We start from the raw sequence: 56,144 nt of genomic DNA, 5'->3' as shown, positions 1-56,144 counted from the left end.
ATCAACCGGAACATCAAGTACCATAAATGAAGCCCGCCCCGCGCGGGCCTTTTCTTTTTTATAAAATGTCAAAAACTCTTGACATTTTGGCGTGGGTCTGGTATCTTGAAAATGTCAAAAGAATTTGACATTTAAGCGGATGAAAAGAAAGGAGAGAGTGATATGGAATTTATGGGGATGCCTTTGGGGGCCGCGCTGTTTCTGGGTGGTGTGCTGCTCGGATTTGGGGCGCTGGACATCACGATGCTGGTTTCCCTGCTCAAGACGGGGGACGAGCGCAGCCGCATCATCGTGTGGAAGACCAGCACCTTTGCCTTTAATGCAATGGTAGGCGCGCTGGTGCTGGATGTGATCACAAACTATGTTACCAAGCAGCCCATGACCATCAACCCCTTCATCCAGCTGCAGGTCGCCGCGGTTCTGTATTGTGCGGCGCTGCTGTATTACCGCAAGAAGCTGGGAGGCTGAGGATGGAAAACAAGATTCGCGAACGCCGCAAGGAACTGGGCCTGTCCCAGGAAGAGCTGGCAAAGAAATGCGGCGTTTCCCGTCAGACGGTAAACGCCATCGAGAACAACAAATACGATCCCACCCTGGCGCTGGCGTTCAGCCTGGCCAAGGAACTGCACCTTACGGTGGACGAACTGTTTACCCCCGCGTGATTTGTGCTTTTTTGCCTTTTCGCACAGGATATGGTACAATGGGGGCACAAAATCAACGGGGCATTTGCCCCGATTCAAGGCGCCAGGCCGCAGGGCCCGGCCGCCTGCAAGGAGGTTGTTCCCCTATGAAACTGCGTGCTTTTGCCGCTTTGGCCCTGTGTGCCGCGCTGCTGGTCGGCTGCGGGCGGGCCGCAGCACCCTCGTCCGAGGCAGCCGGCAGCTCGGCTTCTTCACCGGATGTCAGCTCGTCTGCGCCTGCCGCCACCCCGGCACCCACTGCGGAGCCGGAAACCAAAACCGATTGGCTGCTGGAGCCCCGCACCGATCTGGAGATTACCTGCAGCCTGGCGGAGTATCCCACCGCCGACAACGGGGTGCTGAAAGATCAAGCTTACCTGTCCCTGTTTGAGCAGAACGGCAAGACGGGTGCCATCAATTTTGACGGCAAGATTGTGATTCCCGCCGAGGAGGATGTACACTGGTGCTCGGTCTGCGGGCTGACCAATGCCGACGAAAGCAAGATCTTCAACGATCTGGGCGAAAATGTGGGCCCCGGCGGCCATGGCCTGCCGGATATGGAGATTGTCTACGACAGCACGCTGGGCATGGCCTATGTGCTGGAGATGGAGGAACTGGTGCCGCTGACCAACTACGGCGCCAGTGTGCGGCCCTATGTGGCCCGGGTGGGTACGCTGCAGGCGGCTCCCGCCGACGACTACGGCGCCTTTTTGTGGAACAACCCCGCCACCGGCCAGACCGAGGGGCGCACGGTGGAATGGGGCGAGGGCTACGTACTGGTGCAGCCTTCCACCGGCAAGCAGGTAGGGCCGGTGTGTGAAGCCATCGACCGGTATTCCGACGGGCTGTATGCCGTGCAGCAGAACGGCCTGTGGGGCTATCTGGACATCGACGGCACCCAGGTGATTCCCTGCCAGTACCAGCAGGCGCGGCCCTTCTGCAGCAACCTGGCCGCCGTGCAGAACACCGATGGCCTGTGGGGGTATATCAGCCTGGCAGGCACGGTCAAGGTGCCGTTCCAGTATCTGGGGGCGGCTTCGGTGACCGGTGGCCGGGCCTGGGTCAAGACATCCGAGGGCTGGGGCGTCGTAGCTATCCAGACATAACGGAGGAAAACACTATGAAACAGTGGAATGTGGCCATCCTGGGTACCGGCGCGATCGCCGCGGTGATGGCGGATACCCTGAACGGCATGGAGGAAGCCCGGCTGTATGCGGTGGGTTCCCGGACGCTGGACCGCGCCCGCGCCTTTGCCGAAAAATACGGCGCGGAGAAAGCCTGCGGCAGCTATGAGGAGCTGGTGGCCGACCCACAGGTGGAACTGGTTTATATCGCCACCCCTCATTCGGAGCACTGGGCCAACGCGCTGCTGTGTATCCGGGCAGGCAAGCCGGTTCTGTGCGAAAAGGCCTTTACCGCCAATGCCGCGCAGGCCCGGGAGGTATTTGCCGAGGCGGAACGCCGGGGCGTGTTCATCACCGAAGCCATCTGGACCCGGTACATGCCTATGCTGGCCACCATCCGGGAGGAGATGAACAGCGGCAGCATCGGCCAGGTGCGGATGCTAACCGGCAATCTGGGGTATTCCATTGCGGACGTGCCCCGTTTACGGGATCCGAAGCTGGCGGGCGGCGCGCTGCTGGATGTGGGGGTCTATCCGCTGAACTTTGCGCTGGCGCTGTTCGGCCACGGGTACGACCGGGTGGAAAGCAGCTGTTCCAAGCTGCCCACCGGTGTGGATGCCCAGAACAGCGTGACCCTGTATTATCCCGACGGACGGGTGGCCCAGCTGAACAGCTCGCTGGAAGCCTGCCTGGACCGGCAGGGTGTTATCCACGGCACCAAGGGGTATATCCGGATCGAGAACATCAACAATTTTGAGAGCCTGTCGGTCTACGACGGCCAGCACCAGCTGGTGCGCCGGGTGGAGCGCCCGGCCCAGATCACCGGCTATGAGTACGAGGTGCGGGCCTGCCTGCGGGCGCTGGAAGCCGGGGAACTGTCCTGCCCGGAGATGCCTCACGAGGAATCGGTGCGGGTCATGGAGCTGATGGACTCCCTGCGCGCCGCCTGGGGCGTGCGGTATCCCTTTGAATAAAGGCGAATGGGCTGATCTGGGGAGACAATGTCCCCCCAGACCCCCAAAATCGCGGGCCAAATCTTTGGCCCGCAGGGATATAAAAAACGAACGCCTCTGCCAGTCAGACAGGGGCGTTCATTTTATATTTTTTGTGTGGGCCGAGGATTCGGCCCACGATTTCCGGGGGGATGGGGGCCCGGGTTCGCGAAGCGGCTGGGTCTCCGGTGGAGACCCAGACCGGCAGGGCGGTCGGCGCAGCCGGGCGGGCGCATCGTTGTTGCGCCCGTAGCCCCGGTTGTATCCCCCCATATTAGCTCAGTTCTTGCCGCGCAGATACTCGTCGATGGCCCGGGCAGCCTGCTTGCCGGCGCCCATGGCCAGGATCACGGTGGCCGCGCCGGTCACCGCATCGCCGCCGGCGTACACGCCGGTGCGGCTGGTCAGGCCGTCGTCGCCGTCGGTCACGATGCAGCCGTGCCGGTTGGTCTCCAGGCCCGGCGTGGTGGACCGGATCAGCGGGTTCGGGCTGGTGCCGATCGCCATGATCATGGTATCCACTTCCAGCTCAAATTCGCTGCCTTCCTTTACCACCGGGCGGCGGCGTCCGCTGGCGTCCGGCTCACCCAGTTCCATCTCCACACAGCGCATCCCGCGCACCGAGCCCTGCTCGTCGCCCAGCACTTCCACCGGGTTGGTCAGGGTCTTGAAGATGATGCCCTCTTCCTGGGCGTGCTCCACTTCCTCGGCACGGGCAGGCAGCTCGTTCATGCTGCGGCGGTACACAATGTACACCGTCTCCGCGCCCATACGCAACGCGCAGCGGGCCGCGTCCATGGCCACGTTGCCGCCGCCGACCACCGCCACCTTGTGGCTGTGCAGCAGGGGCGTGTGGCTGCCCGGCTGGTAGGCCTTCATCAGGTTCACGCGGGTCAGGTACTCGTTGGCGCTGTATACGCCTTTCAGGCTTTCGCCCGGGATACCCATGAACCGGGGCAGGCCCGCGCCGGTACCGATGTACACCGCTTCAAAGCCGAACTCACCCATCAGCTCATCCACCGTCAGCACCTTGCCGATCACCATGTTGGTCTGGATATCTACGCCCATGGCTTTCAGCCCGTCGATCTCCTGCTGCACAATCGCCTTGGGCAGCCGGAACTCCGGAATGCCATACACCAGCACGCCGCCCGCCAGGTGCAGCGCCTCAAACACCGTTACCTGATATCCCAGCCGGGCCAGGTCGCCGGCGGCGGTCAGGCCGGAGGGGCCCGCGCCGATGATCGCTACCTTGCGCCCGTTGGAAACCGGCTTTTCCGGGGATTCGGTGCTGTGCTCCCGGTGCCAGTCTGCCACAAACCGCTCCAGCCGGCCGATGCCCACGCTCTCGCCCTTGATGCCGCGCACGCATTTGCCCTCGCACTGGTTCTCCTGAGGGCAGACACGGCCGCACACCGCCGGCAGCGCGCTGGAAGCGCTCAGCACCTTGTAGGCGCCCTCCATATCCTCGTTGGCAACCCGTTCAATAAAAGCGGGAATGTCGATCTGCACCGGGCAGCCGGTCACGCAGGGCTTGTTTTTGCAGGCGAGGCACCGGCGCGCCTCGTTCACCGCCATATCATAGGTGTACCCCAGCGCCACCTCGTCAAAGTTGTGGGCCCGCACCGCCGGGTCCTGGCTGGGCATGGGGCACTTGTGGGGATCCATGTTCCGCTGAAACGCCATCTTACTGCACCCCCTTGTTCAGCAGGTTGCAGTATTCTTCCCGGGCATGGGCTTCAAACTCCCGGTAGGTGCCGCCCCGCTTCATCGCCTCGTCAAAATCCACCAGATGCCCGTCAAAATCCGGACCATCCACGCAGGCAAACTTGGTCTCGCCGCCCACCGTCAGCCGGCAGCCGCCGCACATGCCGGTGCCGTCAATCATGATCGGGTTCATGGATACGGTGGTCTTGACCCCGTACTTCTTGGTGGTCAGGCTTACAAACTTCATCATGACCAGCGGCCCGATGGCGATCACCTCGTCGTAACCCTCGCCCGCCTGGATCAGCTGCTCCAGCGGGGCGGTCACCACGCCCTTGTCGCCGTAGCTGCCGTCGTCGGTCATCATGACCAGCTTGTCGCTCACAGCCCGGAACTCGTCCTCCAGGATCACCAGATCCTTGGAGCGGAATCCCACAATGCTGTGTACCTCGGCGCCCAGCTCATGCAGCCGCTTGGCCACCGGATAGGCAATGGCGCAGCCCACGCCGCCGCCCACCACGGCCACCTTTTTCAGCCCCTCCAGCTTGCTGGGGGTGCCCAGCGGGCCCACAAAATCGTGGATGCATCCGCCCTCGGGCAGGTCGTTCAGCTCCATGGTGCCCGCGCCCACCACCTGGAAGATCACGGTCACGGTGCCGGCGGCCCGGTCGTAATCGGCCACGGTCAGCGGGATGCGTTCCGAGTCCGCCCCGGCACGCAGAATCACGAATTGCCCGGGCATCGCCTTGCGGGCAATCAGCGGCGCATCCACCACCATGCGGGTGACGGTGGGATTCAGCGCCTCTTTGCGAATGATCTTGAACATACTCTTCTTCCCCTCAAAGTTTATGTTGCATATTTGTCAATACGCATTTTTCATTATACTCCAAAAGCCCCCACCGCGCAACGGCGGAAAATATGCCGCCGCCATGGTGTTTTGTACCGGAATATGGTACAATATTTACAAATTGCCCATCTGTTCAAGGAGGCCCGCCATGACCCTGCAGCAGCTTCGTCAGGTCCAGCAGATCGCCGCCACCCACAGCCTGTCCGCCGCCGCCCGGGCGCTGGAAATGGCACAGCCCAACCTGAGCCGCAGTTTGAAAGAACTGGAAAAGGAACTGGGGGTGCCCCTGTTCCGCCGCACCGCCCGGGGTATGGAGCTCACCGCCGCGGGCAGCCAGTTCTTGCGGTATGCCGCCGGTATCCTGACCCAGATGGAGGAACTGCAAAGCCTGTACGCCCCCCAGCCGGAGGGGTTCCGGCTGCGGATCACGGTGCCCCGCGCCACCTATATCGCCGACACCTTTGCCGCCATGTTGGCGGATTGCCCGGCCCCCATGAATGTGCAGTACCGGGAAGCGGGCTTGACCGACGCTTTGCAGGATGCCGCCTCCGGGGAGAGCGAGCTGTCCATCATCCGATATCAGGACATTTATCAGCCCTGGGTGGACACGCAGCTGGCCCAGAACAGCCTGCAAAGCCGGGTGCTGCGCCAGTACCGGATGTGCCTGCTGATGAGCGAGCGGCATCCCCTGGCGGGCCTGGCGGATATCCCGTACCATCTACTGGGGCAGTATCCGCAGATTCTGCACGGGGATGTGCAGCTGCCGGTGCTGGAACCGGAGCAGCGGGCCCGGGCCGCGGAACTGCGGGTAGGGGAGAGCCGTATCTATGTGTATGACCGGGGCAGCCAGTTTGCTCTGCTGCGGCAGGTGCCGGGCAGTTATATGTGGGTGAGCCCTCTGCCTGCCGCCGAGCTGGCCCGCCAGCAGCTGGTGCAGAAACCCTGCGCTGAAGCGGGCCTGAACCGGGACGCCGCTATCTGGCCCGCTGCCGCCGAACTGTCGGACAACGCCCGGCGCTTCCTGGCCTGCGTGCGGCAGGCGGATGCCTTGTGGTAAAAGACGAAAGACGCCCCCGCCGGGATCTCCCGGCGGGGGCGTTTGCTGTATAAGGTGTTACGAGATCAGCTCCATCTGCCGTTCGTACACGTTGCCCTGGCTGTCCACTACCCGGGCGGTGATGATTACCGACTGATCCGCTTTCCAGGGATGGGCCTGGGGCGTCCAGAAGTAGGTGACGGTGCTGCCCACAAAAACAGCCTGATCACCGGTGTAAGAGTCTTCGGTAGGGACAAAATCCTTGTACAGTTCCGGAATCGGGAAGGTCTCCACCACCTGCCCGCCGATTTCCAGCTGCATTTCCGCCTCCACCGGCCAGGCATACTCGGTGGCCCCCAGGCTCAGCCCCACATCGCCGTCAAACCGGATCTGGCCGTTTTGCGTTTCAAACCGGATAAGCTGGCCGTCAATGCCGCCGCCCAGTTCCACGATCGGTTCAAACTGCCCGTGAGGGGCGTAATCGCTCCACAGCTGCTGGTTCTGCACCGTGCCGTCGGGGCTTTCCAGCTGGAAAGTGGCGGTCAGCTCATCGGCGGTGGCCACCCGGCCGGACACGGTGAACACCCCGCCGCCCTCGTCGGTCATCTCCAGCGTTACCGCGCTGTGAGTGTCGGTTGGATAGGTGGCGGTTACAATCAGCCGGGCGCTGGCCCCCGGTACGCTCTGCTTGGCGGTCACCCGGGCGGTGAGCAGCAGGGTGCGGCTGCCGGATTCCCATTCGGAATAGCTGTGGCTCTCACCCGCGGCCAGGGAATTCTGCTCGTCCAGCATGGTCTGCACCCGGTTTGTCATGGAATCTACCTGGGCCTGCAGGGTGCCCTGCATCCCGGCTACCTGGCCGTTCACCCCGTCAATGCGGTTTTGCAGGTCATCCATGCGGCTGCCGGCATACAATCCCACGCACAGCAGCGCCGCTGCCAGTACCAGGGCCACGCCGCCGCCCGCCGCCAGGCTTATCCGGCGGCGCTTGGTCTCCCGGGTTTCCCGGGCATCCAGCAGCGCCTGCATCCCCTCGGCGGAGAGGGACGGGGCGGGGGGCTGCTCCGAGGATAGCGGCCGCCCGGTCAGCAGTTCGTCGCAGCTGGTGTGCAGGGCTTCGGCCAGGGCCAGCAGGTTATCCAGCCCGGGCAGGGACTGGTCGGCCTCCCACTTGCCCAGGGCCTGACGGCTCACCCCCACGGCGGCGGCCAGGGCCTCCTGGCTCATGCCCGCCGTCCGGCGCAGCGCCAGAATCCGCTGGCCGATGGTGGCCGGTGTTTCGCGGTTGGTCATGGATCGGATCCTCCTTGGATTTGTTGGTTTCAGTATACCATGCCGGGCAAAATCTGGCCACCATCCCCCCTTTCCAAACCGGCAACCAGCGGTTGCCGGGGCCGGAATGGCGCAAAAAAGCCCCCGTGCACCGGGCACGGGGGCAAAAAACAAAAAGGTTTACTGCTCCTGGAACATCTTGGGCACGGTCAGGCAGAGTACAACCGCCACCACAGTGGTCAGGATGGCCTCGGGGATCATGTAGGTGCCGTTGTAGACGCCGCTGTACAGCCAGCACAGCGCGTTCTCACCCATGCTGGCGATGGCCTGGCCCCAGCCGAAGTTGGTCATCCACTCAAAGGCGTAGTCGTAATCCTTCCACACCACATAGCCGGACAGGAAGCTGCACAGGTAACGGATCAGGCTTACCACCACAGTGGCAACGCCCACGCCCAGCACCCGCTTCTTGAAGGGCTTGGCGATCAGCCAGGCCAGGCCCAGCAGGGTGTAGGCCAGCACATAGTCCAGCAGCACGCAGCCGATCTGGGCGCCCAGGGTCTGGCAGTAGGCCAGGTTTTCAATGCCGCCGAAGAACACCAGCTGCAGCAGGCTGTGGACGAAGCCCACACCCAGGCCCCAGCGCACGCCGTGGCGCAGGCTGAACAGGATGATGGGCAGGGTGCTCACCACTGTGATGGTGCCGCCGTGGGGCAGGCTGTACAGGGGGATCATGCTCAGCACGCTGGCCAGGGCCAGCATGATGGCACCCTCCACCATGGTGCGGGTACGGGAATACTGTTTGGTCATGATTCGGTTCCTCACTTTTTCAAGATTCCGGCCATAAAAACCCGCAAAACAAAACGCCTGCGTATGCGAAACACATACACAGGCGCACGAAATGCGTTTATTCCTCAAACTCCCTACGCCGGCATTACCCGGATCAGGTTCAAGGTGACCCAGGGCTGCAATTTGCCCTGATCTCAGCCGGGGATGGCCCCCAGCGCCCCTGTTTTTATGTCCGCAGACAGTATAGCGCGGTAAAGCGGATTTGTCAACCGTCCACTTTGGCCGGAGCAGCTTTGGCCCCGGTGCGGCAGACCTCTTTCAGGCAGCAGGCCGCGCAGTTGGGCTTGCGGGCGTCGCACACCGCCCGGCCGTGCAGCACAAACCGGTGGCACAGATCGCTGCCCTCTTCCGGGGGGATGATCTTCCACAGGGCCATCTCCACCTTTTTCGGGTCTTTCAGATCGTCCACCAGGCCGATGCGGTTGCACAGCCGGATGCAGTGGGTGTCGGTCACGATGGCCGGCTTGCCGAACACATCCCCCAGCACCAGATTCGCGCTCTTGCGGCCCACACCCGGCAGGCGCAGCAGTTCTTCCATAGTATCCGGCACCTTGCCGCCGAACTCGTCCCGCAGCATCCGCATGCAGGCGCTGATGTCCCGGGCCTTGCTGCGGCCCAGCCCGCAGGGGCGCACGATGGCTTCGATCTCGTCCACGCTGGCCTCGGCCAGCGGCTCAATGCCCGGATACCTGGCAAACAGATCCTGTACCACGATGTTTACCCGGGCGTCGGTGCACTGGGCGGCCAGCCGCACCTCCACCAGCAGCTGCCAGGCATGGTCGTAATCCAGGGTGCATTCCGCCAGCGGATATTCTTCTTTCAGCCGCCGGATGACCTCCAGCGCCCGTTGCTTTTTCGTCATAGTTCTGCCCTCCCGACGGCATTTATGAGATTTTTTCCTATTTTACCACGCCGCACCCGCCAAGGCAATGCCCGGTCTTGTTTTTCTGCTGCCGGGCGCGGTATAATAGAAGCAGTCACGGGCCCGGCCCGACATTACGACCGAGAGAGGATGGGAACTATGTTCAAGGATATGATCGACACCATCGGCTTTGTGGCCCAGAGCGACCCGGAAGTGGCCGCCGCCATGAATCGGGAGCTCACCCGTCAGCGGGAAAACATCGAGCTGATCGCCAGCGAGAACATCGTCAGCCCGGCGGTGATGGCCGCTATGGGCAGCGTGCTCACCAACAAGTACGCCGAGGGCTATCCCGCCCACCGGTACTACGGCGGCTGCGTCTGGGTGGACCAGGTGGAGCAGCTGGCCATCGACCGGGCCTGCAAGCTGTTCGGCGCAAAATACGCCAACGTGCAGCCCCATTCCGGCGCCCAGGCCAACCTGGCGGTCTACTTCGGCCTGCTGGAACTGGGCGACACCATCCTGGGTATGGACCTGTCCCAGGGCGGGCACCTGACCCACGGCAGCCCGGTGAACATGTCCGGCAAAAACTACCATTTTGTCTCCTACGGGGTGGACGAGAACGGCTTCATTGACTATGATGCGGTGCGCGCGCTGGCCCGGGAATGCAAACCCAAGATGATCGTGGCCGGGGCCTCCGCCTACTGCCGCGCCATCCGGTTCGATATCTTTGCCGACATTGCCCACGAGGTGGGCGCGCTGCTGATGGTGGATATGGCCCACATTGCGGGCCTCGTGGCCGGCGGCCAGCACCAGAACCCGGTGGAGTGGGCGGACGTGGTCACCACCACCACCCACAAGACCCTGCGCGGGCCCCGGGGCGGCCTGATCCTGACCAACAACGAGGAGATCGCCAAGAAGATCAACAAGGCCATCTTCCCGGGCACCCAGGGCGGCCCGCTGGAGCATGTAATCGCCGCCAAGGCGGTCTGCTTCGGGGAAGCGCTGAAGCCCGAATTTGCCGACTACGCCCGCCGCGTGGTGGAGAACGCCCAGGCTCTGGCCAAGGGCCTGACCGACCGGGGTGTCAAGCTGGTCAGCGGCGGCACCGACAACCACCTGATGCTGATTGACCTGTCGGACGAGGAGTGCACCGGCAAGGAGCTGGAGCACAACCTGGACGAGGTGCACATCACCGCCAACAAGAACACCGTGCCCGGTGAAAAGCGCAGCCCCTTTATCACCAGCGGCGTGCGGGTGGGCACCCCCGCCGTTACCACCCGGGGCATGGGCCCCGCCGAGATGGATGTGATCGCCGGCTGCATCGCCGACTGCATCCATGACTTTGAGGCCCGCAAAGAGGATGTGGCCGCCCGTGTGGCCGATCTGGTGGCCCGGTTCCCCCTGTACGAATGATCCGTCCGCCGCGCGGCGTTTTGAACCAAGCGATAAAAGGTGAATCAAGATGGCGATGCTTACCTGTAAATTCCGCAGCGAGGCGATGATCACGGTGAACGAGGTCAAGATCTTCCTGCCCACCGATCAGACCGCCAACACCACCCACCAGGTGGCCGGGGTGGTGACCCTGCTGCACGGCTACGGCAACAACTGCGACTGCTGGCTGGAGAATACCGCCGCTGTGCGCTATGCCAAGGACAACAACCTGGCCTTGGTGATGCCGGATGCCTCCAATTCCTTCTATCAGGATATGGCCGCCGGCCCCGCCTGGCAGACCTGGCTGACCCGGGAACTGCCCGAACTGCTGAACCGCAACTTCCGCCTGCCCATGGAGCGGGAGAAGAACTTTATCTTCGGGCTCAGCATGGGGGGCTACGGCGCGCTGCTGCTGGCACTGCGCAACCCGGACCGGTACGCGGCCGCGGCCAGCTTTTCCGGCTGCGTGCATGTGGGCATGATGCTGGAGGCCCGCACCGTCAATCCGCTGGTGCAGCAGGTGTTCGGGCCGGTGTTCGGTACCTTGAACGAGCTGCCCCGGCAGGCGGATCTGTTTGCCCTGGCCCGGGAGGTCAGCGCCCTGCCCGCCGGTCAGCAGCCCCGGCTGCTCTGCACCGTAGGCAAGCAGGATTTTGAGCCCTACTACATCTACAACCAGAACGTGGCCCTGCGGGAGGACTGGGAAAAACTGCCCCTGGACTTCGGCTGGATGGAATGGGACGGTGGCCACGAATGGGACGTGTGGGACCGCAGCCTGGTGTACGCCATCGACCGGTTCATCAATCCCGGCTATGCTGACAAGGTGCACGCCGCCTGGACCGCCCCGGTCACCCGAGGGGAGGGGATGGGCCATGGCTGAGCCTCTGGCCCAGCGCCTGCGTCCCCGCACCCTGGCGGAGGTATGCGGCCAGCAGCACCTGCTGGCCCCGGGCAAGGTATTCCGCCGCACACTGGAAAGCGGGCGGGTGCCCAATATGATTTTCTACGGCCCCTCCGGCTGCGGCAAAACCACCGTGGCCCGGATCATCGCCGAAAACAGCGGTATGCGCCTGCATAAGCTCAACGGCACCAGCGCTTCCACCAGCGATATCAAGGCGGTGCTGGCGGAGATCGGCACTTTGCAAAGCGCCAAAGGCCTGCTGCTCTACCTGGACGAGATCCAGTACCTGAACAAAAAGCAGCAGCAGAGCCTGCTGGAGTGCATCGAGGACGGCTCGGTCACCCTGATCGCCTCCACCACCGAGAACCCCTATTTCTACATCTACAACGCCCTGCTTTCCCGCTGTACGGTGTTTGAATTCAAGGCGCTGAACCCGGCGGATATCCGCACCGGGCTAAACAACGCGGTGGCCCGGCTGGAGCAGGAGGACGGCGTTCCCCTGCAGGCCGATGAGGACGCGCTGGACTACCTGGCCCAGAGCGCCGGCGGCGACATGCGCAAGGCGCTGGGCTGCCTGGAGTTCGCGGTGGCCGCGGCCCCGGAGGAAGAGGGGACACGCCGCATCCATCTGGATATGGTGCAGCAGGTGGCCCGCCGCACCGCCATGCGGTACGACCGGGACGGGGACGACCATTATGACATCCTCTCCGCCTACCAGAAATCCATGCGCGGTTCCGACCCGGACGCGGCGGTGCACTACCTGGCCCGCCTGCTGGAAGCGGGGGATTTGATCAGCGCCTGCCGCCGGCTGATGGTCTGTGCCTGCGAGGACGTGGGCCTGGCCTATCCCCAGATCATCCCCATCGTCAAGGCGGCGGTGGACGCCGCCACCATGCTGGGGCTGCCTGAGGCCCGCATCCCGCTGGCCGACGCGGTGATCCTGGTGGCCACCAGCCCCAAGTCCAACAGCGGCTACCTGGCGCTGGACGCTGCCTGGGACGACATCCGCCGGGGCAAAAGCGGCCCCATTCCCCGGCAGCTGCAGAACAAGCACTTCGACGGGGAGGACGCGGCGGTCAAGGGCCAGAACTATCTGTATCCCCACAGCTATCCCAACCGCTGGGTGGCCCAGCAGTATCTGCCGGACGCGCTGGTGGGCACAAAGTACTACGAGTTTGCTGACAACAAGAACGAGCAGGCCGCCCGTGCCTACTGGGAACGGATCAAAAACGGCGGCGGAAAATAAGCTGCCGCCCCTGGCACCCCCGCGCCGGTTTCGGCGCGGGGTATTTTTGATGCTTTTGTATGGAAAATATTTCCTGCTTTTGAACGCTTGACAAAATAATTGAAAATCGTTACTATTATTCCGTAGAAGAATTTTCCAACTATTATGTAAGGAGAAGGCTATGCGATATTCCAGACAGAGAGAGCTGGTGCTCAATCAGGTGCTGGCCCGCTGTGACCATCCCACCGCCGAGCAGATCTATTCCGCTCTGCGGCCCCAGTGCCCTGGCCTCAGCCTGGGCACCGTGTACCGGAACCTGAATGGTTTGGTGGAGATGGGCCGTCTGCGCCGGGTGACCATCCCGGGTCAGGCGGACCGGTTCGACCGTACCCTGGCGGAGCACGATCACCTGTTCTGCCGCAGCTGCGGCCGTGTGGTGGATGTGCAGCTGGAGCGTGCCGCCCTGGACGAGGCCTGCCGCGCCTGCCCCGATGCCCGCATCGAGTGGTACAGCGTCAACCTGGTGGGCGTCTGCGCCGACTGCCGCGCCGCCAAGCAGAACTGAACGTCGGATCATCACAAAAACGCCCGGTATGGCCCCGCGCCATACCGGGCGTTTTATGCTGCACCGTTGACAGCCTGTGTGGTGGTCCGTACAATAGAACAAGAGTGCAACACGGGGCGTTGGCGCCCCGCAAAGGAGATAGACCGGATGGAACGGATGGAATGGATCGTAGTGACACAGGACCCGGCAAAGACCGGGCAGATCGCCCCCGGGCGCACGGTATGCCTGCCGGGGGCGCGCAATGCCGCGGCGGAAAACGCCGGGGCCGAGTGGCTGCTGTTCTGGCAGGAGAATCTGACACCTGCCGCAGGCTTTGGCGAAGCGGTGGCTGCGGCGCTGGACGAAGCCGGGGCGGACACGGCAGCCCTGGCACCCCGGGTGCTGCCCTCTCCGGGGGATGCTGCCCCCGATCCCCTGACACTGGAACTGCCCTGGGCCTCTTCCCGCTGCCTGCTGGTGCGGCGGTCGGCCTTTCTGGCGGCAGGCGGTTTTGACGCCCGCTTGCCGGAACCGGCTGCCAGCCGGGATCTGTCGGTCCGGCTGCGCGGCCAGGGGCTGATCCGGGCGCTGCCTGCCGCGGCGGCGCTGGCCCCCGGGATGTCCGCCCAGGATCTGAACGCCTACCGGGACGAAGTGCTGGGCAAAGCCCGTCTGGCGGCCAAGTGGGCGCCCTTCGGCGCGGCCATGCGGGCCCAGGCGGAACTGTGGCAGGCGGTGCGTCATCCCGCCCATTACCCCGGCGTGCGCCGGGTGCTGGCCCCGGCGGCGGCCCGGCAGCTGCTGGCCGTCTGGCCGCTGCTGACCTGGCGGCTGGGGCATCGGGCGCTGTTCAAAAATGCGCCCTCCCCGCTGGGCAGCCCGCTGGAAGCCGATCTGGGCCCCAATGAAATGACCGCTCCCTGCCCCAAAGGCCCGCTGGTCAGCGTGATCGTGCGTACCCACAGCCGCCCGGCCAGCCTGCGCCGGGCCATGCAAAGCCTGACCCACCAGACCTACCAAAACTTTGAAGTGGTGGTCACCGAGGATGGCGAGGACACTGCCGGCGAGATGCTGCGCACCGAGTTCCCGGGCCTGCGGATCGATTACCGGGCCACCGGCGAACATGTAGGGCGGGGCAAAGCCGCCAATATGGGGATGAACCGCAGCCATGGGGCACTGCTCTGCCTGTTGGATGACGACGACTATTTCTACCCCGACCACATCGAACAGCTGGTTTCCCGGTTTGTGGCCCAGCCGGACTGCGACCTGGTGCTGGCCTCCACCATGGCGTTGGAGGCGGATGTGGTTTCCACCGATCCCTATGAACTGGCCCCGGCCCGGCTGCGGCCGGTGGTGTTTGACCATATCACCCTGATGGATCTGTGCGTGCGCTGCCGCATCCCGGTATCCGGCGGGATGTTCCGCCGGGCACTGTTTGAGCAGTACGGCGGCATGCGGGAGGACATCGACGGTGACGAAGACTGGGCCATGTGGCTGCGGTATCTGCGCACCGCCCGCCGTGCCGTGGAGGACAAGGCGGATATTGCCCGGGCCACCAGCCTGTGCCTGTATCCGGCCGATCCGGCCGAAGCCGCCCGCCGTGCCAAGGAATACGCGGCCTTTGACGAGGAGATGCTGGGGGATCCCCGGCTGCTCTACACCGTCACCGCCGGGCAGCTGCGCCGCTGGCGTGAACAGGTACACGCCGACCGGGAACACCTGCGCCGGGTAGGCGGACTGGAGGCTGCGCGGGAGGATGCCCAAAGCCATGCCGCCGCCTCTGTGCTGCTGGCTTCGGACGCGCCCGACGACCAGCCGCTGACCCTGACGGCCGCGGCACTGCGGGCGGACTGGTACGCCTGCCTGCTGGATGGTTGACGGCAGGCCGGCAGAGGGCTATAATTAGCGGTGAGCGGCCCATGGCGGCTCTTTTTCTGTACGCGATAGGAGGCAATAGCAATGCTGGAATTGCAGAATATACACTGGAGCCTGCCCGGCGGCGAGGAAATCGTGCGCGGGGTGGATCTGCGGATTGAACCGGGCCGCCTGACGGTGATCACCGGGCCCAACGGGGGCGGCAAGACCTCGCTGGCCAAGCTGATCGCCGGGCTGGAGAACCCCACCGAGGGGCGTATCCTTATGGACGGGGAAGACATCACCGGCCTGGACATTACCGAGCGTGCCCGCCGGGGCATCGCCTATGCCTTTCAGCAGCCGGTGCGGTTCAAGGGCCTGACGGTGCGCAACCTGCTGGATCTGGCCGCCGGCCAGCAGCTGGAAGAGCACCAGGCCTGTGCCCTGCTGGGCAAGGTGGGCCTGTGCGCCAAGGAATATCTGGACCGCCCGGTGGACGCATCCCTCTCCGGCGGCGAGAGCAAGCGAATCGAGATCGCCACCGTGCTGGCCCGCACCAACGCCCGCGTGCTGGTGTTTGACGAACCGGAAGCGGGCATCGACCTGTGGAGCTTTAACAGCCTGATCGAGGCGTTCCAGGAACTCAAGCGGGAGCGTTCCGGCGCGCTGCTGGTGATCTCGCACCAGGAGCGTATTCTGGAGATCGCGGACCGGATCGCCGTGGTGGCCGAGGGGCGTGTGCGCGTTTCCGGCCCGGGCGTGCAGATCCTGCCCACCCTGCTGCATGAAGAAAAGTCGGCCCTGTGCCCGCTGGGCATGGACCGGAAGGAGGTCTGACCCATGGAATCCACCACCGAAAAACTGCTGGGCCTGATCTCGGACTGGACCGGCGGCTATGCCGGGGCGTTCAGCATCCGGGAGAACGGCAGCTGCGCCGCCCGGCGCTCCACCCCCCATATTCAGATTGAGGACAAGCCCGACGCGCCGGGCCTTGTGGTGCGGGTAAGCCCCCAGGCCCAGGACGAGACGGTCTACATTCCCGCCTGCGTGACCCATGGCGGCGTGGACGATCTGGTGTATAACGACTTCTACATCGGCGACGGCGCCAGCGTTACCATCGTGGCCGGCTGCGGCGTTCACAATGACGAGGAGGAGGAAGCCCGTCACAACGGCATCCACCGGTTCTTTGTGGGCAAGGGCGCCCATGTGCTGTACAAGGAAAAGCATCTGGCCGGCGGCAAGGGCAAGGGCCTGCGCCGCATCGACCCGGTAACCGACGCGGTGCTGGCGGAGGGGGCCACCCTGGAGATGGATACCCTGCAGCTGGGCGGCGTGGACCGCACCACCCGCAAGACCACCGCCACCCTGGCCGCCGGGGCCCGTCTGGTTATCCATGAGAGCCTGCTCACCGAGGCCGACCAGACCGCCACCACCGAGTTCAGCGTGGACATGAACGGGGAGGATTCCGTGGTGGATCTGGTGTCCCGTTCGGTGGCCAAGGGCGAGAGCCGTCAGAGCTACCATTCCTGCATCCGGGGCAACTGCCGCTGCACCGGCCATTCCGAGTGTGACGCCATCCTGGTGGACAACGGCACCGTCAGTGCTGCGCCGGAACTCTACGCCGGTCACATTGACGCGTCCCTGATCCACGAAGCCGCCATCGGCAAGATCGCCGGCGAGCAGATCATCAAGCTGCGCACCCTGGGCCTGACCGAAGAAGAGGCCGAAGCCAAGATCATTGAGGGCTTCCTGAAAGGCTAACGCTATATACGAAAAGTAAAACGGACGATATTTGATACAAAATGTATCAAATATCGTCCGTTTTTGTCGTTTAATAAGCCCGGCGGAAGAAGAACCACCGGCGGCGCTCCGGCTCTGGGGCAGGCTCCAATTCTACCACCTGCCGCTCAAACGCATTCACGATGGTGGTGCTGCCATAGTGCCGCACCCGTTCCATCTGGGCGCCGTAGTTCAGGTGCACATGGCCGTGCAGCATATAGCGCGGCGCATACTGATCCATCAGCCCGAGAAAGGCGTCAAAGCCCTGGTGAGGCAGATCTTCTGTGTCTCCCAGACCACGGGGCGGGGCATGGGTCACCAGAATGTCCACCCCGCCGGCACGGCGAATCTGCCCGGTCAGGTGGCGGGCCCGCTTTTCCATCTGCTTCTGCGTATACTGATGCGGGCCGGGCCTGTAACGCACCGAGCCGCCCAGTCCGGCAATGCGCAGTCCCTTGATATTTACCACGGTGTCCTCAATGCACTCGCAGCCTTCCGGCGGTATATACTGATAACTGGCATCGTGGTTGCCATGCACGTACAGCACCGGCACCGCCGCAAAGGTGGCCAGAAAAGAGAGGTATCGGGCATCCAGATCCCCGCAGGAGATCACCAGATCATAGCCCTGCAATTTGCCGGGCTGATAGTACTCCCACAGATAGCGGGATTCCACATCCGAAACAGTCAGAATTTTCACGTCTTACCACACCCGGTCTTACAGTTTTTTCGGTTTCTCCGCAGGGCCTACCCCCTGCAGCGAGACCAGCGGCTTGGCCGCGTCGATCAGCGAGTCGTAGCTGGGAATTTCGCCGATCACGTTGTCCGCCAGCCAGTCCATGGTGATGATCTGCTCCGGACGCAGGGTTGCATGCTCCTCCGGCTGCACGCATACGCCGCCCTGGGCGTACAGCACCCCATGGAACGGATCAAAGTCCCGCTGCACAATGGTCTTGCGCAGCAGATCCACCAGCCGCATTGTACCCAGCGGCAGCGAACGGCTGGTGATCACATCCACCACGCCGGTGGACATGCCCCACCAGTAGTTCAGCGCTTTGGTGCCGGGGGCATTGTCGTGGTATTTCCAGGTGCCGTCCAGAATGGAACGCACGATCCGCACATAGAATTCGCCCCAGTTCCAGAAAGGCATGGCATAGTTGTGGATCTCCCCGTTGATTACCTGGTACAGGCCGAACTTCTCCGGTGCGCCCTTGGGGTCGCGGATATCGTGGCTGGAGATCACCGAGATGCCGTTCTCCTGGAAGTAGCGCTCCACATCCAGGCCTTTTTCGGCGGTCCACTGCAGGTAGATCTGGGCCCGGGGATTTACCATCTTGGCGCCCAGCGCAAAGGCGTTGATGGCGGCGGTCATGCCGTAGGTGGGGTAGGTGGCCACATAGCCGATCTTGTTGTCGTCGGCCATAGCGCCCGCAATCGCACCGATCAGATATTTGGCCTCATGGATGCGGCCGTAGTAGGTGCGCACGCTGGGATGGGTCATCCGCAGCGAACAGTTCAGAATCTTCACGTTGGGATGGGTCACCGCCGCCTTGAGGGCCGGGTCGATCAGCTTGGGCGTGGTGGTAAAAATCACGTCGCAGCCGTCCGCAACAGCCCGCTCGATGGCCGCTTCGCCGTCGGTTTCCGGGTTCACATTGTCGTAGCAGACCGTCTCCACCCGGTCGCCCAGGGCCTTTTCCAGTTCACCCCGGCCAAACTCGTGGCCGTAGGTCCACATGGAGCTCACCGCGTCCTTCTCGTGGACAAAACCTACCTTCAAACGGGGCGTGCCGCCTGCCAGGAACCGTTTTGCCAGGCTGGACAGGCTGGTCACGTCCTCCCGGTAGGGAGCGGGCTCCATGGACAGTTCCAGCGCGTCCGGCTGGGTCAGCACGGTGATCTCGTTCCATACCCGGTGCAGGGAGGTGCGCAGTTCCTCGGTGCCCATGTCCAGCGCCTTGCGGTAGGGATATACCTTCAGAAAAGCCAGAAGCGCGTCGCCGGCGGTGATGGGCAGCCGGTCGCCGCCGTGGGCGTTGAAGGCTTCGCAGAACCGGAAGTACAGCGACGCCAGGGCCTTTTTGTCCTCGGTGGTCCAGCGCTCGCCGGGGGCCTTGCCGGTAATGGCCACAAAATCCGCAAAGCGGCCCTCTTCGGTAAACCACAGGTAGTTGATCTGGGTCAGAGTGTAGAAATCCAGGAACTCAAAATAGATCCGGTTTTCCTTGGTGTTGGTGCGCTTGGGAATCACCCGGGTCACAGTGCCGGGCACCCGGGCCGCGCCGAAGTATTTCAGCACGCTGACCCGCTTGTTGCCCTCTACCACATAGAACCGGTTCATGAATTCGTAGGCGATGATCGGGTCCCGGATGCCCTCGTCCATCTGGGCCTGGCACAGGTTGGCCCACTTGTGGGCAAACTCGGTGTCCTCCCCCAGCAGCGGCATGAAATTGCTGGCAAAGGCCGAGGTGCGGCCCGCGGTCTTGGTGCCCACAATAAAATCCATGGGAATGTCCACCAGGCCCAGCGGTACGGTGGAACCCACTTCCGTGTGCTCCAGAATCGCATCCAGTACCTGCAGATAGGGGTATTGCCCCTTGGATACGCAGGCGCGGAAATTCTTCTGGCCCATTTTCAATGCTTTTTTATATTCTTCCATCGACATAGACGTGGTTCCTCCCTCCGTGCGCACCGTCCAAGGGCGCGCCGGGCCGCAGGGCCCCGTTTTGATAAGTAGTATTGTACCCAAAATACGTACACAAACAGTATACCCGTCCGCCCGGGCAAATGCAAGGCGGGGATGCGGCTTGTTGCTGCCATTCATCGCCGGAATATACAGAAAAACCGCCGTTCGGAAAGAACGGCGGTTTATGAATCAGAAGTAACTGAGTTTGACCTCCTTGCCCATCTTGCGCAGGCAGGCGGCCAGTTCCTCCACCAACTGGATCTTGATGCTGAAGTTGATGGGAAGGTTGGGGTTCTGGTGGGCGGGGTTGATGGCCCGCCCGGCAAAGAAGTTCACGTCGGTGGCCTCGTCAAACAGGATGCGGGCAATCATGGCCGCACCGTCCTTGCGGGTGGCCCAGGCGGCGGAAAAATCGGTGCCGCCCACATACTGCCGGGCGTATTCCACCACCCGGGACAGGGTGATCACGCCCTCGGTCACCAGGTCGATGCCGTCGATAAAGGCGATGGGTGGAATCTCCGGGTCGGCATTGTAATCCAGGCTGGCCCGTACCGGCTTGCCCAGATAGTCCGCCGCCAGCTTGCTGGTGGTGCCGCCGCAGACGATTCGCTTGCCCTCCTTGCTGAAGAACAGCGCCATCATCTTGTTTACATCCTTGGGATCGGCAGGCGGGCCGATCATCAGGTTCACCGGGCAGCGCGGCTTGATCCGCACCGCAGCCACGGTGGTGTCGTCGCCGGGTTCACCCTCGTACAGTCGGTTGCACTCATCCACAATGTAGGTGGCAATCAGTTTGGCCGAAAGGCTCGGGTCATAAAAGGCTTCGGCAAAGTCCTTGATGTTTTCCCGTTGCCAGCCGAAGTTCATGGTTTTGCCCACGCCGGCGTAGATGGCGCCGTCGCTCATGGCGATCAGTACGTCGTTTACCTGTAAAGGAATCCGGCTTTCCAGAATTTCCTTGTCCGCGATGGTGCGGCGGGTAAAAGGATAGTCGTATTCCACGCCTTCCCGCAGCATGATCACCTTGGGATTGTCAAACTGGATGATCTCGGCGGTGTTGTCGGCAAAGACCCGGATGATGGTAAAGGTGGAGTAGGCCACCTTGCGCACGCTGCACACCGGCAGGGTCTTGGCGATGGCGTCCACGCATTCCTCAATGGGCAGGTTGGCGGCGATCATGGTGCAGAGGATCTTGCTGGTCAGAGTGGAAAGAATGTTGGCTTTCACGCCGCTGCCCAGCCCGTCCGCCAGCACCAGGGTGGTGGCTTCCTCGGTCTTGATTATCTCCACCCGGTCGCCGCACAGTTCTTCATTTTTCTTGTTCAGGCTGATGTAGCCGATGTCGGTCCATAAGCTGTTCATCTGGCCACCTCGCTCACTGCTGCAGCGTGTCTTTCAGCTGGGTCAGGGCGATCTTGGTCTCGGCGGTGGTTTCGCCCAGCAGGCTGGCGATCTCCTGAACCACCCGCATCTGCTTTTCAATCACCTTGCCGGTAATCTCCACCGTCTGGGCGCGCAGTTCGGCCTTCTTGGCCTCCCGCTGCTCTTCTTTGGTGATATCCCGCATCACACTGAAGATGATGTGATACTCCTTGTCGTAGACAATGCTTTCGGCTACATATTTATCGTATTCCGCCAGATAGTGCTTTTTTTCCTTGCTGATGGGGCAGGGACTGTTCATGGCGGTGATGTAATCGGAGGGGTTCAGAATCCGCACAATGGGGCTGCCAACAATATCCTCCGGCCCGCGCAGGTTGAACAGCTCGCAGGCTGCCCGGTTGATCTGCTGCACGCACAGATCCTCGTCCAGCACAAAGATGCCGTTGGGGCTGGAGTTGATCACATAGCCCGAGAAGGTCTCGGCCTTCTCTTTCAGATACGGCATGCACATGGTCAGATCGGCCTTGCCCTGATAGACCGCGATGGCCTTTTCCCGGCAGGTGCTGTAGCCGCAGCTGCCGCAGTTCAGTTCCTGCTCCGGGCTGGTCTTGCCCATCTTGGCCAGGATCTCCCGGATCACATGCTCACTGGGACGGGCGTTGTGTACACCCAGATACGGCATATCCTTGTGCAGATCCTCGTTTTCCGGCACGGCAAAATCCGCCGGACCGGCAAAGGCGTCCACCTTCATGTTGCCGGCCAGAATGCCCCGCTGGCGGTGGTGCCGGATGCCCGGGCCGTTCACACAGCTGCCGGTGCAGGCGCTCATCTCGATAAACACCTTGTGCAGGTTGCCGGCCTCGATCTCCTTGATGGCATGCACGCAGTTTTCCACACCGTCCACCGCAATGTAGGTGTAGCCGGTATTTTCGGTGTCCATGCTGCGGATGATGCCGCCGGTCACCGGGAAGAACCGCCCGCGTTTGCCGGTGTCCTGGGGCTTTTCCGCGCTGGCCGCGGATACGCCGGCTTCTTCCATCCAGCCCTCCACCTCTTCAAAGGTCAGGGCCACGTCGGTAATGCCGTAGATGTCGGATTCCTCTTTTTTGGAGATGCAGGGCCCGATGAACACGGTCATCGCGTCGGGATGAACCTCCTTGATGGCCTTGCAGTGGGCCTGCATGGGGGAAAGCACCGGCGCCAGGCAATGCAGCGCGCCGGGGTAATATTTCTGGATCAGTGCGTTCACCGTATGGCAGCAGGTGGAGATGATCACATCCATCTCGCCGGCCGCCACCAGCTTCTGGTATTCGTTTTTGACGATGGTGGCCCCGATGGCCGTTTCTTCCGCATCGGCAAAGCCCAGCTGCATCAGTGCCCGCCGCATGGCCGCAAAATCAAACAGCGGAAACTCCGCAATGAACGAAGGCGCCACGCTGGCGATCACGGTGCGGCCCTCGGCAATTGCCTGGCGCACCCGTTCCACATCGCTGCGCAGCTGTTTGGCGTCCTGGGGGCAGGCCACAAAGCAGCGCCCGCACAGAATGCACTCGTCCGGCAGGATATGCGCCTGCCCGTCCTCGAACTTGATGCTCTTGACCGGGCAGTTGCGGATACATTTATAGCAGTTTTTGCAGTTGGACTTCTTCAGCGAAAGAACACGGTTCATACGCCCAGGCCTCCCAGCACATACTCCTTGAAGATGTCGTCAAAGTTGTCGGTGTTCACGCCGGAAACGATCTTGTCATCCACCCGGATGCTCACGCCGGTGGTGGAGCACTTGCCCAGGCAGAACGCCGCGCACAGATCCACCTTGTCCTCCAGCTTGTTCTCCGCCAGAGCAGCCTTCATCTTGGCAATTACATCGTAGGAACCTTTCAGATGGCAGGAACTGCCCACACAGATCGCGATAGTCATAACCTTTCAATCCTCCTGTTTACTCTTACACCTTACTGGGTGAAAAAAATCACACACTAATCTTATTATAAAGGAAACGTCTGCATCAGTCAATAAAAGTCTGCGGCGCATTAAAGGGGGAATTCTGCCTTTTCAGGATTGTTTCACATTACAAAAAGCCCCGGCTGTTACAACCGGAGCTTTTTGTGCAGAAAAGTAGGGAGGGGGCAAAGAGTATGTTCAGGCAGAAATGCAGAATTTGTTGTTTACAGGGCGTTCTGATCCAGCCAGTCCAGGGTTGCCTGCATGCGGCGGCCATAGGCCACCGTGCGGGGATCGGTGCATTCGCCGCGGATGCAGGCGGCAAAGGTGTTCAAAATACCAGTATGGCCCTGCTCATTGGAAATATCCAATACCTTGCGGTTTTCCGGCAGATAGGCGCCTCCTGCTTCCCTCAGCCAGACCTGAACTCCGTTGCCAGCGCTCAGATCTGCCCGCAGCATGCCTTTTTCGCCCACAATCTCGATGGAATGATCCCAGATCCCTACCCGGCTGGCGGTAAAGGTGTAAAGGGTACCGCTGTCGCTGCGTGCCATGAATACGGCGCAGTCATCATTGGTTACCGGCTGCAGACCGTCTCCGCTAAGGGACTGCCGTTCCGGAATTACGGTGTTGCAGGCGGCAGCCAGGGGATGCACCTCTCCGCAGAGCTCTCCGGTCAGCCAGCCGGCCAGATCCAGCATATGGCAGCCGAAGTCTGCCAGTGCTCCAGGACCCGACTGGGTCTTATCCATTCGCCACTCCCTCTTTACCGAGAATTGCGCAATCCGGTTTCCACCAAGCTGCTGGCGATAGAAGTATATCCGTCCCAGAGCACCGCTGCAGAGATAGTCATGCAGAAAACGGTACACAGAATATTCCCGGTAGTTAAAGCACACCATGCATACCTGATCCGGACGGGCAGCGGCTTCCTGTTCCAGAGCCAGTGCGGCATCGGCCGAATCCGCAAGCGGCTTTTCTACCAGAACGTGCAATCCGTGCCGCAAAGCTTCCACAGCAAGTGCTGTATGCTGATCGTTTGGCACACAGATGCTGACGGAATCAACCATGCTGAACAATTCTTCGGCAGACTGGCATACGGTAACACCGGATACCCCCATCCGGTCCAGCATGTCCCGGGCATTCTGGGGCAGAATATCATAAACAGCGGTCAGGACCAGAGAATCATTCCGGCGAAGACCTTCGATGTGTGAGGCGGCAATGCCAACCGTTTTGCCCAGACCGATAATGCCATGACGTATGGTTTTTTCCATAATTGTTGTCTCCTTTTCATTACTCCGGCAAAGGCAGATCCTGTCGGGTGCCGGCCTTTGCCGAGCGATACAGCGCCAACACCACTTCCAGTGTGGCTGTGGCGTCTTCCGGCGTTACCGGCGGCTGCCGGTTTTCCCGGATACAGCGGTAAAACTCCCGGATCTGGGCAAGGTGGTTGTTGCCCCAGTAGTTTTCTCCTGTGTGCGGATCGCAGGAGGGGGCGATCCGGTAAGGCTCCTGTCCCTGGAGAGAAACCGTAACCGTTTCGCCCTCCAACAGAACAGAACCTTTTTCTCCGTCAATCTCCACGCGGATCGGACTATTGCGGGTATAGTAGTTGCAGGCGAAAAATGCGTAGACCGCACCACTTTCAAACTCGATGGCGGCGTCAGCCTCATCCTCTACCTCGATACGGGTCAGAATGCGGCGGGCAATGTGGCCCTGTACGGCATGAACCGGGCTGTCCATAAGCCAGCGCACCAGATCAATGCTGTGAATGGCCTGGTCAATGACCACACCACCGCCCTCGGTTTCCCAGGAACCTTTCCAATCGCATTCATAATAAGAAGGCGGTCGCCACCAGGTAAGCTGCGACCAGGCACCCCGCAGTGCACCGAGCTTTCCCGCCTGAATCAGTTCCTTGGCATGCTGGATGCCCGGAATATAGCGGTTCTGGGAGACCACCGACAGCCAGCGGCCGCAGCGGCGTGCTTCTTCTGCCATTTCCCGCGCGTCCGAAAGGCTAAGCGCGACCGGCTTTTCGGTAAGTACATGAGAGCCTGCCCGCAAACAGGCGATTGCCTGCGCTTTATGAAGATGATGCGGGGTCAGAATGTGAACAACCTGCGGAGGATCAGCCAGCATATCCTCCAGGGAGTCGGAGGCCCGGCAGCCGGGAAAATCTGCTGCAAACTGCTGTGCACGCGCCAACACCTTATCCACAGCCCATACTACCTGTACTTCATCTGCCAGCTGTTTCAAAGCGGCACGGTATACGCCGCTGATACGGCCGCATCCTACCACACCGATCCTGAGAATATCCATTTACATCACCTCAATGGCGCGCCGCCTTACAGACAACTCTGGATATGGCGCAGACCCCGGACAAGGCCTTCCTTGACCTTTTCCTGGCTGCCGCTCCAGATCGGGTCTTCATGCTCAATGCTGATGGTGCCGTCAAAGCCGGCTTCCCGCAGACGATCAATAAGTTTTTTCCAGTCGATCTGGCCCAGGCCCGGCACACGATACCGCCACCAGCCCTCGCTGCTGTCTTCCACATACTTCGGACAGAAGAGAATACCGGTACGCTGCAGTTCGTCCCACAAAATCTCGGTATCCTTGGCGTGCACGTGTGCAATGCGGCTGCCGTAATCCCGAACAGCCTTGTAGGGATCCATCATCTGCCAAACAAAATGGGACGGATCAAATGCCAGTTTGAAATTCGGGCTGTCGATCCGGGCAAAAAGCTCATCCCACATGAAAGGCGCAAAGCCGATATTCCCCATGAGGGGGCAGTTCTCCACGCAGAGGGTGACACCCAGGTCTTCCGCCTTGGCTACCATCACCTTAAGGAACTCAGTGGAACGGTCAAGGCTCTTGCGGGGATCAAACCGAACACCGTCAAAAGAATCCGGCGCAATACCGGTTGAGCACAAAACTTTGGGAATATGGTACCGGCCTGCAATCTCAATCCGGCGGATGATCTGCTTTTTGAACTCCTCCGCCTGCAGGGTGTCGTTGCTCAAAAAGTTACGGCAGAAAATCAGTGCCGACAGGTCAATACGGCCTTCCTCCCGGATCTGGGCCACATCCTCTTCGCACAGAGGAACGGTGGGGCCTACTTCCAGGTCGGAAAATCCGTTTTCAGCGCCCCAGGCAGCAATGGTTTTCAGGTCGGAAATTCCGCAGCTGACCATTACATTGGTGAGAAATCCCAGTTTCATAGTATGTCCTCCTTTAGGATTTGACAGCGCCGCTGGTAAGTCCGCCCATAATCTTTTTCTGCGCCACCAGGAAAATCAGCATCATAGGCAGAATCGACAGGGTGAAAGCCGCAAACGCCATGGTAAAGTCTACAGAATAGGTGCTCTTGAAATTGTACTGGAACAACGGCAGCGTCCAGTAGTCAGTGCTTACGTTCAGGATCAGAAGCGGCATCTGGAAGTCGTTCCAGATCCAGAGAGCGTCCTTGATCAGGATGGTGGCCAGCATGGGGGAGAGCAGGGGATACACAATCCGGAACATTGTACCCAGTCGGGTGCATCCGTCAATAGCGGCGGCTTCTTCCAGATCGCGGGGCAACGTTTGTATGTAGCCTACCATCAGGAAAATATCCTGGCAGAGGGCACCGCAGCCGTACAGAAGAACAAGACCTACCGGATTCATAAGCTTCAGGCTGGCCATCAACTTAACGATCGGAAGCATCTTGACCTGGAACGGAACAAAGATGCCCAACAGGATAAAGTAATACAGGAAGCGGTAATAACGTTTGGTACGCATGTGCCGGGCAACTGGGAATGCGGTAAGCGGAACCAGAAGCAGGATCAGCGCAACGCCTGCTACCATAACAAAGGCCGAATTGAATACGTAACGGAAATAGTTGGCCTTGGAGATAACGTTGATGAAATTTTCCAGATAGAACGATTCAGGCAGGGCAAAAAAGTTGTTGGTGAATTGCTGGGTATCCTTCATCGCGTTGGCGACAGTCAGATACATGGGGCCGCCGATCAGAAGGCAGCCGATCAGGACGTACACATAACTGAACGTCCGCAAAACAAGACCTTTGCGCTTCATACGGTTACCTCCTTGCCTCGCGTCATGCGAACCTGAATCAGAGAAATCACGGCAATGATCAGGAACAGAACTACCGATTCGGCTGTGGCGTATCCAAAGCGCCGGTCTGTGAACGCGGTATTGTAGATGATGGTACCGATCGACTCGGTGGCGCCGCCCGGGCCGCCGCCGGTAATGGACAGGACATAGTCGAACACACTGAGGCCCAATTTCAGCTGCAGGATAAAGACCATGCTGAAGGTGGGAATCAGGAACGGAAGGGTAATGCGGCGGAATTTCTGGAATGCGGTGGCACCGTCGATATCGGCAGCTTCATACAGATCGGCAGGCACGTTTTTCAGCCCGGCATAGAACAGCAGGGTGGGAATCGCACAGGCTGTCCAGATGTTGGCAAAAAGAATGCCGTAGATGGCCAGATCTTCGTTGGCGAGGATGTTGGTTTGCAGCGCAGGAATGTTGAGCCATTCACCCACAAGCGGCAGCACCCGGTAATACAGTTCTTTGAAGATCAGACCCACCGTCATAAGGCTCAGTACAGCCGGGAAAAAGAATACTGCACGAAAGAAATTTCCGCCTTTAATGCGGGAATTCAGAACCAGCGCGGTGGTCAGCGAGATGACAACAACCCCAATGATCAGCAGAACTGTATAATAGACGGTAAACCGCACGGTGCCGGCAAAGCGGGTGTCTTTCATCAGTGCAGCGTAGTTGGCAAAACCTACAATATTGAATTTCTTACTGATGCCATTCCAGTCGGTAAGGCTGTAGAAGAAGCCCATAACCACCGGAACCATGAACAACAAAGTATAGAGAAACAGCCCCGGAAGCGTGATAATGAAATCGGTCAGGGTATCTTCGCGCAGCAGGAACTTTTTCTTCATAAGCAAAGCCTCCTCATTCAGCCGGATACAGCTGTGGCGCGACCACAGTGGTTTCCCTTCGGTCGCGCCACAGTTTTGCTCCTATATCGGTCTGCAGGCCGGATCAGCTCTGGGCGTAGGCTACCTTTACGCCTTCGTCAATTTCCTGCAGGAACTGATCCACATCCTTGCTGGACACCAGGCGCTGCAGCGCATTCTGCAGTTCGTTGACCATGGAAGGTGCCCAGTAACCGCGGGGGATCACAAAACTCTTGCCGGCGCTGATCAGTTCGGACATCTTGGCAAACTCCGGAGTGGCAACCTCCACGCCTTTGATCAGAGAGGTAGACCCTTCCATGTCGGCGAACATCTGAGCATTTTCGGGATCAGACATCCAGCTCAGGAATGCCAGGGCAGCTTCCTGGTTTTCCGAGGACTCCGATACGGCAAAGCCCAGATCCATGTTGATGCCCACACGGGTCTCGTCGGCGGTGCGGCCGGGCAGGGGGAACACATCCACGTTCATCTCGGGATTGGCGGATTTGACCAGAGACAGCAGCCAGGTGCCCTGCAGCATCATAGCGGCTTCGCCATTGGCAAATGCACTGATAGCCTGCTCGTATCCGACACCAAGGCTGTCAGGCTGGCCATACTCATGCAGCTTCAGGTAGATCTCGGCAACTTCCCGCATGCCTTCGTGCTCGGTGGCAGAGGCTTCGCCGGCGGCAATCTCTTCAAACAAGGTGCCGTCATCGTCAAAGATCAGGCCCATCAGACGATCGCCCAGGTGACCCAGGGTCCACAGTTCCTGATCCGAAAAAGCAATCGGGGTGATGCCGGCGGCCTGCAGCTTTTCACAAGCGGCGTACAGCTCGTCCAGAGTGGTGGGAATCGCGATGTCGTTGGCTTCGAAAATGTCTACGTTGTAGTACACGCCATAGGCGTTGGAGATATAGGGCAGGTAATAATTCTTACCGTCGATCTTGTTGCTCTCCAGGGCGCTGTCGGTCACATTCTGCATAAAAGCCTGATCGGTCAGATCCAGGTAGAAGCCGTCGCGGACATAGGCCAGATCGCTGTTGTTGTAGGTGAAGGTTACGATGTCCGGCATATCGTTGGCAACAGCACGTGCCTGCAGCACGGTGCTGGTGTCGCCGGGCGCATTCAGCACAACCTTAACGTCAGGATACTCTTTGTTGAATTCGGCGATCATGGTGTTCATGATTTCATTGATTTCCACTTTGTGCAGCAGAATTTCAATCTCACCGGATACCGTGCCCTCCTGCGTTCCGGTGCTGGACCCGCCGCCGGAGGCGGATGACCCGCTGCCGCAAGCTGCCAGGCTCAGGCATAAGGCTACACACAGGATCAGAGCAAGAAATCGTTTCATAAACATCCTCCTTTTTGCTATATGGGTAAATTCGGTTCGGTTCCTTGACCTTATTCTAGCATGCGGCCCCGGGCCAAAATATCAGAAAAGTCAGGGGTTCAGATATCACAAAAGTCAGTTTTCTCGAATTGTTTTGGAGTCTCACCATATACTTTCTTAAAAGTTTGAATAAAATAGGAAACACTATTATATCCGCACATATACGCCACTTGGGAAACCGTGTAGTTTTCCTTTGCCAGGTAGTCGCGCGCATGCTCCATGCGGATTTGGGTAAGATACTGAGAAAAGGTACAACCGGTGTAATCCTTGAACAGTTTTCCAAAGTAACGGGGATTCATGAAGTATTTTTCTCTGGCAAGTGCATCCAGTGAGATAAAGTCAAAATAGTTTTCGTTCAGATAGTCCACAACGTCCTGCATGGAACAGCCATCCTTTTGATCAGGCTGGTTAAGTTCTTCGATGCGCTCATTCAGATACAGGTCAATTTCATATACACTTTCAAAACTGCCCAAACTGCGCATTGTGACCAGGCGCCCGGTATGGCTGTATGCGCACATCTGAATTGCGGTAGCCAATTTGCCGTAGAGAAAGTCGATGTTCTAGTATTCGCTTCCGTCCAGCACCAGGCGCTCCAGCAATTTTTCCTTGTAGGTGCGGGCGCGGGCCGTGTTTTTTTCCAGATATTCGCTGAACAGGGCAAGTTCGTTTTCCGTAAACATCAGCTTGCGCGGCTCCTGGTAGACAAACAGGCGGCAGAAAGCATTGGCGATGCAGCCGCCAATCGCACTCTGTGCCTGCCGAAAAGCTTCCGCGGCTCCGGATGCGTCCTGAAACGGCAGACTTGCACCGGCAATAAGATGCAAATTCGCCAAACGTGTGCCCAGAAAGTCCAGAGGCGATTGTTCATCATCCAGCAGAAGAATTATCCGTGTGGCGTTCAGCGGGTCCACCGCGTAGGCCAGGCGCAAACCCTTGCCGCGGCATTCGGTGCAGATGCTTCGGTACAGAGAAGGCGTGATGTCTTTGCTGGCTTGCAGCAAAACAAGCCTGTATGCTGCAGCGGCAAACGGAAGTTCTGCCGTGGTGTCACCGCGGACAAGCCGTTTCAGATTCTGGGTCAGGTTTTCGTCCCGGGCCTGCTCACTTCGATTTACAGCATCGGTTACAATCCGGCGCAGTTTTTCTTGTTCAATGGGCTTGAGAAGATATTCCCGAACGCCCAGTTCCATGGCACGCTTGGCATAATCAAACTCTGCGTAGCCGCTTACCAGAACTGCTTGCGCCGCCATCTGATTACTGACCATATATTCTACCAGATCAAGACCGGTTTGCCCGGGCATGCATATATCGGTAAGAACCAGATCAAACGGAATACGGGACAGCAGCAGCCGGGCAGTTTCCGCGTCCTGGGCTTCGTACAGCTCGCAGGGACGGCTGCCCAGAAGTTCCGTTACCTGCTTAATCAACGCTTTGCGAGCGTAAATTTCATCATCAACCACCAGAATATTCATGGCTGTCCTCCTCCATCATCAAACAGGGCATAGTTACCCGTGCCAGTACCCCTTGGCCGGGTCCGCTGAAAAGTTCCACACCGTATTGGGCGCCAAACGCCATCCGTATCCGTTCATTCACATTTAGCAATCCGATGGAAGTTTCTTTATCACCAACCTTTCCGTCGGCCAATTCGGCCTGCACTGCCGCCAACCGGTCCGGATCCATGCCGGGCCCGCTGTTCCATACTTCCAAAACCAGTTCCTCTGCTTCGTTTTTCTTTACGCTGATGCGGATCTGAAGCGGATCATGCAAGCGGTTGTGCTTGAAGATATTTTCCACTAAAGGCTGCAGGGTGAATTTTTCCATGGCGCAGTCCAGCTGTTCTTCTGCCACGTCCCACTCCAGCCGCAGCTTGCCCGGAAAACGTACCTGCTGAATCTCGCAATAACGACGCAGCAGTTCCACCTCATTCCGCACCCGTACCCGGGAAGCGCCCGCCATATTATAACGGAACATCTGGCCTACATTTTCGGTCATACGCGCTACTTTATCGTTTTCTCCAAGCACTGCCAGAGACTGAATCAGGTTTAGGGTATTGTATAGAAAATGCGGATTAATCTGCAGGCGAAGCATCTTCAATTCTGCTTCTTTGCTGCGCAGGCGGGTCACATAATTATCATATACAAGCTGCTGCAGAGAGGCCGACATATGGTTGAATCCGCTGACCACGGTGTGCAGCTCAGGATTCTTTTGCAGCGGGCTTTCCAATTGAACAAAACGTCCCTGCTCAGCCTGCTGCATAGCCTCTTTCAGGGCACGCACTGTCTGATTCAAAAAGCGGAATGAGCGCAGCTCAATAATCAGAATCACGATGAAAGCGAAGAGAATACCGGCCGAAAGCGGTGCGGTATCCCGCACACAATCCAACAGCAGACGGTCTGCGTCGTAATATCCCAATACCGTCCAGCCGGTGTATGGCTCCTCCGCCAGAACAAAGCCATAATTATGCGTCCCAATCCGGGTCAGGCCGCTTCCGGCGGTGCCGCCCGTTTGCCGGGCAGCTTGTACAAACGCGGCTGTATCCTGCGGGGCGTTACCATTTGATCCGCTGTAAATCAGAGAGTCGCCTTCCAGCAGCATCAGTCCACCCTCCTGCTCCATTTTGCCAATCTGCTGGGAAAGCCGCTGCGTCAGCACATTTACGTCCAGAAAAAATGCCATGAATCCAATGCTTTCCCGTTTGGTGTTCTGAAACATTTCCCGCACGACCAAAAAGCGACGCTGATTGCCAAGAAGAGACTGGTTATCATAGACCGGTGAAAGCATGTAGTCTGTGCCCAGTGGATATTGGTTTACTACCTGACGCAGAACTTCTTTGTCCCGATTGGTGAGAGAGTTGTAGGTGATAATGGAGCCTTCACGGCGCACAAATCCAATGTCGGCAAAAAGCGAATTCCCCGACAGGAAATAGTATACTGCGTTTTTCAGATATTGTGATTCCACAATATATTCCAGGGTATAAGGCTCATCATAGGCGGACAGAATCTGATTCATTTTCTGATCCATGGAGTGCATGATATAGGCATCCTTGGTGTCGGTGACTGTGGCGGCCAATCGGTTTGCTGCCAGGCTGACCTGCTCTTTTACAGACAGTTCTGCTTCACTTTGTACTTTGTTATAGCCGCGGTCAAACACCAGAATTTCCATCATGATGCACAGTAAGAGCGTGAGCACCAGGTACAGTCCGTTCAAGGGCTGTGACACAACCCGTTTTGCATTCCGTTTCCCCATAGGCTTTTCCCTTTCTTAGAACTGATTTATTTCCGAACCGTTCATATAGCGCCCTTAATTATACCACAGACCTGTTTTGCGGTTCCACATCCTACAATAGGAAGCAAATGCTTCTTCGTCAGGATTCGTCTATTGTACCGGCGGTGGATTTGAAGTATACTGATGATAACAGACAGGAACGGAATTCCCGGTGCCGGGGATATGGCCAGCCCGGCAGGCCAGACTACCCGGGCCGGGGTTCGTTCCGGGCAGGCCGGAAAGACCTGCACAGCCTGAAATAAGGAGGGTTTTGCTATGAAAACAAGATTCTATATCTGCCGCCATTGCGGCAACCTGATCGGTATGGTGCACGATTCCGGTGTGCCGGTGGTTTGCTGCGGCGAAAAGATGGAGCCGCTGGTGCCCAACACGGTGGACGCGGCCGGCGAGAAGCACCTGCCGGTGGTCACGGTGGAGGGCAGCACCCTGCGCGTGAACGTAGGCGCGGTGGATCACCCCATGCTGCCGGAGCACTTTATTGAGTGGATCTATGTGCAGACCGAGAACGGCGGCTGCCGCCGTGCCCTGAAGCCCGGTGACAAGCCTGCCGCTGTGTTTGAACTGGGTGAGGAGAAGGCGGTTGCGGTGTATGCGTACTGCAATCTCCATGGCCTGTGGATGACGGAAGTAAAGTAACCGCTAAAAAGAAAAGGGGCGGGCAGCGTGCCGAGCGCTGCCTGCCCTTTTTGCTTGTTTTTGAAAAAACAGCTCAATATTTCAAAAAGGTGTTGACAATCTGTTTTTGGCCTGCTATAATAATCGAGCAGTCAACAAACGGCTGCTGATAACCGAACATGTGGGGGTATAGCTCAGCTGGGAGAGCGCTTGAATGGCATTCAAGAGGTCAGCGGTTCGATCCCGCTTATCTCCACCAGAAAGCATCCATCGAAAGATGGGTGCTTTTTTCTTGTGTTTATGCGGGTTTGCGGGCGGTTCCGTGACACGGAGCCGCCCGCAAACCCGTTTTTTAAGAGGATGCTTTGCTTCCCGTTTTCTGACGCATAATGAAAGGATAATGAATCCGCTCCATAACGAAAGCGGCACAGGCCAGACTTGTTATCAAAAATCCATAAAAGTATGCCCGAACATCTGGTTTCACGTCCGTCAAAACACAAAATTTAGCGCCTTTGTTTTGTGCATGATGTCAAGTTGGATTAGGCTGGGAAAGCTCCCCTGTCTTATGCTTGTGAATCCAGCCCAGAACAACTTCGTAATCCAGCGTGCCGTCGGCCATACCAAGGCCCAGAGAAATCAGGTCAGCATCAGAGTACTCCATTGCCACGCCGTTTACGTCCAGGAAGATGAGCAGTGCATAGGCACCGATGCGCTTATTTCCATCCAGAAAAGCATGATTCTTAGTGAGGGTAACTCCCAGCTTTGCTGCTTTCTCTTCGATACTGGGGTAAAGCTCCTGACCTCCAAACGTGGCAAAGGGACCTTGCACAGCGGAATCAAACAGACCCTCATCCCGGATACCATCCAGCCCGCCGGTCTCCTGCATGAGGAACTGGTGAAGCTGCATTACTTTTTGTGTGGACAATACAATCATTTTGCCAACTCCTCAAACGCTGCCCGGTGATTTTTGAAAATGCGGGTGGCAGAAATCCCGATCAGCTCATCATCCGACAAAAGCAAACGCGGGTCCGCTTCGATGTCCAGCAATAAGTACTTGGGCCGGTTGCCTTTCAAGATCACGGCTTTGCCACGCTGGTCGGCAATCCTGGTTGCCCGAGAGAAATTTTGGTTGGCTTCAGTCACGGAAATCATTTCACGGGTATCAAGCAACATGAGAAAACCACCTCCTTTTTCATTATACCAATAAATAGGTTGAATACAACCTATTTATTGAGCTTCTCGCCTTTTGTTGCCTTTTTCAACGCATCCAAAAATTTGCCTTTTGACTGGATGGTATACATCTCTTCGGTCGCCAGCAGAGCATATCGATTCGGGTCCGGCCGAAACTCATCTTGATACCTGACATCCCATATGATTCCATCTCCCGAAAATGTCAAGTGATTAAAAGGCTCAGAATCCTCAACAACGATTTCCCAGGATGTTTCAGGCGGTATCGTAAATTCCACAGAGCAAGCAGGTACTTCTGTTTCACGGTATTTCTCCCCCAGATTGTATTTCAAAGAGTGTGGGGTGTGAAACAGGGTCGGACTGACATGTTTCAACAGGCAAAGACGATATATTTCGGCCGGCGTTGGCCCGCAAGGCCCTGAGCGCTGCCGTATGTTTTTGTTCAGGTGCCCCATGAGAGAATAAATCTCATTGGTCTCAACCCCACTCACCGTATATAGCCAGGTACAAAAATAGCGACGTAAAGCATGAGAAGTCAACATGCTATTCAGATATTTGTCCTGACTGGCTTTATCAAAGGTGTAAGGACGATTTTTGCGCATTTCTTCCAAAAATTCAGGCTGGCGCAACAACTGGGGAATCTGTTCCTTCAGTTGCCGCATATGGGAGGAAATGGTGACGGCATCGGTGTAATACTCAGATTCTTCCGGCTGACCAATGCGCAGCAGCAAAGACATATCGCCATACCGCAGTTCAAGATTTTCCCGCTCGGCTATCAGCTGTTCTCCGAGTTCCTGTGAAATTGGAATGAGCCGATAGGAAGGGTCTGTCTTAGGGTATTCCGTGCGGGTATTTTGCCGACTAAGCTGGCCGCTGACCCGTATAAAATACATGCGGCCCTGTGAACCATCTGTATACCCGATAGAGCAAAACAGCAGGCCTCCGTATTCGTTGATCCGCAAACCTGTATCTGCTAAAATCCCAATTTGCCCATCCAGCACATCCTTTTTACATAACTTTTGCAAAAGGTCATTGGGCAAATTACGGGCATGATCGGTACGTGCAAGAAGCAGTTTTTTTCGTGAGGTTTTTCCCTGGTAACGCGAAGGAGTCAAAGCAATATCATAGTCTTCTGTATTGCGCAGGAGCTCCAGCAGCCGATAAAAAAGATACAGCCGTGTCTTAGCCGAAGCGGGGGGCGTCAAGCCAGGAACCCATTCATTGTCTTTTCTGGTGTCCAGCAATGCCGCGCGACAAATGTTTTCCTGTATCAAACTTTCCGTATCAGGCGTGAGAGTACGATAATCAATACCCTGTAGAGCTTCTGTCATATAATCATACTGTTGCCGATACTTATAACAGGTACTCTGCGCCCACTTGTATTTGGCACTGTACTTTTCGAAAAAGGTGTCTTTTACCGCTTTTGCGATCACCGCCAAGTCTGTTTCTTGCGACAGCTTGCCACAATCAGATAGAGTATACAACCCCCGTTGCTGCATCAGTCCAAGTAATTGGTTGACAACATCCGGGATGTGGTTCTGTTCAATATCTTCCGGGTCCAAGCCAGATACAAAACAATTTACCGGCTCATCGCTGTCTTTTCCACACAGCTGCCTTTTGGTGATTTTCCTCTCGTTTTCGTCGAGCGGCGTCACCAACGCGCGGCAAGGAGATTTTGTACCCGCTAAATTTTTCGGATAGCAAAAGCTCACCCAAAATTTCACACCGCTGTATTCAATGATTTTTGTCATCGGGTTTTTTCCTCCATCTGGCTGATATTGCGTAATGCGATGAAATACTAAAGTTCTGAGATTCCCGGGTGCTATTCTGAACCATCAGCACGCGGCGTTTCAGCAAAGCGGGTTCATAGGGAGAAAAGCGCTTCAAATGCAGATAACGCGCCACAGCATATTCATCGCTGAGAAGGTCAAGATAAGATTCTTCGTCCATTTCGGTCCAGGCCATCCCGAACATAGCATGCAGCATCGGCAGATTTGCTCCACAGAGGCCGGCGATGTATTGCGCATCCAAGTAAAGCAGTGAGTAGCTTGGCTCCTTAATCGTCATTTCCGTTTTTCCCTCCCGGGTGTGAGGGATCGGTATACTCGGAATTCCCGCTTTTCGAAGAAGCCTCTTGATGGCAGCCTCCATTTGAAAAGGAGCGAGGGCTTCTTTGTGCCATATCGAATAGGAAAGCCGCATTTTCTCAATTTGAGCAAACGAATATCCCTCTTTTTGCAGCCGCTCAACATATTGGCGAAGAATATCCGCTGCCCATGGATACAGCACCACCTTGCGCAAACGCTTTACAGGCATACATCGCCATCAACGCCTACGACTGGCTGGAAGGCGAAAGTTTGTATGTATATGTTTCTCAGGATGAGGAGCTGGCAGCCTTCACGGATTTCTTCATGAACCGCTTTGCCAAGAAATGAGGCAGTGATGCCATGGGATGAGATTTTCTGGATGTTGGGCCTGCTCGTGGCGGTGACGATATTCGGCCAGCTTTGGTTCCGATTTGTGGAATTTCTGCTAGAACGAACAAAGCGTTTTTTGTTCCGACACAGGCAGCCGCCAGTCTGGCACACCTTGCCTGACGAAAAGGAGGATGGCAATGGACATCAATGAGATCATGAACCGCGCGAAGGCAGCACAGGCGCAAGCCCTTGAAAGTCTGCATAAAGCGGAGGAAAAAAGCGAAGCTCTGGCCGCATCCCTTTCTCCTGAACCGGATGCCTCGCCGCAGAACAACGCCGCATTGGAAGCGGAACAACCGGCAGCCAATGCCCGGCGGCAGGTGGAAATTCTGGGGCAGGTGTTTGACGCCCAGACTATGGCTCAGATGGCGGCGGACCAGGAACAGTTGCATCTGATGATAAATCAGCGGGTGGCCGAAGCCGCCTCCGTCAGCACCGAAGCTGTGATGAACCAGCTGTTCGGCGAAGATTAAACATGGGTGTGCTGGCAGCTGCTCTGGAGACCCTTGCCATGGAAAATGAAGAGGAAGGGCCCGGATTGGATGAAGAAGATGAGACTGACGACACACTTTACGTTCTGCTGGACGAGACCATGGCCCGTTTGGAAGCTCTGCCCGAGCCCGCACCAACGGAATATGGCCGGGATCCGGAGCTTTGGGGCCGGTTCGGCATCCTTCTTTCGGGCATCGTGTCCACCCTGAACGATCACAGCCTGGACGGTCTGGACGTGGAGGAACACATTCCCGTGCTGGAACAGCAGGCCCTCTCGGTGGTACGCCGCTCCTGGGGCATTGACGGGCGGGGCGAACTGCTGGAGACCATCCGCTATCTGAGCCAGGCAGGATACACCGAGCGGTACCGTTTCTACTGCGAAGCAGATTCGCCGGAGGAACTGATGACCGGTGACGAAGACGAGGACGATCGGGATGGAGTGATCCGTGCCTGGGCTTTTGCCCAGCACTACAAAGTCCGGTACACTCCTGCTTTTATGGCCGGATGGGACACAGGCCGCGCCGCCATGCTGGCCCGCTGGGGCAGCTATCTGGGCTGGATCACCCCAGAGGAGGCCCAAGGCATTTTGTGGGACCTGGCCCAGCGTGCTGCCCAGGACCTGGGAGGCTGGCGGGAATTCGCCCAGTCCTACCTTTTCGGCGGTTTGATGTGGAAGATGCTCTGCAACAGCCCCGCCGCAGGATATCTGGGCTATCTTGCCGACGCTACCACTTCCCTGCTGATGGGCAAAGCCGACGGTTCCGGCGGCCAGTGGCGCGATTTCCCCTGGCCTGCTCGGCGCAAACTGGGCTTCACTCTGTGACAGGAAAACAAAGAAAAAATCCCCTTTGCTTCAATTCCGCAAAGGGGATTTTGCTTTTCAGTTTTGCAGTGGCGGTTCAACCGTCCCGCTGCTTTTTGATGACCTTCAGGCGGGAGAAATCCTCCCGTTCCTTTTCTTCCAGCACCTCGGTGATGTACTTGATGGTGGCGGTGAACTGGGGGATCATGATGTTGTTCAGGGCGTTGGCGCGCTTCTGGGTCTTCTGAATGGCCACAGCCAGGCGATAGACACTGCTCTCCACCTCAGCCAGTTCCACTGTGAGGCGCTTAACCTCGCAGAATTTCAGATACACGTCATCCAACTGGCTGTTGGTGGAATCCAGCCCATAGTAAAGGCCGGGGGCGCTTTCCTCCATTTTAACAATGGGAAGCTCCACGCCCATGACGCTGCGGTAGTCCAGCTTGAGGCCGGTCTCCACCGGCACTGTCTTTGCGAACTCACCCACCACGCCCAAAGTGATGTTTGCACGCTGCAAAGCCTTATAAGCCGTAGAGTAGGCGGTGGCGATCTCGTCCTGGATGACCGCCGCCCGGTCGATCAGCTGCATCATTTCCCGCACGAGGATGTTCCGCTTGCGGTCCATCAGGTCATAGCCCTGGCTGGCAAGCGCAAGGCTGCGCTTTTGCGCCATCAGGTTCGATTTTGTGGGAAAAACCTGTGCCATACGGCAGCCTCCTCTCTGTTAAGGCTCACTTTTTGAGGATCGTGCCGAGGTCACGATGGGCATTGTTTACCTGCGGCTTGTAGTAGTGGTCCAGCATGACCTGGTCCACACGGTCCAGCTCCTCGCGGGGCAGCATAGACAACAGCTCCCAGCCCAGGTCCAGCGTCTCCTCGATGGAACGGTTGGTGTTGCCCTGACCCACGAACTTCTGTTCAAAGGCACGGCCAAACTCCATGACCCGCTTGTCACTGGCAGAAAGTTCCTCTTCGCCGATAACGCTGGCCAGAGCCTTGGCGTCCTGCACGCGGGCATAGGTGGCGAAAAGCTGGTTTGCCAGCGGGTTGTGATCCTCGCGGGTGTAGCCGGCACCGATGCCGTCCTTCATCAGACGGGACAGGCTGGGCAGCACGCTCACCGGCGGATAAACACCGGTGGCATCCATGCCGCGGTCCAGAACGATCTGGCCCTCGGTGATGTAGCCGGTCAGGTCGGGGATGGGATGGGTAATGTCGTCGCCGGGCATGGTCAGAATGGGGATCTGCGTCACAGAACCCTTGCGGCCCTCGATGATGCCGGCGCGCTCATACAGCGACGCCAGGTCGGAGTAGAGGTAGCCGGGGTAGCCCTTACGGCCGGGGATCTCGCCCTTGGAGGAGGAGAATTCACGCAGAGCTTCGCAGTAGCTGGTCATATCGGTGAGGATGACCAGGATGTTCTTGCCCAGGTCAAAGGCCAGGTACTCAGCGATGGTCAGGGCCGCACGGGGGGTGATGATACGCTCGACGATGGGGTCGTTGGCCAGGTTCAGCAGCATGACCACACGGTCCATAACGTTGGCGGCCTCAAAGCTCTTTTTGAAGTAGTCAGCAACGTCGTTCTTCACACCCATGGCGGCGAACACGATGGCGAAGTCCTCGCCATCGGAAACGTCCGCCTGCTTCACGATCTGCACCGCCAGCTCGTTGTGCTTCATACCGGAGCCGGAGAAGATGGGCAGCTTCTGGCCGCGGATCAGGGTGGCCAGCGCATCGATGGAAGAAATACCGGTGCGGATGTAGTTCCGGGGATAGACGCGGCTCACCGGGTTGATGGGCGAGCCGTTCACATCGCGGCGGAACTCAGGATAAATCTCACCCAGGCCGTCGATGGGGCGGCCCAGGCCGTCCAGGGTGCGGCCCAGGATTTCCGGGCTCAGGTCCACCATCATAGGATGGCCGGAAAGGGTGGTGCGGGTGTTGTCCAGCGAAAAGCCGGTGGTGCCTTCAAACACCTGGATGACGCACTTGTCACCCTCGATCATCACGATACGGCCCACACGCTGGGTGCCGTCGGTGAGCTTCATCACCACCATCTCGTCATAGGAGGCGTTCTGCACGCCGTCCAGGACCACCAGCGAGCCGTTGATCTGGCTTAAGCCAACATGTTCAAGGATCATATGTCTCTCTTTCGCTCCTTTCCCTTGTTAAGCGCGCAGCAGCTCGCCGATCTTCTGATCGATCTCGGCGGTGTACTCGTCGAACATTTCCAGCTTGTCGTTGGGGATATCGTACTTCATCTTGACCAGCTTGTCGAACAGGCCCAGACGCAGCAGTTTGCTGATGGGGATCTGTCGGGCCACCAGCGCCTGGCTCTTCTCGTAGAGATGCAGGATGACCTTCATCATCTTCAGCTGCTTCTCCAGGCTCACATAAGTATCCTGGTCGTGGAAGAAGTTCTGCTGCAGGAAGCCCACGCGGATGACGCGGGCGATCTCGATGACCAGCTTCTGGTCGTCGGGCAGCACGTCGGAGCCGATCAGCTTGACGATCTCCATCAGGCTGGTCTCCTGCAGCAGCAGGCTTGCGATCTGCTCACGGCAGGACAGGAAATCCGGGCCCACATTGTCGTAGTACCAGGGGGCCAGATCGGTGATGTACTCGGTGTAGCTGGTGTTCCAGTTGATGGCCGGGTAGTGACGGGCATAGGCCAGGGCCTTGTCCAGCGCCCAGAAGCAACGGGTAAAACGCTTGGTGTTCTGGGTGACCGGCTCGGAGAAGTCAGCGCCCGGAGGGCTGACAGCGCCGATGACGGTGACGGAGCCCTCTTCCCCATTCAGGGCGCGCACATAGCCGGCGCGCTCGTAGAACTCGGCCAGACGGCTGGGCAGATAGGCAGGATAGCCCTCGTCGGCGGGCATCTCTTCCAGACGGCCGCTGATCTCGCGCAGGGCTTCGGCCCAGCGGCTGGTGGAGTCGGCCATCATGGCGGTGTGGTAGCCCATGTCGCGGTAGTACTCCGCCAGGGTGATGCCGGTATAGATGGACGCCTCACGGGCGGCCACAGGCATGTTGGAAGTGTTGGCGATGAGCACCGTGCGGTCGGTCAGAGGCCGGCCGGTCTTGGGGTCGATCAGTTCGCCAAACTCGGTCAGCGCCTGGGTCATCTCGTTGCCGCGTTCGCCGCAGCCAACATAGATGATGATATCGGCGTCACACCATTTGGCCAGCTGGTGCTGGGTCATGGTCTTGCCGGTACCGAAACCGCCGGGAATGGCAGCAGCGCCGCCCTTGGCGATGGGGAACATGGTATCCACCACGCGCATGCCGGTGATCAGCGGACGCTGGGCAGGCATACGGGTCTGCACGGGACGGGGACGGCGGATGGGCCATTTCTGGCACAGGGTCAGTTCCCGCTCGTTGCCATTCTTATCGGTGATGCGCACAACGGTGTCGTTCACGGTGTAGCTGCCGTTTTCGGCCACCCAGGTCACCGTGCCCTCCACGCCGGGAGCCGCCATGCACTTGTGCAGGATGACGGGGGTCTCAGGGCAGGTGGCGTAGATCTGGCCGGGGACGATCTTATCCCCCACCTTCACGGTCACGGTCACATCCCACTTGGCATCAGGGTCAAGGCTGGGGATGTTGCAGCCGCGGGCAATGAAGGGGCCGCTCTCTTTTTCCAGCGCAGGCAGAGGCCGCTGGATACCGTCGTAGATGTTGCGCAAGATGCCGGGACCCAGAGTAACGCACAGGGGGCCGCCGGTGGTGGTCACAGGCTCACCGGGCGCAAGGCCGCTGGTCTCCTCGTAGACCTGAATGGTGGTGAGCTCCTCGTCCATACGGATGACTTCGCCCACCAGATGGTCGTTGCCGACATGGACCATTTCCATCATGGAAAGGCCAGTCTTGCCTTTGATGGTGACCACCGGGCCGTTGATGCTGTAGATGAGATTTTGAGCCAATTCGGTTCACCTCGGTTTTCGAAATTAAAGGGCGATGGACATGCCGGAATTCTGCAGGAACCAGTCTTTCTGGGCTTCCAGCTTCATATCCAACGTGTCGTCCGCCTCCACCGCGCCGCATTTGGCGCGCAGGCCGCCCAGACGGATGGTGGTGTCGGCGGTCACTTCGCAGCCGGCGGGAACAGCCGACTTGGCAGCCTCCACGTCCTGCGGACGTGCATAGAACACGGCCTTGTCCGCGTGAAGCAGTGCCAGCAGCGCATCAGCGCTCTTTTTCAGATAGTCGGCATATTCCGGTTTTGCGGTAAAGGCGGCAAGCCGCTCTTCGCAGGCGTCAAACACCTCCTGAGCGATCTCGCTGCGGCGGGCAGCCAGCTCAGCGCCGGTCTCCACCACACTGTGAGACAGCTTGCGGTTGGTCTCTTCCTGCAGGCGGACTTTCTCATAGTCCCCCATCTGCCGCGCTTTGGCCTCGGCGGCGGTCTTCACTTTTTCCAGCTCCGCGGCGATCTCCTCGTCGATGGCCTGGATGATGGCGGTACGGCGCTTTTCGCCATCCCGCTGGATGGCCTGCATGAATTTTGCCGCGCGCTCGTTTTCTTCAATCATTTGCTGCACCTCAAATCTTAACGCCGATGGCTTCGCGCACATAGCGGGTGATGCGGTCACGGCCAAGGGCCGAACCGTGCCGGTCCGGGATGGCCAGCACCAGCGGGCCCTCCTGGTCCTTCTTCGCGTCGTTGACGATCTCGGTGAAATCGTCGGCGATCTTTTCCGTCACCAGGATCATGCCGATATCCGGCTGGGCAAGGGCAAGCTCAAAAGCGTTGGTCACTTCCTCGGCGGTGTGGGCCACCACGCCTTCGATGCCCGCCAGCCGCATGCCGGTCTGGGTGTCGGTGTTGTCGCTGATCAGAAAGAAACGCATTGCTGCGCCCCCTTTATACCAGTTTGTTCAGGATCAGGATGGAGATAACAACGCCGTACAGAGCGATGGATTCGCCCAGAGCCACGAAGATCAGGCTCTTACCGAAGCTCTTGGGGTCCTCGGAAGCAGCGGCGATAGCGGCAGGAGCGCCAGCAGCCACAGCCATACCGCCGCCAATGCCGGCAAGACCGGTAACCAGAGCGGCGGCGATCAGGCCCAGACCCATGCTCTCGTTGCTGGCAGCGCGCTCAGCAGCGGTCATAACAGCGGTGGTGGCCTCGCTCTCAGCGCTTGCGGCGAAGGCAAAGCAGGCGGACAGCAGCAGGACCACCACAAAGGCGGTGATGTTCAGGCTGAGGGTGCGCTTGACAGGCATGCCCTTGGCAGACTGACGGGCCAGGTAGGCGGCAAAGCCCATGAGCAGGCTCAGGGGCAGAACGATCAGGCAGATGGTCAGAAAAGTATTCATGGTTAGGTCCTCCAAATCAATTTAATGTCTTGTGTATTGAAAACAGGGTAACACATTGGAAAACTCCGGCGCCCTGTTCTGGCTGAAGAAAAGCGTCAGGCAGCCTTGTCGGTAAGGCTCACGCCCTTGAAGGGATGGCCACCGCCCTCGTAGCAGCGGCTGAACATCTCATAGAACTCCAGACGCAGGCCCTGAATGCCGGAAAGCAGGCCCTCCAGCGCGATGATAAGGGCGTTGCCCAGGATCACGACCACAGGATTCACCGGATCGCCCGCCAGGCTGAAAATGGCCATCATCATGGCCGCGTGCACAAACACGAAGGCGCCCACGCGCAGGAAGGAAACAGTGTTGCTGAAATAGCTCAGCACATACTCCAGCAGTTCAAAGATGTTCTGCATACAGTAATCCGCCCAGCTTTCGGGCTTCCAGTTGGGATGATGATCCACAAGGCCGATCAGGATCTCCTTGAAGAACAGCAGTACCAAACCGCCGCCGATCAGGGCAAAGGCAACGCCCGAGGGAAGGAAGTGGGGGCCGCTCATGAAATCACTGACGAAGGAAACACCACCGCAGTAGACCAGGATGCCCACCAGGCCGTTGTTGGAGAAGATGGCTTCGCCCCACTGGCCCTTGTGCAAGGCAGCAATGATGTGCAGCACCATGGCCGCCAGCACCAGCGCCACACCGATGAAGATGGCGCAGACCAGAATGGGGTTGATGGCGGCGGTGTCCAGCACTGTGGTGGGAGCACCGGGCCAATTGCTGATGGGTTTGCCGGACATGCCCAGAGCCTCATAGACAGGCTCCAGCGCCTCTTCAAAGCCAAACACGGAGCCGAACATGAAGCCGAACACCATGCTGGAAATGCCGCAGGGCACGATGAGCCGGGCAAGGGCCATCTTCTTCCATTTCCACAGGATGAAACCACCCACAGCCAGCACAGCACCCTGGCCCAGGTCACCGAACATGATGCCGAACAGCACCGTGAAGGTGATGGCCACAAAGGCAGTGATGTCCATCTCGCCGTAGCTGGGCAGGCCGTACATATCCACGAAGAACTCGAAGGGCTTGACAAACCAGGGGTTCTTCAGCTTGGTGGGCGGGGTGGCATTCTCCACTTCTTCCGGGTCGGAAATGGTCACACGCATATGGCGGATCTGCTTGACCTTTTCGGCAAAAGCATCGGCCTTGGCGGCGGGCACCCAGCCCACCAGGAAGAAGTAATTGTCGCGGTAGGCAGCATAGTGACGCAGGTCAAATGCCTCTTCGTGCAACTTCAGCTGCTGATAGATCTCGCTGCAGCCTTCTTTCTGCTCGGCCCAGCAGCGGGTGATCTCTTCTTCCTTCTGCTCGATCTTTTTCTGGCAGTCGTTGATCTCTTCGCCCAGCTGCTTTACGATGGACTCCGGCGTACCGGAAGCCTCGGGCAGATGCAGCCGCTCAAAGAACAGGGTGGCGAAGATGCCGTCGATCTCGTCGGCGTTGCGCAGCGGAGTAAAATAGATGCCCCAGTAACCGCCCTTGTCCTCGCTGCATGTGACGAAGAGGACGTGGGGATTCTCGGCATAAGCCACCATCATACGGGCATAGCTGGCTTTGGGCAGAAAACCAAAACGCACTTTGATGTATTCGCCCTTGATAATTTCGTCAAAGGGCATGTCCAGGCCGGTGAAATGGCTGAACTGCGCTTTTTTCTCTTCCAGTTCGCTCTTTTGTTTTTCCAGATCCGCTTTCTCGCTCTGCAGCTGGGCCAAGCGGTCTGCCAGTTCCTGGATCTTATCCTTATCCTCCGGCTGGATGCCTCGGATGGTCTGTGCTTTCAGCGGGGGGGTGCTCTCCCCTACCAGCTGGTACAGCTCCTCCATTTTCTGCACATGGGAAGTGTAAGGGTTATCCTCACTGAGAGTGATATAGCCCAGGGAGCCGGACATGTGCTGAACCGCCGGTTCGGGATGGAAGTTGCCATCCAGGCAGCAGTTATAGATCACGCTGTCCAGATTTTTAAGCAGGCCGTCCACCCGCACCAGTTTCATTTTTTCAATGGCCAATGTATCCTCATCTTCCTTTCGGGTCATACCGACCTTCGATCACGTTGACCGCCGCCGCGCCGGCGGCTTTGGGCGGTCAGTTTCACTGCTCGGGGTTTTCCTGTTTCCAGCGGCGCATCGGCAGCACCATGTCCTGAGCGATGTTCAGCCCGCCCACACTGGCACAGCTTTCGGTGAATGCCGGAATATCCGGCTGCGCCACCCACACGCAGTAGAAGAAATGCGCGCCCCGCACCGCAGCGCAGCGGCGAAGCTCAAACAGCCGGGCAAGGCTGCACACCGAAGCGTAGATGCCGGCGACCTTCCATTTTTCCTCGTTCCAAAGCCGGGCCATCTGCCCGTTCACCTCGGCGATCTCGCTGTTCAGAATATCGATGTTCTTTTGCAGATTTTTCACGATCTGCTCCGGGGTGCCCGCCGCGCCGGGAAGGCGAATGCGCTCAAAGAACGCCTCTGAGAAGATCCCGTCCACCCGGGCAGCATCTTTCTTCGGAGCGAAGTAAACGCCCCAGAGAGCTTTGTCATCTTCGCTGCAAGGAACGAACAAGATGCAGGGGTCGGAAGTGAAATCCTTCTGCAGCATCGCATACCCGCGCTTGGGCAGGCGGCCGAACCGGATCTTCACATATTCGCACTGCTGCGTCAGTTCCACCGGAACATCCAGCGTGGAGAAATGGGCGAAGGACTCGGCGCCTTTTGTGCAGATCTCCAGCTGCTTTTCCAGCAGATCCCGGTCCTTGCGGTGGGTCTCCAGCCGCGCCTGCAGGTCCGCCAGGTAATCCCGCGTGCCCTGGGCTCGTCCGTCGGCCAAAGTGGGTTCCACCACCGGGATCTCAAACCCTTTGTCCAAAGCTTCGATCTGCTCCACCAGCGGGCCCCAGGGATTTTCCTCGTTCAGCGCGGCGTAGCCCGCCGAAGCACTCATGTGATCCAGCGCCCGGGCGGGATGCACCCGCTTGCCGTCCACACAGCAGTTTTCGATGAATGCGTCCAGCTTTTCCAGGGGGCCGTCCACCCAGACAAGCTGCATTTTGGGGTCAAAAAACATTGCGGCACCCCCTTAATCGCCCACGCCTACCAGCAGGGTGGCGATATCGTCCGGGGCAAGGCCGTAACGCACGCCCTCGATGATATGTACGATGTTGGTAAGCTCGTTTTCGGCCAAAAAGATATAACAGAACAACACCACGCTGGGGTTGGTGGAAAAGCGCAGCTTTTTCAGATGCCAGCGATAGTCGATCTTGCGCACGCCTTCTTCGATGTAGTCGAAACTCGCACCGTAAAACTCCGAAGCATAGGGCGTGTTCACCAGCCGGTGAATGACATCCTGTGCGTCCTGGGCATCCATAAGGTTGTCCAACTGACGGGGAGTCATGTTGGAAACGCTCAGGCTGACCCGCTTTTTGATAAAGGCCCGGTCAGCGCGGAGCACGCTCTTGAGGCGGTAGATATCTGCGATGGCCCGCAGGTCGCTCTGCCGGCGCAGCAAATACAGCATTTCCTCTTTGCTCTTGCCCGAAAGCTTGGTGGAAGCGATCTGCTCCACCTGGCCGTTCACAAAACTGTCCAGAGCCGCTTCCAGTTCCAGCAGGCCGCTGTTCTCCAGCGCAAAGTCCGGATCATCGGCAAAGGGCTGAAGGACCTTGGCATAGGGGGTTCCCTCCAACGCCAGCACCAGCATTTTGAAGCTGGTAGCCATGGACATGGCATTCAGATTCAGGCAGGAATGCTTTTTGATGAAATCCGGCATGGTGTAGATGGACACATCGCCGTCCGGCGCGTGAAGCTCCTGAAGGCGCGTGGTGATGGCCTGCACCTCGCTGCGGATGATAAAGTAACGGTAAAAGTCGTGGCCGATGTTCATTTCGTACCGGCACAGAGAGGCATACTGCTCAAAAAGATTGAGCCGCAGAAGCGTCTCCAGCTGAGCACGGTGGGTGGTGGCCGGATTGGCTGCCTGCAGCGCCTCGGAGTAAGAGGTGCGGGTCTTGAGGTAGCTGATCAGATCCGGCAGGTCACGGCAGTTCAGAAGCTCCTGATAGTTCCGCGCCGTGAGCCGGCGGCCATACATCGCCCGCGCCTTTGCCAAAATGGCGTTGGACGCCTGGGTGTTGCCCATGTTACTGCCCCCCGCCCAACACCCGGGTCAGGATGGTGTCGACCCAGGCGTCTTTGTTTTTCTGCAGCTGCTGGTCCAGCTGGTCCAGGATCTGCTGCTTGCGCTTTGCCTGGGCGGCAAGCTCACCTTCGGCACGGGCCTTCTCGGCCTGGGCGAACTCGTCCACATCATGGCGCATGTCTTCCATGGCCTGCTCTTCCATCTGCTTTGCCTTAGCGGCCTTATCGGCCTGCGCTTTTTGGCGATACTCCTCGGTGGCCTGGGTGCGTGCTCGCTCCTCCTCGTCGATCTTTAAAATGGCGCGCAGCAATTCATTTGTGCCATTCATAGTAAAACATCTCCTTCCAAAAAACACAGGAACAACGCCTGCCGTTGCGATTTATGGTTCAGCGCCTCATCTTACTTATTTATAGTATATAAGCAGCGAAGGCCAAATCAGCTTCATTATAAACCTAATTGAAATGTGAAACAAGAGCTTTGAATTTTTTCGTCAAGTTACACATTTCCTTTTTTCTTCGGTTGAGTACTTGACAATGCTTTTGTTCTTTGCTATAATAACGAAACGGCCTTGAGACAGGGCCTTGAATATGGGGGTATAGCTCAGCTGGGAGAGCGCTTGAATGGCATTCAAGAGGTCAGCGGTTCGATCCCGCTTATCTCCACCACGACAGACAAATCCGAACCTTGTGCCGATTGGCGATGGGTTCGGATTTGTTGTTTATACGGAATAAACAAAAAAGACGCTTTTGATAAAAAGGCGTCTTTTTGCTGTAGATTAAGCTGTCCATAGACAAAACTATGGAACGACTGTACAATAAAAGAAAATGGCCAGATATCTTGAAAATAACAGGTATACAGAGCGGAGAGGTAAGCCATGAGTGTTTTGATTGACGACAGTATCACAATCTATGAGGCGCTTGAGAATATCAAAAACGGAAAATATGTTATGCCTGCATTTCAAAGGCAGTATGTTTGGAGCATGGAGCAGATAGAAAAACTCTGGGATTCTATCCTGCTTGATTATCCGATTGCGACCTTTTTGTTTTGGCATGTGGATGACGACAATGTGAGTTGGGATACATATTTCTGCAATTTTTTGTCGGAAGTCACTTTCGACAGCAGAAAACAGGCCGATAGCGTGAACTACGAATTGAGCAGTATCAATGTAAATTTGACCGACACAGCTGTTCTGGATGGCCAGCAGCGGCTGACATCGCTGTTTTTATCGCTTTACGGTCAGGCGTATATCCGGCAGAAACACGCAAGAAAGAAGATAGCCGGAGGCACCGTAGTCAAACTTCTCATCGAGCTGAATAAAAACAGACTGGCTGTGGATGAAGAAGAGTACAACAGCAAGAAATTTGATATCCGGTTTGCCGAAAGAATTGGAAAATTGAGCCCGACTCAATTTGAAGTCAAAAACATTTTAGGCCCGCAATTCCGAGAGGACAGCACAAGGGAACAGGCCATCGAAAAAGCAATCGTCAATGTGCCGCCGGAAAGCAAAGAGTATGCACGCGGCATACTGAACCAGTTATACCGTAAAATTTTTGTAGAAAAACTGATTCGCTATACAAAGATTAAAGATATGAAACAAGACGATGCGTTGGAGATGTTTGTCCGCTTTAACAGCGGCGGTAAAGCATTGAAAAAGCACGAGATCACCATGTCGATTTTGGAAGCCTACTGGCCAAGTGCAAAGACTGAATTCGGAAAGGTTCTGGAAGGTCCTTATGCCGGGTTTGGAACGGATTTTATTGTACGGGCCGCCCTCATGCTGTACGGTGACGTTGTGAAATCCAACATCAACAAACAGATAGCGGAAGATTTAAAGAATCACTGGCAGGAATTTAAAAAGGCGCTCCGAAACCTGGAAACTGTGTTAAAGAGCATGAAAATCGAGGTCAGCCGCTTTGCCAACAGCTGGAACGTGTTGTTGCCTATCATTTATTTCATATACTACAACCCGGAATATGAAAAGAATCTGGAAGGCATCCGGGCCTATTTAGTCCGGGCGGTTTTGTTCACCTATTTCCAATCCGGCACCACCAGCAAATTGCAGCAGATGAAGAGTAGTATCAACAGCTACAACTACGAAATAACTGTTGATATGATGGAGAATCAAATAAGCGACCTCCGTGTGACCGATGGGAAAATAGACGATATCCTCAATGCCGAAAAAGGAAGCCGTGTGGCAGGAGAGGTATTGTATTTCCTGGGATTAGATTGGATCAATAAAAATTACAAATACGAACAGGATCATTTACATCCCGATGAAAGATTCAACAGAACAAATCCGGTTTCTGTCCCGATGGAAGAGTGGAACAAATGGAGAAGCAATCGCAACCGTCTGCCCAATCTGCATCTTCTTGAAGGCAGGCAAAATGCCAGCAAAAATGACATGCGGCTTGTGGATTACTACAACGATATGAATGATGAGCAAAAGGCTGTGTTCCGCAAAGAGGCGCTTATTCCTGACGGCGTTTCGCTTGAACTGGAACATTTTGGAGAATTTTATGAAAAGCGTAAGGCCCTACTAATGGATAAGATTCGGCAGTTACTTGGCTAATTGTTTGTACTCGTGTCAGGCACAATACGAACGGCTTCTTAAAAGGAGTGCCCACTGGCAATCCAGATAAACAAACTTAGCGCGTTGAAAAGGAGGTGGCAATCCACATGGATTGCCACCTCCTCTTCATTCTCCGCAAATTCCCTCAATCACCGCCTCCTGCCCGATCATCCAGCTAATGAACTGGGTGGCGGGCAGCTTTTTCTCCTTGACCTGCTGTTTACGAATCAGCGCCTCTTTGCGAAACTCCTTTAATGCGGCCTGCGCCCGCCCGATCTGTTCGGGTGGTGCGCCGGCCTTTTTTAGTTTGGTGATGCGGTTGTACCAGAACATGTACTCCCGGTCGTAGGCCTGCTCGTAGTCCTTGCCCTTGGCCCGGCCGTCGAACTGGCGCTTGGCGGCTTTTCGGCTGGCTTTACGGCAGCGGTCGCTGCACAGGGTGCTGCGGGCGTCCGGGCCGAAGAAGATGCGTCCGCACTGACTGCACCGGCGCATGAGCAGCCCGGCGTCCAGAATGCGCTGGCGGTAATAGATGAGGGCAGGCCGCAGGGAGTCCTTCACCACGGCGCACTCAAAGGGCGTTTGCCCCTGGGGATACCACACCTCCAGCTTTCCGTCCCGCCGGTCGTTCCAGACGGGGATCACCGGCTTGTCCCGGAGCCAGTGGACCATCTCCGGGGTGTACTGGCCGAAGGGCAGTGTTAGCAGCTGGGCATAGTTCCGCAGAGCCTGGGCCGCCTGCTGGCTGTCCCGGCCCCGGCGGCAGCGCAGATACATCTCCCAGATCTGAATGGCCGCATACCAGGCGGCAGCATTGGTGCCGTTGCCCTCTGCCTGCTGGGAAAGAAGCTGGGCGGCGGCCTGCTCCCGTTCTTCCCGCTGGGAACGTTTCTTCGCCGTCAGGGCGTCGGAAAGGGCCCAAATGGCCTCCGTCCAGCCCTCGGCGGCTGTCTGCCCGAACTCACACCAAAAGGCCCCCAGCGGGCGGGTTTGGGCCAGAAACAGCGGACGCTCTTTACCCCGCAGGGCAGCCTCCACATCCTGTTCTTCTCCCAGCCAAAGCTGTTCTTTCCGGCCCGGTACATCCACCCGAAGGGCCAGAACAACAGGCCCCAGAAGCGGTTCTTTGGTTACAAAGGCGTATCCTTCCATGTATCCTCCTGCGTATCTTCTCCTGTATGCTGCAATTTTATGGGAATTATGATTTAGCAAAAATATGATTACTTACAGTATACCCAAAAAGCCTTGAAATTGCAATTCCCGGATGCTATGCTGGGAACATGAATTTTCTGGTCAAACAGTCTTGTGGAGGGGGACTATAGGGGGTGGCAAGCTATCGCTTACCACCCACCTGTACCGACTGGGAAAGAAGAATATGCTTACAGGAAAGGAGGGGTGCCTGCCACCGAGGTCATCAAGACAAACCAGTCAGAGCGATTGCCCAAAACGGCGGTGGAAAGTCTGGCCCGCGCATTGCTGCCGCAGATGCGAGCCTACTTTGCCAGCGACGAAGGACAAGCCGCTCTGAAACAGTGGCGTGCAGAACGGGAGCAGCAGGGTTGAGAACTCCCGCCGTGCTGGGAAGGGTCTTCCTTCCCAGCCGGTACTCTTTTGCATAGATTCGGCAGAAAAGGTTGTGCAGATTGGTGATAGCTTTCAGTGGTTTCCTGTGGTACTGTGTTGAGCTGAAAAGCCGCCCTATCTGCCGCGACTGATTTTGCAAGCATAGCGTTTGGATATCCACCAAACGCAAACCTTGGGGCGGCGCCCCAAACCCCGCAAGTGACCAGAAGGAGGAATGCCAATGAAAGCAGTCATTTATGCCCGATACAGCAGCGACAACCAGCGAGAGGAAAGCATCGAGGGACAGCTGCGGGAATGCAAGGAATACGCCGAGCGGAACGGCATCCTGGTATTGCAAAGCTACATCGACCGGGCCCTGTCCGCCAAGACGGACAACCGCCCGGAGTTCCAACGGATGATACGGGACAGCGCCAAAGGGCTGTTCGACACGGTACTGGTGTGGAAGCTGGACCGCTTCGCCCGCAACCGATACGACAGCGCCCACTACAAATCCCAGCTGAAGAAAAACGGGGTGCGGGTCATCTCTGCGACGGAGCAGATTTCCGACGGCCCGGAGGGCATTATTCTGGAGTCTATGCTGGAGGGCATGGCGGAATACTACTCGGCGGAACTGGCCCAGAAGATCAATCGAGGGCTGCGTGAAAATGCACTCAAGGGTAAGAACAATGGTGGCAGCATTCCTCTTGGATATCGCTTAGGGGAAGACCACCGCTTGCGAATCGACCCGCTGACTGCACCGGTGGTGCGGGAGATTTTCCAGCGATACGCAGACGGCGAAACAGTGCGGGAAATCATCGAGACCCTCAACGAGCGCCATCTGCTGACCAGAAAGGGCCATGAATTTCGCATGAACAGCTTTAATCGTCTGCTGAAAAACAGAAAGTACATTGGCGAATACCGGTACAAGGACGTAGTGATTCCTGATGCAATCCCCGCCATCGTCCCTAAAGAGTTGTTTGAAAGGGTGCAGGAACGAATGAAAAAGAACCAAAGGGCTCCCGCCAGGGCAAAGGCCGAAGAAGAATACCTGTTGACGACCAAGCTGTTCTGTGGGCACTGCGGCCGGATGATGATCGGAGAAAGCGGGAAAGGCCGCAACGGCACCATCCACCGCTATTACAAATGCGGAGCAGCCAAGCGGCGGCAGGGCTGCCACAAAAAGGCCGTGAAAAAAGACTGGATCGAGCATATCGCTGTGATGTACACTATCCAGCGAGTGTTCCAGGATGACCTCATTTCCCAGATCGCAGACGAACTGGTGGCCCTGCAAAATACCGAGGACAACTCCCTGCCCTTGCTCCGCCGTCAGCTGGCCGACACCGAACGGGGCATCGAGAATATGCTCAATGCCATCCAGCAGGGTATCTTCACCAGCAGTACCCGCCAGCGACTGGAGGAATTGGAGCAGCTGCGTGACAATGTGAAAGCCAGCATCCTGCAGGCAGAACTGGAACACCCACAGTACAGCCGGGAGGATATTATAGAGTGGATCTCCCGGTTCCGCTATGGCGACCCGAACGACAAAGCCTACCAGCGGAAGATCATCGACATCTTCCTCAACTCCATCTACGTGTTCGATGACAAGCTGGTCTTCACCTACAACTACAAGAACGGCAGCCAGACTGTGAGTCTGTCCGATATTTTCGCAGCCTTCGGTTCGGATTCCCGGTCCCGTACTCCACCAAAACAAAGCCCTGTGCAATCTGCACGGGGCTTTGTTCTTTGCTTTGCAAACAGAGGCGCCCCCGCCCGGTATTTTCCGGACGGGGGCGCTTTTGTCAGATTATACGTGGTATTCCATCGGGTAGGTCAGATAGCAGTGCGGCTCCAGCTGGTCGCAGGTCACGTATCCGGCGGGAGCGTTCAGCAGGGAAGGAATGCGGTTCACGATGGTGGCGCAGGTGTGCTCCACGGTGGCGGGTTTGACCACATGGAACTCGGTGTCCGGTTCGCCGGAGAGTTTCCAGTCGCACATATCGCCGTCGTCCGGGCCGTAAACCTTGCCGATGGTCTCTTCCTCGATGGTGATACCCTGCATCGTTTCAATGGTTACCACAGCGGACATGCCGATGCAGTTGCCGGCCGGAATGGTTTCGCCCAGGGTGGCGCTGTACATATCGTGGTCGGCTACGCAGGGAACGTGCTTCTGGGTGATGGACTTGATGGTCAGACCCAGTTTGTTGCAGATGGCTTCGCTGGCGTTCCAGGCGTAGGAGGGCTCAAAAGCGGCGGGATGGGCGATCTGCGCCTCAAACTCCTCTTTGGTCAGGCCGCAGCCGTGGGCCTTGGCCAGTGCCAGGCCGTAGTCCTCCACGTTGTAGCTGTAGGCGCCCTGGATGCGGGTGAGCTTGTGGCAGCCGCTGGCCACCATAGCCACCATGTTGATCCAGAAAATGTCCTGCATGCCGGAGCCGGTGATGGTGCAGCCGGTCTCTTTGGCCAGCGCGTCCAGACGGTTGATCTGTGCGGCGGCGGTGGTCCAGGGATAGATGGCCTCCTCGCAGGTGGTAATTACGTTGATACCGCGGGACACGCATTTCTCCACATGGTCATAGATGTCCCCGATAAAGCTGAACAGGGTCACAATGGCCACGTCCGCGTCACATTCGTCCAGCACCCGGTCGGCGTCGTTGGAGATCAGGATGCCGGTCTTGACACCCAGCCCGGCAAAATCGCCCACATCCATTCCCACAACCTCGGGATTTACGTCGATGGCGCCCACAATCTGCGCACCATGTTCATACAGATACCGCAGGGTATATTTGGCCATCTTGCCGCACCCGTACTGAACGACCTTGATCTTTTCCATGGAAAACTGCCTCCTTTTCCGGCTGTCTGATTTGGCTGGCCCGCGGTTTTGCGCGGGCTGGGCGCTGAGCGCCCCCTCGTTGCTTTCAGTCTAAACCCTGCAGCCGCAGGAGAGTCAACAGATTCCGTGAAAAAATTCACAATATTTTCTCAAACGTCTTTATTTGACAAATGCCACCGGTACCTGCAGCCGCAGGAACATGCTGCGGGGATCGTTGTCAAACACGTGAAAACCGGTCATAACCTCACAGATATAGTCGCCGGATACCCTGTAATTGTTGCGGCGGCAATAGTCCAGCAGCATCCGGGCACAGGGAATTTCATCATCGTAGTTGTCCAGGTATATGCAGGCGTACATGCCGCTGTCCACAATCCGGGGCGCGCCGTCCCGAAGCGGCAGATCCCGGCCGGCAAACAGAAAGATCTGCCCGGGCACAAACCGCTCGGCCAGAAAGTCTTCCCGCCCGATGGTGGTGCCGATATTGTAGGAATGGATCTGCTCCAGCCCCTGCTGCGCCAGGGTGTGGCGCAGCGCCTGCAGCGAGGTCTCGTAGCTGCGGATGCCGCTGCTGTAGAAGTTTTCCGGGCAGGGGATGCCCCAGGCGTAGCGGCGGTCGATGTACTCCAGCGACAAGGTACCTGTGGCGGGGGATTTGCGGTACCGCTCGATAGACTGGATTGCCCGTTCCACCGCATCATGACGGGCTTTCAGCTGACGCATCTGCTGGTGCAGCTGCTCATTTTTCCGGGCCAGCAGTTCCTCAATCAGGGTGATGTCCTCCTTTTGCAGCGCCTGCCCGATCTCCGAAAGGCTCATACCCAACTCTTTCATATAGGCGATCATGTCCAGCCGGGCGTTCTGGTCGATGCTGTAATAGCGATAACCGGTATCCGGATCCACATAACGGGGCTTGAGCAATCCTTTTTCATCGTACAGGCGCAGTGTGGTGATGGAAATCCGGTTCAGTTTTGCCATTTTTCCAATGGCGAGCAGGTCTTCTTTCATGCGGCACCTCCCGAAACTCTCATCTATAAGAAGAGTTTAGCGCAGCCGGAAATTGAGCGCAAGCCTTGAAGTTACGAAAAACAGGCGAATTTCTGCAGGACGCCTCTTTGCCCGGTCGGTTTGGCCGCCGGGTTTGCGGCCTTTGCCAAAAACTGGGTACACCAGCGAAAAAAGAAGAAATTGTGAAAATCAAAAATAATACTTGACTTTGTCAACCTTTCGCTTTATACTTGATCAAGTCAAGTAAATAACCCGCCGGGTCAACCGCCCGGCCTGCACAAAAGGAGAAAACAACAATGAAGCGTTCTTCCAAAATCTGGCTCTGGTTTGCTCTGGTGCTCTGCGCCGCCACCACGGTTCTGAATGCCACGCAGGGCCG

The 56,144-nt window shown here is 58.0% G+C and carries 54 protein-coding genes, 2 tRNA genes, 1 pseudogene and 1 riboswitch (2 of these 58 running past the window's edge); of the genes and pseudogenes, 21 read left to right on the top strand and 36 right to left on the bottom strand.

Translation table 11 applies throughout. From position 1 onward, the window contains the following. From B5E65_RS04660 to B5E65_RS04640, 5 genes are all read left to right on the top strand, one after another. Positions 1-30, top strand: partial view of a 23S rRNA (pseudouridine(1915)-N(3))-methyltransferase RlmH gene (locus B5E65_RS04660; protein ID WP_087170602.1) — the final stretch only. Its footprint begins 450 nt before the window's first position; only the last 30 of its 480 coding nucleotides appear in the window; its start codon lies beyond the left edge, outside the window; its stop codon occupies positions 28-30. Positions 31-162: 132 nt separating this feature from the next. Further along, positions 163-468, top strand: a complete 306-nt coding sequence (locus B5E65_RS04655) for a hypothetical protein (protein WP_242957477.1) — start codon at positions 163-165, stop codon at positions 466-468. 2 nt (positions 469-470) lie between these two features. Further along, the gene (locus B5E65_RS04650; RefSeq protein WP_087170601.1) at positions 471-662 is read left to right on the top strand and encodes a helix-turn-helix transcriptional regulator; all 192 of its coding nucleotides are present in this window, start codon (positions 471-473) and stop codon (positions 660-662) included. Between the two features lie 125 nt (positions 663-787). Next, positions 788-1,786, top strand: a complete 999-nt coding sequence (locus tag B5E65_RS04645) for a WG repeat-containing protein (RefSeq protein ID WP_158098519.1) — start codon at positions 788-790, stop codon at positions 1,784-1,786. Positions 1,787-1,800: 14 nt separating this feature from the next. Then, positions 1,801-2,778, top strand: coding sequence for a Gfo/Idh/MocA family protein (locus B5E65_RS04640; protein ID WP_087170599.1), 978 nt, complete (start codon positions 1,801-1,803; stop codon positions 2,776-2,778). 297 nt (positions 2,779-3,075) lie between these two features. Here B5E65_RS04640 and gltA read toward each other — a convergent pair whose 3' ends face one another. Together gltA and B5E65_RS04630 are read right to left on the bottom strand one after the other, a co-directional pair. Then, complete coding sequence (gltA, locus tag B5E65_RS04635; protein ID WP_087170598.1) at positions 3,076-4,479, bottom strand: NADPH-dependent glutamate synthase; 1,404 nt, start codon at positions 4,477-4,479, stop codon at positions 3,076-3,078. A 1-nt stretch (position 4,480) separates the two neighbouring features. Then, the gene (locus B5E65_RS04630) at positions 4,481-5,323 is read right to left on the bottom strand and encodes a sulfide/dihydroorotate dehydrogenase-like FAD/NAD-binding protein (RefSeq protein ID WP_087170597.1); all 843 of its coding nucleotides are present in this window, start codon (positions 5,321-5,323) and stop codon (positions 4,481-4,483) included. A gap of 169 nt (positions 5,324-5,492) precedes the next feature. Between B5E65_RS04630 and B5E65_RS04625 the strand changes: the two genes are divergently transcribed. Beyond that, positions 5,493-6,401, top strand: a complete 909-nt coding sequence (locus tag B5E65_RS04625) for a LysR family transcriptional regulator (protein ID WP_158098518.1) — start codon at positions 5,493-5,495, stop codon at positions 6,399-6,401. Positions 6,402-6,458: 57 nt separating this feature from the next. On the opposite strand, the gene B5E65_RS04620 is transcribed toward B5E65_RS04625, so the two are convergent. From B5E65_RS04620 to B5E65_RS04610, 3 genes are all read right to left on the bottom strand, one after another. Further along, positions 6,459-7,673 carry a helix-turn-helix domain-containing protein gene (locus B5E65_RS04620; RefSeq protein WP_087170595.1) on the bottom strand — a complete coding sequence of 405 codons (1,215 nt, stop codon included), beginning with the start codon at positions 7,671-7,673 and terminating at the stop codon, positions 6,459-6,461. A gap of 159 nt (positions 7,674-7,832) precedes the next feature. Further along, positions 7,833-8,459, bottom strand: a complete 627-nt coding sequence (locus B5E65_RS04615) for an energy-coupled thiamine transporter ThiT (protein WP_087170594.1) — start codon at positions 8,457-8,459, stop codon at positions 7,833-7,835. A gap of 93 nt (positions 8,460-8,552) precedes the next feature. Then, a riboswitch (TPP riboswitch) is annotated at positions 8,553-8,670 on the bottom strand. Between the two features lie 33 nt (positions 8,671-8,703). Continuing rightward, on the bottom strand, positions 8,704-9,360 hold the full coding sequence (locus B5E65_RS04610) for an endonuclease III domain-containing protein (RefSeq protein WP_087170593.1): 657 nt from the start codon (positions 9,358-9,360) through the stop codon (positions 8,704-8,706). Between the two features lie 159 nt (positions 9,361-9,519). On the opposite strand from B5E65_RS04610, the gene glyA reads away from it, so the two are divergent. The 7 genes from glyA to B5E65_RS04575 all read left to right on the top strand — a co-directional run bounded on the left by glyA (position 9,520) and on the right by B5E65_RS04575 (position 17,076). Further along, positions 9,520-10,773: a serine hydroxymethyltransferase gene (gene glyA / locus B5E65_RS04605; protein WP_087170592.1), complete on the top strand. Its 1,254-nt coding sequence runs from the start codon at positions 9,520-9,522 to the stop codon at positions 10,771-10,773. 49 nt (positions 10,774-10,822) lie between these two features. After that, positions 10,823-11,671, top strand: a complete 849-nt coding sequence (locus B5E65_RS04600; protein ID WP_087170591.1) for an alpha/beta hydrolase — start codon at positions 10,823-10,825, stop codon at positions 11,669-11,671. Continuing rightward, entirely contained in the window at positions 11,664-12,938 is a 1,275-nt protein-coding gene (locus B5E65_RS04595) for a replication-associated recombination protein A (protein ID WP_087170590.1), read from the top strand. The genes B5E65_RS04600 and B5E65_RS04595 overlap by 8 nt, the downstream gene beginning before the upstream one ends. Positions 12,939-13,098: 160 nt before the next feature. Continuing rightward, positions 13,099-13,482: a Fur family transcriptional regulator gene (locus B5E65_RS04590; protein WP_087170589.1), complete on the top strand. Its 384-nt coding sequence runs from the start codon at positions 13,099-13,101 to the stop codon at positions 13,480-13,482. A gap of 147 nt (positions 13,483-13,629) precedes the next feature. Next, positions 13,630-15,339 carry a glycosyltransferase family A protein gene (locus B5E65_RS04585; protein WP_087170588.1) on the top strand — a complete coding sequence of 570 codons (1,710 nt, stop codon included), beginning with the start codon at positions 13,630-13,632 and terminating at the stop codon, positions 15,337-15,339. A gap of 81 nt (positions 15,340-15,420) precedes the next feature. Next, entirely contained in the window at positions 15,421-16,152 is a 732-nt protein-coding gene (locus B5E65_RS04580; RefSeq protein ID WP_087170587.1) for an ABC transporter ATP-binding protein, read from the top strand. Between the two features lie 3 nt (positions 16,153-16,155). Next, positions 16,156-17,076, top strand: a complete 921-nt coding sequence (locus B5E65_RS04575; RefSeq protein ID WP_087170586.1) for a SufB/SufD family protein — start codon at positions 16,156-16,158, stop codon at positions 17,074-17,076. A gap of 70 nt (positions 17,077-17,146) precedes the next feature. On the opposite strand, the gene B5E65_RS04570 is transcribed toward B5E65_RS04575, so the two are convergent. The 14 genes from B5E65_RS04570 to B5E65_RS04505 all read right to left on the bottom strand — a co-directional run bounded on the left by B5E65_RS04570 (position 17,147) and on the right by B5E65_RS04505 (position 32,695). After that, the gene (locus tag B5E65_RS04570) at positions 17,147-17,791 is read right to left on the bottom strand and encodes a metallophosphoesterase family protein (RefSeq protein ID WP_087170585.1); all 645 of its coding nucleotides are present in this window, start codon (positions 17,789-17,791) and stop codon (positions 17,147-17,149) included. A gap of 18 nt (positions 17,792-17,809) precedes the next feature. Next, positions 17,810-19,756 carry a BMP family ABC transporter substrate-binding protein gene (locus B5E65_RS04565; RefSeq protein WP_087170584.1) on the bottom strand — a complete coding sequence of 649 codons (1,947 nt, stop codon included), beginning with the start codon at positions 19,754-19,756 and terminating at the stop codon, positions 17,810-17,812. Between the two features lie 210 nt (positions 19,757-19,966). Next, complete coding sequence (locus B5E65_RS04560) at positions 19,967-21,139, bottom strand: SpoIIE family protein phosphatase (protein ID WP_087170583.1); 1,173 nt, start codon at positions 21,137-21,139, stop codon at positions 19,967-19,969. Positions 21,140-21,152: 13 nt separating this feature from the next. Beyond that, positions 21,153-22,826: a [Fe-Fe] hydrogenase large subunit C-terminal domain-containing protein gene (locus B5E65_RS04555; RefSeq protein WP_087170582.1), complete on the bottom strand. Its 1,674-nt coding sequence runs from the start codon at positions 22,824-22,826 to the stop codon at positions 21,153-21,155. Next, a complete protein-coding gene (locus B5E65_RS04550) occupies positions 22,823-23,074 on the bottom strand; it encodes a (2Fe-2S) ferredoxin domain-containing protein (protein ID WP_087170581.1) in 252 nt (83 codons plus the stop codon). Before B5E65_RS04550 ends, B5E65_RS04555 begins: the two co-directional genes overlap by 4 nt. Positions 23,075-23,319: 245 nt before the next feature. Then, positions 23,320-24,366 carry a Gfo/Idh/MocA family protein gene (locus tag B5E65_RS04545; RefSeq protein WP_087170580.1) on the bottom strand — a complete coding sequence of 349 codons (1,047 nt, stop codon included), beginning with the start codon at positions 24,364-24,366 and terminating at the stop codon, positions 23,320-23,322. A gap of 19 nt (positions 24,367-24,385) precedes the next feature. After that, positions 24,386-25,411: a Gfo/Idh/MocA family protein gene (locus B5E65_RS04540; RefSeq protein WP_087170579.1), complete on the bottom strand. Its 1,026-nt coding sequence runs from the start codon at positions 25,409-25,411 to the stop codon at positions 24,386-24,388. A 26-nt stretch (positions 25,412-25,437) separates the two neighbouring features. Beyond that, on the bottom strand, positions 25,438-26,310 hold the full coding sequence (locus B5E65_RS04535; protein ID WP_087170578.1) for a sugar phosphate isomerase/epimerase family protein: 873 nt from the start codon (positions 26,308-26,310) through the stop codon (positions 25,438-25,440). Positions 26,311-26,323: 13 nt separating this feature from the next. Beyond that, positions 26,324-27,160: a carbohydrate ABC transporter permease gene (locus B5E65_RS04530; protein WP_087170577.1), complete on the bottom strand. Its 837-nt coding sequence runs from the start codon at positions 27,158-27,160 to the stop codon at positions 26,324-26,326. Beyond that, positions 27,157-28,041 carry a carbohydrate ABC transporter permease gene (locus tag B5E65_RS04525; protein ID WP_087170576.1) on the bottom strand — a complete coding sequence of 295 codons (885 nt, stop codon included), beginning with the start codon at positions 28,039-28,041 and terminating at the stop codon, positions 27,157-27,159. Before B5E65_RS04525 ends, B5E65_RS04530 begins: the two co-directional genes overlap by 4 nt. A gap of 103 nt (positions 28,042-28,144) precedes the next feature. Continuing rightward, positions 28,145-29,410 carry an ABC transporter substrate-binding protein gene (locus tag B5E65_RS04520; protein ID WP_158098517.1) on the bottom strand — a complete coding sequence of 422 codons (1,266 nt, stop codon included), beginning with the start codon at positions 29,408-29,410 and terminating at the stop codon, positions 28,145-28,147. A 98-nt stretch (positions 29,411-29,508) separates the two neighbouring features. Continuing rightward, a complete protein-coding gene (locus tag B5E65_RS04515; RefSeq protein WP_158098516.1) occupies positions 29,509-29,931 on the bottom strand; it encodes a helix-turn-helix transcriptional regulator in 423 nt (140 codons plus the stop codon). Positions 29,932-30,009: 78 nt separating this feature from the next. Beyond that, complete coding sequence (locus B5E65_RS04510; protein WP_087170573.1) at positions 30,010-30,921, bottom strand: response regulator; 912 nt, start codon at positions 30,919-30,921, stop codon at positions 30,010-30,012. After that, positions 30,902-32,695, bottom strand: coding sequence for a sensor histidine kinase (locus B5E65_RS04505; RefSeq protein WP_087170572.1), 1,794 nt, complete (start codon positions 32,693-32,695; stop codon positions 30,902-30,904). The genes B5E65_RS04510 and B5E65_RS04505 overlap by 20 nt, the downstream gene beginning before the upstream one ends. Before the next feature lie 294 nt (positions 32,696-32,989). On the opposite strand from B5E65_RS04505, the gene B5E65_RS04500 reads away from it, so the two are divergent. Continuing rightward, on the top strand, positions 32,990-33,370 hold the full coding sequence (locus B5E65_RS04500; protein WP_087170571.1) for a desulfoferrodoxin family protein: 381 nt from the start codon (positions 32,990-32,992) through the stop codon (positions 33,368-33,370). Between the two features lie 162 nt (positions 33,371-33,532). Beyond that, positions 33,533-33,608 (top strand) — tRNA-Ala (locus B5E65_RS04495). Positions 33,609-33,878: 270 nt separating this feature from the next. Here B5E65_RS04495 and B5E65_RS04490 read toward each other — a convergent pair. The 4 genes from B5E65_RS04490 to B5E65_RS16160 are packed head-to-tail and all read right to left on the bottom strand — an operon-like array spanning position 33,879 to position 36,853. Then, entirely contained in the window at positions 33,879-34,283 is a 405-nt protein-coding gene (locus B5E65_RS04490; RefSeq protein ID WP_087170570.1) for a type II toxin-antitoxin system death-on-curing family toxin, read from the bottom strand. Beyond that, entirely contained in the window at positions 34,280-34,522 is a 243-nt protein-coding gene (locus B5E65_RS04485; protein WP_058964398.1) for a hypothetical protein, read from the bottom strand. The genes B5E65_RS04490 and B5E65_RS04485 overlap by 4 nt, the downstream gene beginning before the upstream one ends. A 50-nt stretch (positions 34,523-34,572) precedes the next feature. Continuing rightward, a complete protein-coding gene (locus B5E65_RS04480; RefSeq protein WP_087170569.1) occupies positions 34,573-36,288 on the bottom strand; it encodes a site-specific integrase in 1,716 nt (571 codons plus the stop codon). Further along, positions 36,272-36,853 carry a hypothetical protein gene (locus B5E65_RS16160; RefSeq protein WP_162614081.1) on the bottom strand — a complete coding sequence of 194 codons (582 nt, stop codon included), beginning with the start codon at positions 36,851-36,853 and terminating at the stop codon, positions 36,272-36,274. The genes B5E65_RS04480 and B5E65_RS16160 overlap by 17 nt, the downstream gene beginning before the upstream one ends. A 298-nt stretch (positions 36,854-37,151) precedes the next feature. Here B5E65_RS16160 and B5E65_RS04465 point away from each other — a divergent pair, with 298 nt between their 5' ends. Together B5E65_RS04465 and B5E65_RS04460 are read left to right on the top strand one after the other, a co-directional pair. After that, positions 37,152-37,487: a hypothetical protein gene (locus tag B5E65_RS04465; protein ID WP_087170566.1), complete on the top strand. Its 336-nt coding sequence runs from the start codon at positions 37,152-37,154 to the stop codon at positions 37,485-37,487. Positions 37,488-37,489: 2 nt separating this feature from the next. Beyond that, complete coding sequence (locus B5E65_RS04460) at positions 37,490-38,329, top strand: DUF1266 domain-containing protein (RefSeq protein ID WP_087170565.1); 840 nt, start codon at positions 37,490-37,492, stop codon at positions 38,327-38,329. Between the two features lie 76 nt (positions 38,330-38,405). On the opposite strand, the gene B5E65_RS04455 is transcribed toward B5E65_RS04460, so the two are convergent. From B5E65_RS04455 to B5E65_RS04410, 10 genes are all read right to left on the bottom strand, one after another. Continuing rightward, positions 38,406-39,014, bottom strand: a complete 609-nt coding sequence (locus B5E65_RS04455) for a V-type ATP synthase subunit D (protein ID WP_087170564.1) — start codon at positions 39,012-39,014, stop codon at positions 38,406-38,408. Between the two features lie 25 nt (positions 39,015-39,039). Next, on the bottom strand, positions 39,040-40,449 hold the full coding sequence (locus tag B5E65_RS04450) for a V-type ATP synthase subunit B (protein WP_087170563.1): 1,410 nt from the start codon (positions 40,447-40,449) through the stop codon (positions 39,040-39,042). 27 nt (positions 40,450-40,476) lie between these two features. Beyond that, complete coding sequence (locus B5E65_RS04445) at positions 40,477-42,234, bottom strand: V-type ATP synthase subunit A (RefSeq protein WP_087170562.1); 1,758 nt, start codon at positions 42,232-42,234, stop codon at positions 40,477-40,479. 24 nt (positions 42,235-42,258) lie between these two features. Next, positions 42,259-42,843 (bottom strand): V-type ATP synthase subunit E, encoded by a 585-nt coding sequence (locus B5E65_RS04440; RefSeq protein WP_158098513.1) that lies wholly within the window; start codon positions 42,841-42,843, stop codon positions 42,259-42,261. Between the two features lie 10 nt (positions 42,844-42,853). Beyond that, positions 42,854-43,162 (bottom strand): V-type ATP synthase subunit F, encoded by a 309-nt coding sequence (locus B5E65_RS04435; protein WP_087170560.1) that lies wholly within the window; start codon positions 43,160-43,162, stop codon positions 42,854-42,856. A 13-nt stretch (positions 43,163-43,175) separates the two neighbouring features. Next, a complete protein-coding gene (locus B5E65_RS04430; protein ID WP_242957476.1) occupies positions 43,176-43,631 on the bottom strand; it encodes an ATP synthase subunit C in 456 nt (151 codons plus the stop codon). Positions 43,632-43,726: 95 nt separating this feature from the next. Continuing rightward, positions 43,727-45,706 (bottom strand): V-type ATP synthase subunit I, encoded by a 1,980-nt coding sequence (locus tag B5E65_RS04425; protein WP_087170559.1) that lies wholly within the window; start codon positions 45,704-45,706, stop codon positions 43,727-43,729. 55 nt (positions 45,707-45,761) lie between these two features. Next, positions 45,762-46,727, bottom strand: coding sequence for a V-type ATP synthase subunit I domain-containing protein (locus B5E65_RS04420; RefSeq protein WP_087170558.1), 966 nt, complete (start codon positions 46,725-46,727; stop codon positions 45,762-45,764). A gap of 12 nt (positions 46,728-46,739) precedes the next feature. Beyond that, a complete protein-coding gene (locus B5E65_RS04415) occupies positions 46,740-47,798 on the bottom strand; it encodes a V0D/AC39 family V-type ATPase subunit (protein ID WP_087170557.1) in 1,059 nt (352 codons plus the stop codon). A gap of 1 nt (position 47,799) precedes the next feature. Then, positions 47,800-48,126, bottom strand: coding sequence for a hypothetical protein (locus tag B5E65_RS04410; RefSeq protein WP_087170556.1), 327 nt, complete (start codon positions 48,124-48,126; stop codon positions 47,800-47,802). A 261-nt stretch (positions 48,127-48,387) separates the two neighbouring features. On the opposite strand from B5E65_RS04410, the gene B5E65_RS04405 reads away from it, so the two are divergent. Then, positions 48,388-48,463, top strand: a tRNA-Ala gene (locus B5E65_RS04405). A gap of 209 nt (positions 48,464-48,672) precedes the next feature. Beyond that, on the top strand, positions 48,673-50,367 hold the full coding sequence (locus tag B5E65_RS04400) for a DUF262 domain-containing protein (RefSeq protein WP_087170555.1): 1,695 nt from the start codon (positions 48,673-48,675) through the stop codon (positions 50,365-50,367). 126 nt (positions 50,368-50,493) lie between these two features. Here the strand turns inward: B5E65_RS04400 and B5E65_RS04395 are convergent, their stop codons facing one another. Further along, positions 50,494-51,519, bottom strand: coding sequence for a hypothetical protein (locus B5E65_RS04395; protein ID WP_087170554.1), 1,026 nt, complete (start codon positions 51,517-51,519; stop codon positions 50,494-50,496). Between the two features lie 646 nt (positions 51,520-52,165). Here B5E65_RS04395 and B5E65_RS16510 point away from each other — a divergent pair. Continuing rightward, positions 52,166-53,083 (top strand): annotated as a pseudogene (locus B5E65_RS16510) (recombinase family protein); the annotation flags it as partial. Between the two features lie 651 nt (positions 53,084-53,734). Here B5E65_RS16510 and B5E65_RS04385 read toward each other — a convergent pair. Both B5E65_RS04385 and B5E65_RS04380 read right to left on the bottom strand, forming a co-directional pair. Next, a complete protein-coding gene (locus tag B5E65_RS04385; RefSeq protein WP_087170553.1) occupies positions 53,735-54,760 on the bottom strand; it encodes an NAD(P)H-dependent amine dehydrogenase family protein in 1,026 nt (341 codons plus the stop codon). A gap of 159 nt (positions 54,761-54,919) precedes the next feature. Further along, positions 54,920-55,765 carry a MerR family transcriptional regulator gene (locus B5E65_RS04380; protein ID WP_087170552.1) on the bottom strand — a complete coding sequence of 282 codons (846 nt, stop codon included), beginning with the start codon at positions 55,763-55,765 and terminating at the stop codon, positions 54,920-54,922. A gap of 296 nt (positions 55,766-56,061) precedes the next feature. Here B5E65_RS04380 and B5E65_RS04375 point away from each other — a divergent pair, with 296 nt between their 5' ends. Further along, a protein-coding gene (locus B5E65_RS04375) for a hypothetical protein (protein ID WP_087170551.1) crosses the window boundary here: on the top strand, positions 56,062-56,144 show its start. It continues 244 nt past the right edge of the window; the window shows 83 of its 327 coding nt (coding positions 1-83); the start codon lies at positions 56,062-56,064; its stop codon lies off the right edge, out of view.

This window comes from Gemmiger sp. An120, from assembly GCF_002160955.1.
GTDB lineage: Bacteria > Bacillota > Clostridia > Oscillospirales > Ruminococcaceae > Gemmiger_A > Gemmiger_A avium.
The sequence above is the reverse complement of the archived record's forward strand: the minus strand, read 5'-3'. Positions and strand labels throughout refer to the sequence as shown.

Excerpts from the sequence above, each read along its gene's own strand:
- B5E65_RS04655 (WP_242957477.1), top strand. The coding sequence starts at position 163 with ATGGAATTTATGGGGATGCCTTTGGGGGCCGCGCTGTTTCTGGGTGGT.
- B5E65_RS04650 (WP_087170601.1), top strand. The coding sequence starts at position 471 with ATGGAAAACAAGATTCGCGAACGCCGCAAGGAACTGGGCCTGTCCCAG.
- B5E65_RS04645 (WP_158098519.1), top strand. The coding sequence starts at position 788 with ATGAAACTGCGTGCTTTTGCCGCTTTGGCCCTGTGTGCCGCGCTGCTG.
- B5E65_RS04640 (WP_087170599.1), top strand. The coding sequence starts at position 1,801 with ATGAAACAGTGGAATGTGGCCATCCTGGGTACCGGCGCGATCGCCGCG.
- gltA (WP_087170598.1), bottom strand. The coding sequence starts at position 4,479 with ATGGCGTTTCAGCGGAACATGGATCCCCACAAGTGCCCCATGCCCAGC.
- B5E65_RS04630 (WP_087170597.1), bottom strand. The coding sequence starts at position 5,323 with ATGTTCAAGATCATTCGCAAAGAGGCGCTGAATCCCACCGTCACCCGC.
- B5E65_RS04625 (WP_158098518.1), top strand. The coding sequence starts at position 5,493 with ATGACCCTGCAGCAGCTTCGTCAGGTCCAGCAGATCGCCGCCACCCAC.
- B5E65_RS04620 (WP_087170595.1), bottom strand. The coding sequence starts at position 7,673 with ATGACCAACCGCGAAACACCGGCCACCATCGGCCAGCGGATTCTGGCG.
- B5E65_RS04615 (WP_087170594.1), bottom strand. The coding sequence starts at position 8,459 with ATGACCAAACAGTATTCCCGTACCCGCACCATGGTGGAGGGTGCCATC.
- B5E65_RS04610 (WP_087170593.1), bottom strand. The coding sequence starts at position 9,360 with ATGACGAAAAAGCAACGGGCGCTGGAGGTCATCCGGCGGCTGAAAGAA.
- glyA (WP_087170592.1), top strand. The coding sequence starts at position 9,520 with ATGTTCAAGGATATGATCGACACCATCGGCTTTGTGGCCCAGAGCGAC.
- B5E65_RS04600 (WP_087170591.1), top strand. The coding sequence starts at position 10,823 with ATGGCGATGCTTACCTGTAAATTCCGCAGCGAGGCGATGATCACGGTG.
- B5E65_RS04595 (WP_087170590.1), top strand. The coding sequence starts at position 11,664 with ATGGCTGAGCCTCTGGCCCAGCGCCTGCGTCCCCGCACCCTGGCGGAG.
- B5E65_RS04590 (WP_087170589.1), top strand. The coding sequence starts at position 13,099 with ATGCGATATTCCAGACAGAGAGAGCTGGTGCTCAATCAGGTGCTGGCC.
- B5E65_RS04585 (WP_087170588.1), top strand. The coding sequence starts at position 13,630 with ATGGAACGGATGGAATGGATCGTAGTGACACAGGACCCGGCAAAGACC.
- B5E65_RS04580 (WP_087170587.1), top strand. The coding sequence starts at position 15,421 with ATGCTGGAATTGCAGAATATACACTGGAGCCTGCCCGGCGGCGAGGAA.
- B5E65_RS04575 (WP_087170586.1), top strand. The coding sequence starts at position 16,156 with ATGGAATCCACCACCGAAAAACTGCTGGGCCTGATCTCGGACTGGACC.
- B5E65_RS04565 (WP_087170584.1), bottom strand. The coding sequence starts at position 19,756 with ATGTCGATGGAAGAATATAAAAAAGCATTGAAAATGGGCCAGAAGAAT.
- B5E65_RS04560 (WP_087170583.1), bottom strand. The coding sequence starts at position 21,139 with ATGAACAGCTTATGGACCGACATCGGCTACATCAGCCTGAACAAGAAA.
- B5E65_RS04555 (WP_087170582.1), bottom strand. The coding sequence starts at position 22,826 with ATGAACCGTGTTCTTTCGCTGAAGAAGTCCAACTGCAAAAACTGCTAT.
- B5E65_RS04550 (WP_087170581.1), bottom strand. The coding sequence starts at position 23,074 with ATGACTATCGCGATCTGTGTGGGCAGTTCCTGCCATCTGAAAGGTTCC.
- B5E65_RS04545 (WP_087170580.1), bottom strand. The coding sequence starts at position 24,366 with ATGGAAAAAACCATACGTCATGGCATTATCGGTCTGGGCAAAACGGTT.
- B5E65_RS04540 (WP_087170579.1), bottom strand. The coding sequence starts at position 25,411 with ATGGATATTCTCAGGATCGGTGTGGTAGGATGCGGCCGTATCAGCGGC.
- B5E65_RS04535 (WP_087170578.1), bottom strand. The coding sequence starts at position 26,310 with ATGAAACTGGGATTTCTCACCAATGTAATGGTCAGCTGCGGAATTTCC.
- B5E65_RS04530 (WP_087170577.1), bottom strand. The coding sequence starts at position 27,160 with ATGAAGCGCAAAGGTCTTGTTTTGCGGACGTTCAGTTATGTGTACGTC.
- B5E65_RS04525 (WP_087170576.1), bottom strand. The coding sequence starts at position 28,041 with ATGAAGAAAAAGTTCCTGCTGCGCGAAGATACCCTGACCGATTTCATT.
- B5E65_RS04520 (WP_158098517.1), bottom strand. The coding sequence starts at position 29,410 with ATGAAACGATTTCTTGCTCTGATCCTGTGTGTAGCCTTATGCCTGAGC.
- B5E65_RS04515 (WP_158098516.1), bottom strand. The coding sequence starts at position 29,931 with ATGCGCAGTTTGGGCAGTTTTGAAAGTGTATATGAAATTGACCTGTAT.
- B5E65_RS04510 (WP_087170573.1), bottom strand. The coding sequence starts at position 30,921 with ATGAATATTCTGGTGGTTGATGATGAAATTTACGCTCGCAAAGCGTTG.
- B5E65_RS04505 (WP_087170572.1), bottom strand. The coding sequence starts at position 32,695 with ATGGGGAAACGGAATGCAAAACGGGTTGTGTCACAGCCCTTGAACGGA.
- B5E65_RS04500 (WP_087170571.1), top strand. The coding sequence starts at position 32,990 with ATGAAAACAAGATTCTATATCTGCCGCCATTGCGGCAACCTGATCGGT.
- B5E65_RS04490 (WP_087170570.1), bottom strand. The coding sequence starts at position 34,283 with ATGATTGTATTGTCCACACAAAAAGTAATGCAGCTTCACCAGTTCCTC.
- B5E65_RS04485 (WP_058964398.1), bottom strand. The coding sequence starts at position 34,522 with ATGTTGCTTGATACCCGTGAAATGATTTCCGTGACTGAAGCCAACCAA.
- B5E65_RS04480 (WP_087170569.1), bottom strand. The coding sequence starts at position 36,288 with ATGACAAAAATCATTGAATACAGCGGTGTGAAATTTTGGGTGAGCTTT.
- B5E65_RS16160 (WP_162614081.1), bottom strand. The coding sequence starts at position 36,853 with ATGCCTGTAAAGCGTTTGCGCAAGGTGGTGCTGTATCCATGGGCAGCG.
- B5E65_RS04465 (WP_087170566.1), top strand. The coding sequence starts at position 37,152 with ATGGACATCAATGAGATCATGAACCGCGCGAAGGCAGCACAGGCGCAA.
- B5E65_RS04460 (WP_087170565.1), top strand. The coding sequence starts at position 37,490 with ATGGGTGTGCTGGCAGCTGCTCTGGAGACCCTTGCCATGGAAAATGAA.
- B5E65_RS04455 (WP_087170564.1), bottom strand. The coding sequence starts at position 39,014 with ATGGCACAGGTTTTTCCCACAAAATCGAACCTGATGGCGCAAAAGCGC.
- B5E65_RS04450 (WP_087170563.1), bottom strand. The coding sequence starts at position 40,449 with ATGATCCTTGAACATGTTGGCTTAAGCCAGATCAACGGCTCGCTGGTG.
- B5E65_RS04440 (WP_158098513.1), bottom strand. The coding sequence starts at position 42,843 with ATGATTGAAGAAAACGAGCGCGCGGCAAAATTCATGCAGGCCATCCAG.
- B5E65_RS04435 (WP_087170560.1), bottom strand. The coding sequence starts at position 43,162 with ATGCGTTTCTTTCTGATCAGCGACAACACCGACACCCAGACCGGCATG.
- B5E65_RS04430 (WP_242957476.1), bottom strand. The coding sequence starts at position 43,631 with ATGAATACTTTTCTGACCATCTGCCTGATCGTTCTGCCCCTGAGCCTG.
- B5E65_RS04425 (WP_087170559.1), bottom strand. The coding sequence starts at position 45,706 with ATGACCCGAAAGGAAGATGAGGATACATTGGCCATTGAAAAAATGAAA.
- B5E65_RS04420 (WP_087170558.1), bottom strand. The coding sequence starts at position 46,727 with ATGTTTTTTGACCCCAAAATGCAGCTTGTCTGGGTGGACGGCCCCCTG.
- B5E65_RS04415 (WP_087170557.1), bottom strand. The coding sequence starts at position 47,798 with ATGGGCAACACCCAGGCGTCCAACGCCATTTTGGCAAAGGCGCGGGCG.
- B5E65_RS04410 (WP_087170556.1), bottom strand. The coding sequence starts at position 48,126 with ATGAATGGCACAAATGAATTGCTGCGCGCCATTTTAAAGATCGACGAG.
- B5E65_RS04400 (WP_087170555.1), top strand. The coding sequence starts at position 48,673 with ATGAGTGTTTTGATTGACGACAGTATCACAATCTATGAGGCGCTTGAG.
- B5E65_RS04395 (WP_087170554.1), bottom strand. The coding sequence starts at position 51,519 with ATGGAAGGATACGCCTTTGTAACCAAAGAACCGCTTCTGGGGCCTGTT.
- B5E65_RS04385 (WP_087170553.1), bottom strand. The coding sequence starts at position 54,760 with ATGGAAAAGATCAAGGTCGTTCAGTACGGGTGCGGCAAGATGGCCAAA.
- B5E65_RS04380 (WP_087170552.1), bottom strand. The coding sequence starts at position 55,765 with ATGAAAGAAGACCTGCTCGCCATTGGAAAAATGGCAAAACTGAACCGG.